The sequence below is a fragment of the Psychrobacter sp. ANT_H59 genome (assembly GCF_008369225.1).
In the GTDB taxonomy this organism is placed as follows: Bacteria; Pseudomonadota; Gammaproteobacteria; order Pseudomonadales; family Moraxellaceae; genus Psychrobacter; species Psychrobacter cryohalolentis.
In genome coordinates this window covers 288,358-346,028 of record NZ_VOBE01000004.1, presented here as the reverse complement: position 1 = coordinate 346,028, position 57,671 = coordinate 288,358, and the positions used below count along the sequence as shown (strand labels likewise).

The 57,671-nt window shown below is 42.1% G+C and carries 41 protein-coding genes (2 of these 41 only partly in view); 29 read left to right on the top strand and 12 right to left on the bottom strand.

The annotated features are described in order from the left end of the window. The 5 genes from bamA to FQ083_RS08970 all read left to right on the top strand — a co-directional run. Positions 1-143, top strand: the 3' portion of a protein-coding gene (gene bamA, locus FQ083_RS08990) for an outer membrane protein assembly factor BamA (protein ID WP_149409603.1). Its footprint begins 2,281 nt before the window's first position; only the last 143 of its 2,424 coding nucleotides appear in the window; its start codon lies off the left edge, out of view; the stop codon is at positions 141-143. A gap of 149 nt (positions 144-292) precedes the next feature. Continuing rightward, complete coding sequence (gene lpxD, locus FQ083_RS08985) at positions 293-1,309, top strand: UDP-3-O-(3-hydroxymyristoyl)glucosamine N-acyltransferase (RefSeq protein ID WP_133104436.1); 1,017 nt, start codon at positions 293-295, stop codon at positions 1,307-1,309. A gap of 112 nt (positions 1,310-1,421) precedes the next feature. Then, positions 1,422-1,931 (top strand): 3-hydroxyacyl-ACP dehydratase FabZ, encoded by a 510-nt coding sequence (gene fabZ, locus FQ083_RS08980; RefSeq protein WP_011280792.1) that lies wholly within the window; start codon positions 1,422-1,424, stop codon positions 1,929-1,931. 174 nt (positions 1,932-2,105) lie between these two features. Continuing rightward, a complete protein-coding gene (gene lpxA / locus FQ083_RS08975; RefSeq protein ID WP_149409602.1) occupies positions 2,106-2,885 on the top strand; it encodes an acyl-ACP--UDP-N-acetylglucosamine O-acyltransferase in 780 nt (259 codons plus the stop codon). A 307-nt stretch (positions 2,886-3,192) separates the two neighbouring features. Continuing rightward, positions 3,193-4,545 carry a sodium-dependent transporter gene (locus tag FQ083_RS08970; protein WP_011514029.1) on the top strand — a complete coding sequence of 451 codons (1,353 nt, stop codon included), beginning with the start codon at positions 3,193-3,195 and terminating at the stop codon, positions 4,543-4,545. A gap of 132 nt (positions 4,546-4,677) precedes the next feature. On the opposite strand, the gene tgt is transcribed toward FQ083_RS08970, so the two are convergent. After that, complete coding sequence (tgt, locus tag FQ083_RS08965; protein ID WP_149409601.1) at positions 4,678-5,829, bottom strand: tRNA guanosine(34) transglycosylase Tgt; 1,152 nt, start codon at positions 5,827-5,829, stop codon at positions 4,678-4,680. A 218-nt stretch (positions 5,830-6,047) separates the two neighbouring features. Between tgt and FQ083_RS08960 the strand changes: the two genes are divergently transcribed. Further along, positions 6,048-6,710, top strand: coding sequence for an SOUL family heme-binding protein (locus tag FQ083_RS08960; protein WP_149409600.1), 663 nt, complete (start codon positions 6,048-6,050; stop codon positions 6,708-6,710). A 57-nt stretch (positions 6,711-6,767) separates the two neighbouring features. Here the strand turns inward: FQ083_RS08960 and asd are convergent, their stop codons facing one another. Beyond that, positions 6,768-7,901, bottom strand: coding sequence for an aspartate-semialdehyde dehydrogenase (gene asd / locus FQ083_RS08955; protein WP_149409599.1), 1,134 nt, complete (start codon positions 7,899-7,901; stop codon positions 6,768-6,770). Positions 7,902-8,393: 492 nt separating this feature from the next. Between asd and FQ083_RS08950 the strand changes: the two genes are divergently transcribed. Further along, positions 8,394-9,515 carry an endonuclease/exonuclease/phosphatase family protein gene (locus tag FQ083_RS08950; protein WP_020443799.1) on the top strand — a complete coding sequence of 374 codons (1,122 nt, stop codon included), beginning with the start codon at positions 8,394-8,396 and terminating at the stop codon, positions 9,513-9,515. A 489-nt stretch (positions 9,516-10,004) separates the two neighbouring features. Here the strand turns inward: FQ083_RS08950 and FQ083_RS08945 are convergent, their stop codons facing one another. Together FQ083_RS08945 and FQ083_RS08940 are read right to left on the bottom strand one after the other, a co-directional pair. After that, complete coding sequence (locus tag FQ083_RS08945) at positions 10,005-11,402, bottom strand: peptidylprolyl isomerase (RefSeq protein WP_149409598.1); 1,398 nt, start codon at positions 11,400-11,402, stop codon at positions 10,005-10,007. Positions 11,403-11,579: 177 nt separating this feature from the next. Further along, complete coding sequence (locus FQ083_RS08940; protein ID WP_149409597.1) at positions 11,580-14,570, bottom strand: LPS-assembly protein LptD; 2,991 nt, start codon at positions 14,568-14,570, stop codon at positions 11,580-11,582. 317 nt (positions 14,571-14,887) lie between these two features. On the opposite strand from FQ083_RS08940, the gene FQ083_RS08935 reads away from it, so the two are divergent. Together FQ083_RS08935 and murU are read left to right on the top strand one after the other, a co-directional pair. Further along, positions 14,888-16,027 (top strand): aminoglycoside phosphotransferase family protein, encoded by a 1,140-nt coding sequence (locus tag FQ083_RS08935; protein WP_149409596.1) that lies wholly within the window; start codon positions 14,888-14,890, stop codon positions 16,025-16,027. Between the two features lie 84 nt (positions 16,028-16,111). Continuing rightward, positions 16,112-16,840 carry an N-acetylmuramate alpha-1-phosphate uridylyltransferase MurU gene (gene murU / locus FQ083_RS08930; protein WP_149409595.1) on the top strand — a complete coding sequence of 243 codons (729 nt, stop codon included), beginning with the start codon at positions 16,112-16,114 and terminating at the stop codon, positions 16,838-16,840. A 117-nt stretch (positions 16,841-16,957) separates the two neighbouring features. On the opposite strand, the gene FQ083_RS12945 is transcribed toward murU, so the two are convergent. From FQ083_RS12945 to FQ083_RS08900, 7 genes are all read right to left on the bottom strand, one after another. After that, entirely contained in the window at positions 16,958-17,074 is a 117-nt protein-coding gene (locus FQ083_RS12945; RefSeq protein ID WP_020443792.1) for a hypothetical protein, read from the bottom strand. Positions 17,075-17,136: 62 nt separating this feature from the next. Further along, the gene (gene cydB, locus FQ083_RS08925; protein WP_149409594.1) at positions 17,137-18,153 is read right to left on the bottom strand and encodes a cytochrome d ubiquinol oxidase subunit II; all 1,017 of its coding nucleotides are present in this window, start codon (positions 18,151-18,153) and stop codon (positions 17,137-17,139) included. Further along, positions 18,153-19,646 carry a cytochrome ubiquinol oxidase subunit I gene (locus FQ083_RS08920; protein WP_149409593.1) on the bottom strand — a complete coding sequence of 498 codons (1,494 nt, stop codon included), beginning with the start codon at positions 19,644-19,646 and terminating at the stop codon, positions 18,153-18,155. Before FQ083_RS08920 ends, cydB begins: the two co-directional genes overlap by 1 nt. A gap of 502 nt (positions 19,647-20,148) precedes the next feature. Continuing rightward, positions 20,149-22,758, bottom strand: coding sequence for an esterase/lipase family protein (locus FQ083_RS08915; RefSeq protein WP_149409592.1), 2,610 nt, complete (start codon positions 22,756-22,758; stop codon positions 20,149-20,151). Between the two features lie 393 nt (positions 22,759-23,151). Then, on the bottom strand, positions 23,152-24,306 hold the full coding sequence (locus tag FQ083_RS08910) for a tetratricopeptide repeat protein (RefSeq protein ID WP_149409591.1): 1,155 nt from the start codon (positions 24,304-24,306) through the stop codon (positions 23,152-23,154). A 224-nt stretch (positions 24,307-24,530) separates the two neighbouring features. After that, complete coding sequence (gene coq7, locus FQ083_RS08905) at positions 24,531-25,169, bottom strand: 2-polyprenyl-3-methyl-6-methoxy-1,4-benzoquinone monooxygenase (RefSeq protein WP_227500774.1); 639 nt, start codon at positions 25,167-25,169, stop codon at positions 24,531-24,533. A gap of 205 nt (positions 25,170-25,374) precedes the next feature. Continuing rightward, positions 25,375-26,715: an MFS transporter gene (locus FQ083_RS08900; protein ID WP_149409590.1), complete on the bottom strand. Its 1,341-nt coding sequence runs from the start codon at positions 26,713-26,715 to the stop codon at positions 25,375-25,377. 465 nt (positions 26,716-27,180) lie between these two features. Between FQ083_RS08900 and FQ083_RS08895 the strand changes: the two genes are divergently transcribed. Both FQ083_RS08895 and FQ083_RS08890 read left to right on the top strand, forming a co-directional pair. Further along, the gene (locus FQ083_RS08895) at positions 27,181-30,558 is read left to right on the top strand and encodes an autotransporter assembly complex protein TamA (protein ID WP_149409589.1); all 3,378 of its coding nucleotides are present in this window, start codon (positions 27,181-27,183) and stop codon (positions 30,556-30,558) included. Between the two features lie 76 nt (positions 30,559-30,634). Continuing rightward, a complete protein-coding gene (locus FQ083_RS08890) occupies positions 30,635-35,629 on the top strand; it encodes a translocation/assembly module TamB domain-containing protein (RefSeq protein ID WP_149409588.1) in 4,995 nt (1,664 codons plus the stop codon). A gap of 161 nt (positions 35,630-35,790) precedes the next feature. Here FQ083_RS08890 and hemP read toward each other — a convergent pair whose 3' ends face one another. Then, positions 35,791-35,955: a hemin uptake protein HemP gene (hemP, locus tag FQ083_RS08885; protein ID WP_020443783.1), complete on the bottom strand. Its 165-nt coding sequence runs from the start codon at positions 35,953-35,955 to the stop codon at positions 35,791-35,793. A gap of 225 nt (positions 35,956-36,180) precedes the next feature. Between hemP and FQ083_RS08880 the strand changes: the two genes are divergently transcribed. From FQ083_RS08880 to FQ083_RS08795, 18 genes are all read left to right on the top strand, one after another. Continuing rightward, positions 36,181-37,263 (top strand): NUDIX domain-containing protein, encoded by a 1,083-nt coding sequence (locus tag FQ083_RS08880; protein WP_149409587.1) that lies wholly within the window; start codon positions 36,181-36,183, stop codon positions 37,261-37,263. Positions 37,264-37,760: 497 nt separating this feature from the next. Next, complete coding sequence (locus tag FQ083_RS08875; RefSeq protein ID WP_149409586.1) at positions 37,761-38,867, top strand: lipocalin family protein; 1,107 nt, start codon at positions 37,761-37,763, stop codon at positions 38,865-38,867. Between the two features lie 345 nt (positions 38,868-39,212). Next, complete coding sequence (locus FQ083_RS08870; RefSeq protein ID WP_133104454.1) at positions 39,213-40,658, top strand: glyceraldehyde-3-phosphate dehydrogenase; 1,446 nt, start codon at positions 39,213-39,215, stop codon at positions 40,656-40,658. A gap of 280 nt (positions 40,659-40,938) precedes the next feature. After that, a complete protein-coding gene (gene cgtA, locus FQ083_RS08865) occupies positions 40,939-42,156 on the top strand; it encodes an Obg family GTPase CgtA (RefSeq protein ID WP_011514008.1) in 1,218 nt (405 codons plus the stop codon). Positions 42,157-42,227: 71 nt separating this feature from the next. After that, positions 42,228-43,400: a glutamate 5-kinase gene (proB, locus tag FQ083_RS08860; protein WP_149409585.1), complete on the top strand. Its 1,173-nt coding sequence runs from the start codon at positions 42,228-42,230 to the stop codon at positions 43,398-43,400. 127 nt (positions 43,401-43,527) lie between these two features. Further along, complete coding sequence (hemE, locus tag FQ083_RS08855) at positions 43,528-44,664, top strand: uroporphyrinogen decarboxylase (protein WP_133104457.1); 1,137 nt, start codon at positions 43,528-43,530, stop codon at positions 44,662-44,664. Positions 44,665-44,756: 92 nt separating this feature from the next. Beyond that, entirely contained in the window at positions 44,757-45,824 is a 1,068-nt protein-coding gene (argC, locus tag FQ083_RS08850) for an N-acetyl-gamma-glutamyl-phosphate reductase (protein WP_149409584.1), read from the top strand. A gap of 103 nt (positions 45,825-45,927) precedes the next feature. Continuing rightward, positions 45,928-46,812, top strand: coding sequence for a hypothetical protein (locus FQ083_RS08845; RefSeq protein WP_149409583.1), 885 nt, complete (start codon positions 45,928-45,930; stop codon positions 46,810-46,812). 127 nt (positions 46,813-46,939) lie between these two features. After that, positions 46,940-47,347, top strand: a complete 408-nt coding sequence (locus FQ083_RS08840; protein ID WP_011514003.1) for an ATP-dependent Clp protease adaptor ClpS — start codon at positions 46,940-46,942, stop codon at positions 47,345-47,347. Positions 47,348-47,879: 532 nt separating this feature from the next. Then, positions 47,880-50,417 (top strand): ATP-dependent Clp protease ATP-binding subunit ClpA, encoded by a 2,538-nt coding sequence (gene clpA, locus FQ083_RS08835; protein WP_149409582.1) that lies wholly within the window; start codon positions 47,880-47,882, stop codon positions 50,415-50,417. 137 nt (positions 50,418-50,554) lie between these two features. Beyond that, positions 50,555-51,292 carry a uracil-DNA glycosylase gene (locus FQ083_RS08830; RefSeq protein ID WP_020443774.1) on the top strand — a complete coding sequence of 246 codons (738 nt, stop codon included), beginning with the start codon at positions 50,555-50,557 and terminating at the stop codon, positions 51,290-51,292. Further along, positions 51,293-51,886: a tRNA adenosine(34) deaminase TadA gene (gene tadA / locus FQ083_RS08825; protein WP_133104461.1), complete on the top strand. Its 594-nt coding sequence runs from the start codon at positions 51,293-51,295 to the stop codon at positions 51,884-51,886. A gap of 177 nt (positions 51,887-52,063) precedes the next feature. Continuing rightward, positions 52,064-52,822, top strand: a complete 759-nt coding sequence (gene cmk, locus FQ083_RS08820) for a (d)CMP kinase (RefSeq protein ID WP_133104462.1) — start codon at positions 52,064-52,066, stop codon at positions 52,820-52,822. 306 nt (positions 52,823-53,128) lie between these two features. Next, positions 53,129-54,820 carry a 30S ribosomal protein S1 gene (gene rpsA, locus FQ083_RS08815; RefSeq protein ID WP_011513998.1) on the top strand — a complete coding sequence of 564 codons (1,692 nt, stop codon included), beginning with the start codon at positions 53,129-53,131 and terminating at the stop codon, positions 54,818-54,820. A gap of 317 nt (positions 54,821-55,137) precedes the next feature. Continuing rightward, positions 55,138-55,446 carry an integration host factor subunit beta gene (locus FQ083_RS08810; RefSeq protein ID WP_041753160.1) on the top strand — a complete coding sequence of 103 codons (309 nt, stop codon included), beginning with the start codon at positions 55,138-55,140 and terminating at the stop codon, positions 55,444-55,446. Between the two features lie 159 nt (positions 55,447-55,605). After that, entirely contained in the window at positions 55,606-56,034 is a 429-nt protein-coding gene (locus FQ083_RS08805; protein ID WP_133104463.1) for a LapA family protein, read from the top strand. Between the two features lie 75 nt (positions 56,035-56,109). Next, positions 56,110-56,808 carry an orotidine-5'-phosphate decarboxylase gene (gene pyrF / locus FQ083_RS08800; protein ID WP_133104464.1) on the top strand — a complete coding sequence of 233 codons (699 nt, stop codon included), beginning with the start codon at positions 56,110-56,112 and terminating at the stop codon, positions 56,806-56,808. Between the two features lie 122 nt (positions 56,809-56,930). Then, a protein-coding gene (locus FQ083_RS08795) for a metallophosphoesterase (protein ID WP_011513995.1) crosses the window boundary here: on the top strand, positions 56,931-57,671 show its 5' portion. It continues 57 nt past the right edge of the window; only the first 741 of its 798 coding nucleotides appear in the window; its start codon is at positions 56,931-56,933; its stop codon lies off the right edge, out of view.

Sequence of the window (57,671 nt, the reverse complement as noted above, 5' to 3'; positions counted from 1 at the left end):
ATAAATTGCGCTTTAGTGCCGGTTTAGGCGTCACTTGGTATACGCCAATTGGTCCAATTTCTTTGAGCTATGCTGTACCTATCGGTGACAAAGAAGGCGATGAGACTGAAAAAGTCCAGTTCCAAATTGGTAACACTTTCTAAGCGCTTGCTACTTACCTGTTACTATGTAAAGGATTTGATTCTTGTTATTCACCCTTTAGGTAATTGAAGCGTTCGTTAGATTTAGCCGGTCGTCAAGATGATATCTCAACTTGACGACCCTCTTATTCCTGCTAATACTAATACTGATTATGATAACGATTGAGCAACTCATCTCCCAGATTGAGCAGCGTCAGCCTGTTCTTAACAAGGCTGAGCTTAGCGCTGAGCAGCGCCGTCTATCCTTAGAGGGTATTGGTAATTTAACGATGGCCAATCGGCAGCAGTTGAGCTTTTTGGCCAATCCTCACTATCTTTCTAGTCTAGCTAATACTGATGCTGGGGCAGTACTCATCACTGAAGAGCATCATAAAGAAGTGCCAAATGATACGGTAGCTTTAATTGTTGCTGTCCCTTATTTGGCTTATGCTAGTGTGAGTCAACTTTTCGCTCGCCAACATTCCTTTAGCGGTATTCATCCGACAGCCGTCATCGCCGACAGTGCCGTTATTGGCAATAAAGTGACTATCGGTGCTTTTTGTGTCATCGGTGAGCAAGTGCAGATTGGTGATCGCAGCGTGCTTGAGGCTCATGTAGTCATCGAGGATAATACTACCATTGGTACAGATGGTGTTATCAAATCACAAGTGGTGATAGGACATGACTGTATTATTGGTAGTCATGTTAGGTTGCACGCTGGGGTGACGATAGGCTCGGAAGGCTTTGGCTTTGCCCCCACTGCCAATCCTAGTGTCACAGGTTGGGAGCGTATTGCACAGTTAGGGCGTGTGCTGATAGGTGATCATGTACGCATTGGCAGTCAAACCTGTATAGATCGCGGTGCCATCGATGATACGGTGATTGGAAATCATGTTATTATTGACAACCTCGTACAAGTAGCACACAACGTCCGTATCGGTGATGGTACGGCTATCGCTGCTCATACAGGTATCGCAGGTAGTACTACAATTGGCAAACGCTGCATTATTGGCGGGGCGGTCGGTATTACCGGACATATTGATATCACAGATGATGTTACCTTATCGGGTATGACTATGGTCACTAAGTCAATCACCACTGCCGGATCGTATTCTTCTGGCACGGCTGCTATGCCAACTGCTAACTGGCGCCGTGCGGCTGTCCGTTTTCGCCAGCTTGGTCGTGATTAGCGTTTAAAGGTTCATAGTTAAAGAAAATTAATACTTAGATTATTTATAATATTAAAACTCAGCAAAGCTTTACTCTCAAGCAAGACTTTAAATACAGCAAGGAAGCGCTACTATGAGCACTAGCAATATTGATAACCCAACGGCAGAAGACATCAAAAGCTTGGCTGAACAAGGGTTAACGTTGCCATTAACTTACCATACGTTAAAGCATTATTTGCCACATCGTTACCCATTTTTATTGGTGGATAAGATAGTTGCTTGTACACCAGGCGAATGTATCACGGGCATAAAAAACGTCACCATTAACGAAGAGTTTTTTAATGGCCATTTCCCTGATGAGCCTATCATGCCAGGCGTATTGATGGTTGAGTGCATGGCTCAGGTATCAGGTGTGCTGGGTTTTATTAGTGCAGGACTGACGGCAGAAGATGGCTATTTATACTTGTTCGCAGGGGTTGATAAAGTGCGCTTTAAGCGCCGTGTTATCCCTGGTGATCAGCTGATTATCCGATCTAAAATTGTGATGCAAAAGCAGGGTATTTATAAGTTTGATTGTACTGTACATGTTGAAGATGAGCTTGCGGTTAGTGCGCAGATTATGATTGCCCGTCAAGAGCAATAAACCGCATTAGTCACTTTGAATAATGCATGAAACATTTAAACCGTGATGTTAATGCTTATTTATTAGCATCATCTTATTTTTTAACAAAGGCAGCTTTAGGCTAGTTAATTTCACTAAGCTGTCTGTATTTGTTTTACTAATTTAATTGCATTCGATGATACAAAGGCCTCTATTATGAGTCAGATCCATCCCACAGCACTCATCTCACCGTCTGCTACGATTGATAAAACCGCAACTATTGGCCCTTACTGTATTGTCGGTGATGAGGTTACGATTGGTGCACATACTGTATTGCATCGCCACGTGGTCGTCACTAGATTGACTCGTATCGGTGAATACAATCAGTTTTATCAATTTTCAAGCATTGGCGAAGACCCGCAAGACCTCAAATACGCGGGTGAGCGTACTTGGCTTGAGATTGGCGATCATAATACCATTCGAGAAGCCTGTAGCTTGCACCGTGGTACTGAGCAAGATGGTGGGTTGACAAAAATTGGCAGCCATAACTTGCTCATGGTTAACACTCATGTGGCTCATGATTGCTTGATTGGCGACCATAATGTATTGGCTAATAATGTCGGCGTCGCAGGTCACGTTACCATTGGCAATCATATTATTGTCGGTGGCAACTCAGGCATTCATCAGTTTTGTACAATTGATGATTATAGTTTGGTTGGTGGTGCAACGTTGGTCTTAAAAGATGTAGCGGCGTTTACCATGGTTTCAGGTAATCCTGCTAAGGCACATGGTCTTAATATTGAAGGTATGCGCCGTAAAGGCTGGTCTAAAGATAGCATCGACGTGCTGCGTCAAGCTTATCGTGTGGTATTCAGATCGGGTTTAACGACAGTGCAAGCACTTGAAGTATTGAAACAAGATCTGCTGCCAAAAGAGTCGAAAATCGAATTTTTAATCGATTCGCTACAGAAAAGTCGCCGCGGAGTCGTGCGCTAAATTCTGTTTTGATACATTGGTAGCTCATTTTAAATAGTTTTTACCATCGAAACTAAATGTTATAAATAGTAATCATAAATATAAAAAGCCATAACTAATAGTTATGGCTTTTTATATTTATGATTACTTGACTTTTTTAGTTGCTTAGCAGAAACTGAGCCTCTACAACAATGTAAACAATTCTTTCTTAATGTTGCTGGATGCATCACATTGATGCATAGAGTAAATAGTCAAATATTATGGACAGCTATTTATAATAATCAAGGATGATTATAAGCAATATTAATTGAAGCATGAGGAAGGAAAAATGGCTAGTAATAAACAAGATCATGCGCAGTGGAGCTCAAGTTTTGGCTTCGTACTGGCAGCAGTAGGCTCGGCAGTCGGCTTAGGGAATATCTGGAAATTCCCTTATATGGTAGGTGAGAGCGGTGGTTCAGCTTTTGTTATTGCCTATTTATTCTGTATTGCTTTGGTTGGTTTTCCTGTATTGGTCGCTGAGTGGCTCATTGGTCGCCGTGGTCAAAAGAATCCTATTAATACCTTTAAAGATGTTGCTGTTAGTGAAGGTAAGTCAAGTAGCTGGGGTATTGTCGGCGCAACCGGTATCTTAGGCGGTTTTTTAATTCTCTCTTTTTATAGTGTCATCGGTGGCTGGGCCCTGAACTATATCACTAAAGTTGGCACGGGCAGTTTTGCCGGTCAAAACAGTGACTCTGTCGCTGCAACCTTTGATGGAATGCTAGCATCAGCAGGTACGCTAACGATTTGGCATACGGTATTTATGATCATTACCGCACTTATCGTTGGTATCGGTGTGACACGCGGTATTGAAAACGCTGCTAAAATCATGATGCCATTACTGGGTGTGATTTTATTTATCATCGTTGGTTATAACGTGATAAATGGTGGTTTTGGTGAAGCGGTTAATTACTTGTTTGCACCTGATTTGAGCAAGTTGACCGTTGATGTAATGCTAGCGGCATTGGGTCATGCTTTCTTTACCCTATCTATTGGTATGGGCATCATGGTGGCTTATGGTTCATACTTAGGTCGTGAAGTGAACTTACTAAAAACTGCTCGTACGGTTGTTATTTTAGATACAGTTATTGCCTTAGCAGCTGGTTTGGCCATTTTCCCAATCATCTTTAGCAATGGTCTTGATCCTGCATCAGGTCCTGGTTTGATTTTTGTCAGTCTACCGATTGCTTTTGGTAGCATGGCTGGTGGTACGATTATCGGTACCTTGTTCTTCTTATTGATTACCTTTGCTGCTGTGACATCGTCGATATCACTGCTAGAGCCAAGTGTTGAGTTCTTAGAAGAGCGTACATCGATGAACCGTACGATGTCTACCATTGCTGCTAGTACTGTGATTTGGCTATTGGGTATCGCTGCGCTATTGTCGTTTAACTTATGGAGCGACTTTACTATCATGGGTAATGGCATCTTTGATGCACTAGACAAACTTACCAGTAAGTTCTTATTACCGCTAACCGGTCTTGCAGGCATTATCTTCTTTGCTTGGAGAATGGACCAACGTAGCATTCAGCAAGAGCTTAATTTATCAAACGGTACTTGGCAGATTTGGCAAATCGTTACTAAATTTGTAGCGCCAATCGCGGTCATCGTGGTATTTGTGGCTGCATTGGTAGGCTAATCATTTATTCTTGATATGTATCCTGTTGATAGTTAGCTTATCAAAATTTAGTGAACAAAAAAGGCTTAAGATGAATCTTAAGCCTTTTTTGTATTTTATATATGAATAGCTAATGTCAAATTACCATTACTATTAACGCAAATTCAGCTCTGGCACCGTCTGTCCGCGTTTGCTATAAAATTCATTCACGAACTCATCAAATTTATCTTGTTCGATGGCATCTCTGATATTTTGCATCAAACGTTGATAGTAACGCAAGTTATGAATCGTCGCTAACTGCGCGCCAAGCATCTCTTTGCATTTATTCAAATGCGATAAATAAGCACGACTAAAATTCTGGCAAGTATAGCAATCGCATTCAGGGTCTAATGGACCTTCATCGGTGCGGTATTGGCTGTTGCGTATACGTACCACGCCCGCATTATCGGCGTCGCCTGTGACAAAATAATGACCATTACGCGCATTCCGGGTTGGCATGACACAATCGAACATATCGACACCGCGGCGTACTCCTTCAACGAGGTCTTCAGGCTTACCGACACCCATCAGATAGCGCGGCTTATCGGCAGGCATGTCATCTGCGATATAATCTAGGACGTCTATCATCTCTTCTTTTGGCTCGCCAACAGACAAACCGCCAATGGCATAGCCATCAAAGCCAATTTCAATCAAGCCTTCTAGTGATTGCTTGCGTAAATCAGCGTACATACTGCCTTGAATAATGCCAAATAACGCATTGGTACTGCCAAGCTTTTTATGCTCATCAACGCAGCGTTGTCCCCAACGTAGTGACAACTCTAAAGACTTTTTAGCTTCATCGTGAGTAGCAGGATAGGGCGTACACTCATCAAACTGCATCACGATATCTGAGTTCAAGCTATATTGAATCTGCATCGATTTTTCTGGTGATAAAAAGACTTTAGCACCATCGATAGGTGATTTAAAAGTCACACCTTCTTCAGTGATCTTACGCATCGCGCCAAGACTGAATACCTGAAATCCGCCAGAGTCAGTCAAAATAGGCTTATCCCAATGCATGAATTTATGTAAGCCACCGAATTTATCAATAATGTCGGTACCAGGGCGTAACCATAAATGAAAAGTATTGCCCAAGATGATATCTGCGCCAATTGCTTCAATATCGCGTGGTAGCATGCCTTTAACGGTACCGTAAGTACCTACTGGCATAAAGGCTGGCGTTTGTACATCGCCATGATTGAGGTGGACTGTACCACGGCGTGCGCGAGTGACACCACTGGCTGTTTTATGTAAGACAAATTGCATAAGGTAACCGCTGTATGAGCTATGAAAATGGCGCTAATTATAGCATTGTTAGGCTTTTTTTGGTTATTGATGTTTATTTAGCTTAGATTTCACGGGGTGTTTTTAGTCGACTATAACTAAAAGCTACAGACATCGTGATCAAGTCATTGCTAAAGTAGAGAACAGACCAAAACCCAAGTATTAATACCTTATATGCTTTTGGACAATGGAGATAAGTCATGACCAAAAGAAATTACTTAAAGAGCAGCTTATTGTTAAGTAGCTTATTATCAATATCAGGAGCAGCTATGGCTACCGAAGAGCCGAAATATACTGTCTTGTCGCAAACTGAAAATTTTGAATTGCGTCGTTATGATGAGCAATTGATAGCGCAAACTTGGGTTTCTGGTGATCAAAATATGGCCAGTCGTGCAGGGTTTAAGGTGTTAGCAGATTATATATTTGGTAACAATACTGCGCCAAGTGGCGAGAGTAGCAAAATCAGCATGACTGCCCCTGTGACGATGCAATCTGAAAATAAAAATAGCAGTGATGAGTCGCAAAAAATAGCCATGATAGCGCCAGTGAGTATGCAACAAAACGATGGAAAATGGCGTGTGCAATTTATTATGCCAAGCCAATACACGCTGCAAACGCTACCAAAACCAAATAATTCAAATATTGAAATTGTGAAAGTACCCGCTAAGACTTACGGTGTTATTAAGTTTTCAGGGCTTGCTGGCAGTGAAAAGGTGGCAGCGAAAACGGCAGAATTGCAGTCTTGGATGCAGGCGCAAAAATTAAGGATGTCAGGTGAACCTGAATTGGCACGTTACAATCCACCATGGACACTGCCATTTATGCGCCGCAATGAAATCATGATTGCTTATCAGCAAAAATAACGCATAAAAAAGACAGCGTTTGCTGTCTTTTTTATATCTAAATTCGGAATATCGGGTTTAGCTGTTTTGCTCGCGAATGATGTTCAGCATACGGCGTAATGGCTCAGCCGCGCCCCATAACAGTTGGTCACCCACGGTGAATGCGCCTAAATACTCAGGCCCCATATTAAGCTTACGCAGGCGACCTAGTGCAACCGTTAAGGTGCCGGTTACTGCAACAGGCGTTAAGCGGTTCATAGTGGCTTCTTTATTGTCCTCAACCACGTCTAACCACTGATTACCGCTATTCTTCAGTGCCGCTTCAATCTCTTCTAATGGAATGTCTTTTTTAAGCTTAATCGTTAAGCCTTGTGCATGACAGCGCATCGCCCCAACGCGAACACACATACCATCGATAGCAATCTTATCTGCTTCAGAGTTGCCAAGGATCTTATTGGTTTCAACACCACCTTTCCATTCTTCACGGGACTGCTTATTCTCTAATTGTGAATCGATATAAGGAATCAAGCTACCGGCTAATGGCACGCCAAAGTATTGTTTAGGAAAATCGTCTGAGCGTTGAGTCTGAGCGATTTTTTTATCAATCTCAAGAATGGCGCTAGCAGGATTGGCAAGCTCATCTTTAACAGCATCACGTAATACACCCATGCCTTCAATAAGCTCACGCATATTATTAGCACCAGAACCGCTAGCGGCTTGATAAGTCATGGCGCTGACCCATTCGACCCAACCTTTATTAAACAGCTCACCAATTGCCATCAGCATCAGTGACACAGTACAGTTGCCACCGATAAAGTCTTTTTTACCCTCAGCGATTGCATTATCGATAACAACTCGATTAACCGGATCAAGAATGATGATGCTGTCATCTTCCATGCGTAAGGTACTTGCCGCATCAATCCAATAACCAGCCCAACCACTATCCCGCAGTGGTTGATGTACTTTTGAGGTATAGTCGCCACCTTGGCAGGTAATGATCACATCACAAGCGGTAAGGGCGTCAATATCATGAGCATCTTGTAGTTGGCTGGTCTTAATACCATCAAAACTTGGCGCATCACCGCCTGCATTACTGGTTGAAAAGAATACTGGCGTAATACCGTCAAAATCTTTTTCTTCCATCATACGTTGTAACAATACTGACCCGACCATACCGCGCCAGCCTACCAAACCTACTGTTAAATCACTCATCAAACTCAATCCTTTTTTACAATAAATTGTTGCATCGCCAACCAATAACAATGCCGTGAATAGCTCCAAAAAGCAAGGTTTTTTGATGGGTTTCGCGGGTTTTACTAGCACTATTAACTATGATAGTTATAACTTTGAGTTATGGTCATTCTTCTAGCTCTGCTAATGAATGAGAAATGATATTCATCATGAGTGAAATATCGACTTTGATAACAGAGTAAGCACAGACGTAAGCCTGATCTTTGTAATGTTTTATAGTATCTATTAGGTAATTAGTGTTCAATAGTAGGCGCAGGTTGTCTGGAATGCTAAAGTAAGCCCTTATATATAATGCTTATCTTAAGCACTTTTCGTTTTTATGTTTTTTATTTAAATATTTTTATATGCATTTTATTAAGAGAATTTATCGTTTAGCTATTATAGACGCTAAGCCATAATAATAACGAACATAATCAATGGTATAACTGTTGATTTGATAAATGGTCGATACACATGATGGATTTCTCCTTTCTATATTACGGTGCGCAAGGACTGGCAGGGCTCGTCGCATTTATCACTATTTGGGGATGGCTACCACTTGATAATTGGTGGGTACGCGGTGTGGATTTCCCTCGTATTCAAATCATGATACTTGGTATCATTGCTTGGCTTGGTATGGTGATATTTGGACCTCAGTGGCAGCTAGAACAATGGCTGTTGTTTGCGGCTTTGAGTATTACGTTAGCCTTTCAACTCAGAATGGTATTGCCCTATACTCTGCTATGGAAGAAAGAAGTAAAAAATGCCAAAGATAAGCCGGATGTTGAGGAATATCAGTTAAAAATCATGGTTTCAAATGTGTTGACCACCAATGATGATACTTATAAATTGGTTGAGTTGGTACAACAGAAACAACCTGATATCTTAATTACTTTAGAAAGTGATGAAAAATGGGAAAAAGCGCTTAATCAAGTTGAGTCTGATTACCCTTATACAGTAAAAGTGCCTTTAGATAATTTATATGGTATGCATCTTTATTCTAAGCTTGAGCTGATAGACCCTGAGATTAAATATTTAATCATTGATGATATACCTTCTATTCACACTCAGATACAGTTGCAAGGTGGGCGCGTCATTTGGCTTTATTGCTTGCATCCTATGCCCCCCAGTCCAACAGAAGCTGATAAATCTACGACCCGTGATGCTGAGCTATTGATGGTTGGTAAGCATATTAAAGACAATAAGCAAACGGCCATATTGGCAGGTGATCTTAATGACGTTGCTTGGTCACAGACCACACGGCGTTTTCAACGTATTTCAGGGCTACTAGATCCCCGTATTGGGCGACATTTTATCAATACTTTTCACGTTAACTATCCGTTTTTACGTTGGGCATTGGATCATCTTTTCCATAGTGCTTGCTTCACAGTGATTGATATTGAACGTTTACCTTCGATTGGCTCTGACCACTTTCCTGTGATGACAACGTTGCAATATGAGCCAGAAGAGGAGAGTAATCAAAAAGGAAATGCTCCTACAGCACAAGCAGCCGACTTTCAAGAGGCTGAAAATAAGATCGAAGCAGGCAAAAAAGAAGGTTGCAAGGTGTCTAAAGAGCATGAAGAATCGGAATAGAAGTAAGATTCAGAAGAATCCTAATAAGCAAAGAATACCTGCTAACGAAGTAATTCAGACGTAAGCAAATGCTTACGTTAAATAAGGTCTTTAGCCTCTAGTCGCTGCACATCAATTGTCTTAGAATACATCCATCAACACAAGGATACGCAAGGATGTAGTGTTGAGACAGTATCAATAATAGGACAGGACAGCCCACTGTCTCATGGATTACTGTTTATGACTTAGGATGAGTCAACACGGAAGAGATAACAATAATAATATGAAAAACCATAGCCCCGAACCAATCGCCCTAGGTTCGGGGCTTTTCTTTGTGCTTAAGTTATTAATTTATATATTTTTACTCGTTCTTTTTATGCTTGAGCATTTATGTATCTGCTATTATTTTCAAGTAAATAACAAATCAAAAGGCATAGAAAAAGGATATACGCACTGGCATATACCCTTTTTTATAAAATACTTTGACTGGTTATTTAGTTCACTTGATCATTAACCAAGCACTTGGATATAAGCGCCAGCACGTAACTCTTGTAGCCAGTCTTCTTTGGCTTGTGGTGCTAGGCGTTGATATAGAGCTTGACGTGCCATAGTGCGACGATACTCATCGCTGACATCTTGTTGACGCTTACCTTCAACTTTAAGTATGTGCCAACCAAATTGCGTTTTAAACGGGGCAGAATAGTCACCGACAGCTGTGTTTTTCATCATTGCTTCAAACGGAGCAATCATTTGATCTTCACCAACCCAATCTAAATCGCCGCCGCGCCCTGCTGAACCAGGATCGTCTGAATACGTTGATGCTAGACTATCAAAGGCAGCACCATTACGTAGCTGACTATATAGGTCGTTAATTTTTTGCTCAGCAAGAGCATCTGTTTGTAGCTCATCAACTTTAACCAAGATATGACGAGTATTCCACTGAGGAACAAGCATGGTATCATTGGCTTTTTTATTGGCAAGCTTAATAATATCGATACCTTCAGGGGTGACTAAAGGCGCACTCACAGCGCCAACCTCAAGTTTGGTAATCTCGCTCGATAGCTCAGTTGGGAGGGCAGCGGCTTTATGAAAGCCCATATCACCACCTTGTAATGGGATAGGGTAACTGCCTTGACTGGCTGCAATCGCTTCAGCGACATTGACATTTGGCACAAGAAGGCGTGTACGTAACTTTTGTGCCACTTTTAAGGCGTTATTACGCTGTGCTTCTGATAGGCGACTATAGTCATCCATATATGGAACACGGACATGGACTGTCTGATACTCACTTTGGTTCAAGCGTTTGGCTTCAGGTGATGCCAAAAATGCATCAATATCCTGCTCGCTAATACGCACACGATTGGTGATTTGACGCTGTTGTAAGGCTTGAATAGCGGCATCTTCAATCAACTGCGTGCGCAAAGTCGCATAGCTGCCCAATTGCGCTGAGTCTAAACGCTGTTGTAAAGCGGCGATGCTATTTAAACCTTCTGCTTTTGCTATTTGTTCTAAGCGCTTATTGATAGACGCTTCATCGGGATTTAAACCAACACGTTTGATCAAGGATAGCTGTAGTTCGCGCAAAATAAGCGCGTTTAATACTTCTGACTGTAACTGTGCTGAATTGGCAATAGGTTCACCCGCCGCTTTTGCACGTGCCTGTGTCTGAGCAATTGCAGCAATGAGATCACTTTTTAAAATCGCATTTTCATTCACCAATGCAATGATGCCATCTGTACTATTGGCAGGCGTTAAACGAGCCACGTTGTTTTTTTGAGTTGTCGTCGCTTGCGCTTTTGCAGAGTTCACCGTTGCTGCTTGGGCACTAACGCTCATACCAAGAGCAGTCATTAAGCCCATCGATAGGAATACTGCTTGGCTTGTCTGGCGTAAAGAAAAAAATCTCATGATGCTCCTCATCAATGTCATTGCATCGGATGGTAATCGGTTAAATCCACTCGCCACTACTTTAGCATCAAATAATGTTAATACTAAAGTAGTGGCTAGGGTTGTTTATAATAGAATGCAAACCAGTTTATACCATACATACTAGGCTATAAATTAGGCTTGTTTCTTATCATGTTATTAGTCTTTCCATGCATTTTGAACAGGTTCAAAACCTAATACTTTATCAGCAAGTAAGCGTGTCAAACGGCTACTACCACTGCCAAGACCACTTAATCTCACTTCTGCCATAATCGCTTGTGTGGGTTTTTCAGCAATATTCAAGTCATTATAGTAACGACGACCATAAACCGCAAAGCCAAAACAGCAATCTTCATAATCGATCCCAATCAACGAATCGAGCATTTGGTTGCGATTATAGTCGTATTGACCTTGAGCCAGTACACGCCAGTTATTATTGATTGGGAAAACTGCTGACGCTGTCAATGCAGACAGTGGTAACTGGTTGGTATTTTCATCACGTTGACGTTTGATAAAGCCTACATTAAATAAGCTTCTATCAGATGGCTGGTAACGTAACTCAGTAGTAATGTAATTTAAATCGTAGCTATTGGTCAGCGCGCCACTCACATCGACCCAGACATTATTATACGGCTGTGTGCTGGTATCCCAAACTAACCCTGAAGAGGATGAGGTAAAGACAGGTTTTGTATTATCAAGCGTAACGCGTCCATCATCGAGATAAAATTGTTCACCAATGCTACCATCAAAACGTGTCACGCCCGTTGCATCGATGTAACGATAGTTAATACCTGGAGTAAAAGCATGTAAATCTTGTAAGCGATCATGCCCTAAAAACCAGCTGTCTGAGAATAACTGCTCATAGTTAATAGAAGCAATACGAGTATTAAAGTTTGGAATATCGTTTTGGTCTTTATAAGGCGAGTAAGTATATTTCAGGCGCGGGCTAAGTAAACGATAACCACCTAACGTGTCATCAAATGCGCCAAACGGTGAGCCGGCTTGATAAAAATGTAAACCTGCATCAATACTGGCTTGCGGGACAAACACTGACTGGCTGCCATCATCTTTATCCAGTGAATTGTCAACTAAGCTATCTTCATCATAAGTGGTAAACAGATGTTGTAAGCTTAGCTTTGGCTTGATATAACCCCATGAGTTCTCCATAGGATAAGATGCACTGAGTTTATTATAAAAACGTGTGCCACTTTTTTCATTCTCAGAACCATCATCGATAGATTTTTTAAAATAAGCGGAGTCACTGACGCCAGTGATATCAAAATGCTTTGCCCAAGGTAGACGGTAATCAAGTTTGAGCTGCGGTAGGCGCGAGTAAGGCTTGTCTTTATCTTGCAACATCTGCCCATTGTTATTCAACGCATCAAGTGTTTGGAAGGTTTCTACTTTTAGCTCGCCGTCGACATAGTCATTATAATAATTCAGTTGCGCTCGGCGCGGCAAGTTTAAGGTGTTATCTGATAAACCTAGCGTATCAAAATCATTAAGGTAGTCGGCATCAGATACGTAGCTGTATTTGGCCTCACCGCTTAGGCGTGGGATGCTGGTAGATGACCAATAATGATCATAGAACAAACTGCGGCGGTCTTCGCCATCGTATTCTTTATCATTAGGCAAGTACGAACCATTAAAGATACCATCGCCATAATTTTCTGTTAAATAACGAAACTCTCCAGATAGCATAGGATTACGAGTGGTATAAATATGCGTGCTTAGCGTGGCATCATAGTTGGGGGCTAGGTTGAAATAGTAAGGCACATCAATTTCAAGTCCGTTTTCGCTACTGATACTTGCATTAGGCAATAAAAACCCACTACCGCGTCGACTGTCTATCGGAAAGTTAAAATAGGGCAGATAAAATACGGGCACATCAGCAATACGGAAGGTGGTATTGTAAGCTTCACCGCGTCCTGTCTCGGTGTCTAAATCTATGCTTTTGGCATCAAATTGCCACTTACGATTGGTCGGAGGGCAGGTGCTATACATGACCTCATCCAATTCATATTGGCTCTCATTCGGTCGGTTTAAGCGCTTGGCATAACCATGTGCTTGTAGCTCAACACTGGCAAAGGCAACATTTGTAGCAGTAGATTGCCCTGTTTCAGTATTATAATTCAAATTGTCAGCGACACCAATGAGACCACCTTGTGTTGCTTTATCAGTAAGGCTAGTTTTACCATTTTGCTGAGTGCGGTCTTGTGCCCCATTTACAGAGACATTGCCAGTAGCTTGGTCAGTAAACATCACTTTGCCTTGCGCCGCTGCCACCCCATTGCTTAAGTCCAATACGATTTTTTCAGCCTCAATATGCTGAGTCCCTTGGTCAATGATGACATTACCTGATAGCTCGGCATAATCGACATTATCATAGTAGCCATAATCTGACTCTGCAAATAATGGCGCTTGATTGTTGGGCAGACCATTTAAATTGGGTGCTGGTTGACCATTACTGGCGCCTGCTTCATTAATAGCCCGTTGATAGTTAGGGTTTTTCTTAGGATAAACCCATTGTCCTTCACAGCGCGCCGCACTATCGACGGTATGTGGCAGCAAGCGCAGATTGCTACCTACGGTTGGGATATTAGTCGTTACAGGCGTCAAACTGTTTTGAATATTATTTTGTTCGTCATTTACGCTAGTGCCTGCATTGTTTGATGTTGCAACATTCGTATCTGGCGTCAGCTCATAAAATTCTGCTAAACGTTTAAGGCTTTCTTGAATACTCTCATCATTGGTATCAATTCGACGATTACCAGCTTTTGCTGCGTTGCTTGTATTTACTGGGGCAACGCGGCTATCTTGGCTCGTCTTGGTACGATCGTTAATCGCAGTGATATTATTGTTATTTACAGCCGCGTCATTACCTAGAGTAGCATCACTACTCAAACTGGCTTTTTTATAGGCTGCTGACTGCTGACTGTCGCTTTGATAGCTGATATCTTGATTGATTTCATTATTAAAACCAGCATCAGTTGCTACGTCATCAGCATACTGGTTTGAGCTATCAGTCACCAATGGCTCAGGCATCATCGAGTCAGTCTGATTGATAGCGGCGCTAACGGTCAAGCTCGATAAGCCTAGCGCGCCAAATAAAATCAAACGGATGCTTTGGTAAAGCGGAGAATATAACAAGGGCACACCTATGATTTGTAGAGCCTATTGGATTGCAATATATCGTCTATCAAGTCTGTTTTAGACAGCTACAGGGCTTTATAAACGAATAATAAATAATATAATCTTAAAAGTTGGGACGTTTTACATATAATGACGACTAATCATAGTCAAAAAAAACCAAATCAGCTACACTATTTATCAAATTATTAAAGTTTATTAGATAGCCATGCTATTTTTAAGACAACAGCGACTGTGCAATAAGCGCTCACTATTTTAGCAAGTATTTGTCCTACTTATCACTCATTTAGTCATTTACGACTTATATTTAACCTGCGATGCTTTTTATGACCGAAAAAACTATTACCGACGAACGAATATTAGAACTTGCGATACTTGCCATTAATACGCGCCAAGAGTCATTAGAGTGCTGGTTAAAGCAAGTGTTCGAGAATCAAACCTTTACCCTTGAAAGCTTGCCAGGTGATGCCAGTGCTCGCCGTTATCACCGTATTCAGCTAGTAACTATTGATACAGATGATACGACAAAAATAGCGCGTTATATTGTCATGGATTCGGCTGATGAGCAAGACGCGATGCAGCAGTTTATTAATGTGGCAAAGCTCATGTCGCAAGCCATCAATGTGCCGACGCTGATCGCGCAAGATGTGACAAAAGGCTTTTTGGTCTTGCAAGATTTTGGCGCGGTAGAGTTCGCTCATTTATTGGTTGGTGCTACGCCTGCGCAAGTAAATGACTACTATCAATCAGCGATGCAGACACTAGTTGCGTTGCAACAGATACCGGTAGAGACAGCAAAATCTCAGCATCAATTGCCTGATTATGATGCCGCAATGCTAACCCGTGAAATGGACTTATTTAGCGACTGGTTTATTCCACATATCGGCGTGACACTTGATACGTCATTATGGGAAAACCTAAAATCAGCCTTGATAGAAGAGATTCTATTACAACCGCAAGTCATCGTCCATCGTGATTATCATAGCCGCAATTTGATGCAGGATCAGGCGGATAACACGCGATTAGGGGTGATTGACTTTCAAGATGCCGTGATTGGTGCGCATAGCTATGACTTGGTATCATTGCTGCGTGATGCCTATGTCGAATGGTCGGAAGCGCAAGTAACGCAGTGGATTCATGATTTTTGGCAATTGCAAAAACGAGCAGGGCTATTAACAGCAGGCAGTGCTGAGCAACTTGAAAGTCAGGTCAATATCATGGGCGTACAGCGGCACCTAAAAGTGCTTGGTATTTTTATCCGGCTTTATGAGCGCGATGGTAAAAGTCGTTATTTAGCGGATATTCCTAAAGTCATGCGTGATTTTCTTTTTGAATTAGAATGGCTAAGTACCAAAGGCAGTGCGCGTCTGCAACCAGTCGTTTTGCCATTTAATCAATGGATAATGAATACAGTATTGCCTGCTTATCAAACCAAATTTGTGCAGCAATATATTTAACGCTCATATATTTAATGTCAATGTATTCAAAGCTATTAATTATCAGTCGCCTCGTATAAATTTCGCCAAGAATAAGGATTATCTATGTCGGTAATAACGCAAGCCATGATTTTGGCAGCCGGTAAGGGTACGCGTCTGCGTCCATTAACCTTAGAGACACCAAAGCCGTTAGTGGAAGTAGGTGGGCAGCCACTTATTATTTGGCATATTAAAGCGCTACAAGCCGCTGGTATTACTGATATTACGATTAATGCCTCTTGGCTGGCTGATAAGTTGATGGATACGCTTGGCGATGGCACGCAGTTTGGCGTACAGTTGCACTGGTCACTTGAAGCAGATGAGCCGTTAGAGACAGCAGGTGGTATTTTTAAAGCGCTACAAACTGGAAAGTTAAAAAATGAACCATTTATCTTAGTCAACTCTGACGTATGGACGACGTTTGATTTTAGTCAGTTGGTCACGTATGAGCTAAGCGCAGACCAGCGCGCCCATTTATTGTTGATTGATAATCCTGAGCATAATGAGGGTGGCGACTTTGCTATTAATAATGGTTTGGCAAGCGAGCAGGCCATTGGTGACGCCGATAAATATACTTTTGCTGGCATCAGTGTGGTGTCGCCACGATTGGTTGATGGCTTGGTGTCAGGTCAATCTGCCGCCCTTGGCCCCTTACTTAGACAAGCAATGATAAAATTCCAAGTAACGGCTGAGATCATGCCTGATAATTGGATAGATGTTGGTACGCCTGAACGCCTAGAGCAGGTAAATACCTTTATAGAAAATAAAGGTGTAAGCGAACATTGCGGTGCTTAATTAAAAATGGATTACAGCCTTATTCAAAAAACATAGTAGTAATAGGCTATAAAAAACCGCAGTGCTAATTATTGATTAGCGCTGCGGTTTTTTATGAATAGCGAATGGGGTAAATGTTTATACGCCCATTGCCAATTTAATCAACTGGGCAATGGTAAAAATCGTCAGAAAACCTGCGATATATAAACCAATAAACCATGCCCACTGAGATTGTTTTTTACTAAGATTTTTCATGATATTCTCCTAAACAGTGTTCTCCTGAAAACTATAGGATATAGAATACTGCTCAATAGCTATTAATACATGTGCTTGTGATCCGTTTTACCTTTAAACGTATAGTAGGCAAACGCGGTATAGCTCAAAATAATGGGTAGCATAATGCCAGCACCAATAAGCATAAATGATAATGAAGTATCTGCTGCTGCTGCCTCATAAATGGTCATTTGATACGGCACGATGTAAGGGAAAATCGCAAAACAAACACCGATATAACCCATCAAAAATAGCACGACGGTCAATAAGAACGGGCGATATTCACGCTCTGAGGTCAAGTCTTTACGCATAAAGAAAAATAACGCCAAGACGATAATCGGCATCGGTGCAAGGTACAATAACCCTGGGAAACTAAACCAACCTTCAAGCGCATCAATGTCTGAGAAATACATAAAGGCAGTCACGACAATCATTGCGACTACCAATGCTGATAGCATCCAACCAGAAACTTTACGCGCCCAAACTTGCAGCTTATGCTCAGTCTTAATAATCAACCACGTCGAGCCAAGCAGCGCGTAACCGATAATCAGAGCGATACCGCAGACCACAGAGAATGGCGTGAGCCAATCAAAAGGGCCGCCGGTATATAAACGATTACTTGCCTCTAATCCTTGTACCAACGCGCCAAGCATAATCCCTTGGAAGAAGGTAGCAACCACAGAGCCGATAAAGAAAAAAGTATCCCATACATAGCGATGTGAGGTTGCTTTAAAACGGAACTCAAATGCTACGCCGCGCATAATCAAACCGAACAGCATAAAGGTGACCGGCAGATAAAGCCCTGTCATAATAATGCCATAGGCGACTGGGAAGGCGGCAAACAAGCCACCACCGCCCAATACTAACCATGTCTCATTACCATCCCAAAAAGGGGCGATAGAGTTCATCATGCGGCTACGATTTTTGTCGGAACCCGCAAACGGGAATAAAATACCGCAGCCCAAATCAAATCCATCAAGTAACACATAAACGAAGACAGCTAAAGCAATTAAGCCGCCCCAGATGAGGGGTAAATCTAATACGTCACCAAAGTTAAACATTAGCGTAATCCTCCATCTTCGACGTCATCGGCAGGCTGATCCAAATCTTCTACTTTCTCACTGGCATTGCTATCGCCGCTTAACGTGCGACCTTGACCTTCAGTGATAGAGTGCTCATAGAAGTTATCATCAGCAGGGTCTTCATACGGCTGTGGACCCTTTGCAATCAAGCGTAAAATATAAAAGCTGCCTGCGCCAAATACGAAGACATATAGCACGATAAAGCCAATCAGCGTCGTTGCCACTTGTTGTGCCGCAACCGGAGACATGCTTTCTGCCGTTCGAATGACGCCGTAAACTGTCCACGGCTGACGTCCGGTTTCAGTGACGAACCACCCAGCAAGTAGGGCGATAAAACCCATCGGGGTCATCATCATCCATAAGCGGTGGAACCAGATACTGTCAGAATTAAATTGTTGTTTTTTGAAGTATTTATATAGACTAAATAGTCCCACCAATACCATGAGCATACCAATGGCAACCATAATACGGAAAGCCCAAAAGACAATGGGAACGAATGGACGATCTTCTGGTGCCCAGTTTTTGAGCCCTTTCACTTCTTTATCAAATGAGTGGGTTAAAATTAAACCGGACACATAAGGTATTTTAACTTCATAGTGATTCTTTTCCGCTTTTTGGTCTGGAATACCAAATAATACCAGCGGCGCACCGCGCTCATTTTCCCAGAGCCCTTCCATTGCTGCGACTTTCACAGGCTGGTGCTCTAATGTATTAAGCCCATGCATATCGCCGATAAGTACTTGTGCTGGGGCAACAAAAATCGCCATCACCATCGCCATACCGAGCATGACACGACCGTGTTTGCGATGTTCAACATGTTTTTTGGATTGTAGATAATACGCACCGATACCGCCAATAACAAAAGCAGTCGTCAAGAAAGCCGCGGTCATCATATGGGCATAACGATAGGGAAAAGAGGGGTTAAAAATGATTTCTAACCAATTGGTGGGATACAGTAGACCATCTGCGCCAACTATAAAGCCTTGTGGCGTCTGCATAAAGCTGTTGGCAGCCAAAATCCAGAACCCTGATATCAGCGTACCGATAGCGACAATCGCCGTTGAGGCAAGGTGCATACGTTTACTGACACGACCCCAGCCAAAAAGCATAATCCCTAAGAATGATGCTTCTAAAAAAAAGGCGGTCAATACTTCATAAGCAAGCAAGGGGCCCAGCACGTTACCCGCTTTATCGGAAAACACTGCCCAGTTGGTGCCGAATTGATAGGACATCACCACGCCTGACACGACACCCATTCCAAATACCACGGCAAATATTTTTACCCAGTGTTTGTAGACTTCGGCATAGATAGGCTCACCAGTTTTTAACCACCGAAACTCTAAAACGGTCAAGAAGCTGGCAAGTCCGATTGAAAAAGCTGGAAAAACAATGTGCCATGAAATAACAAAAGCGAACTGAATACGCGCAAGCATCAGCGCATCAAGCTGGTCAATCATAAATGTAGCGAACATAAGCGGTTACCCTTATATTTTAGCTGAATAGCGCTTGCTTCCATGTTACGCTGAAATCATTGTTCGTAGCTGTCCGTCGATACGGATGTCAGTAGGATAATAAGTGTTACGAACAATAGTCAATGTAAACTGGCTATCGTTGTCATTTAGACAACACCTTATCTATGATAATTTAAGCACTACTATTTAGTTAAAGTAAATAATTTATGTCCTTATAAACTATAAGATATGTCTCTTATGGCATTATTAAAATATTTTCTATTTCAGCATTATGCGCCTGAGTTTGCTTACGCGCAAGTTGCTATCCAGCCATATCACGCACCTATTGGTCATAAATGATTAACAATGTAATATAGTGCTTTTCAAGTCATGGCTATTGTTTAAGTAAGGTTATCAATAGATACAGAACAGTAATATAAAACAATATCTTTTAATAATATTTTTTTGCTATCTATTGTAAAAAATCTACTGTGAAAATAACCAACCTGTTATTCAATTTGAGCTATTGCTGTAATTGTTTATGCAATATACGTCGCAAAGTCAGAATGGTTTGTGGATTTTCTTGGATACTATGGCCGCCATTGATAACCGTCTCAGACGCTGCACCATCAAGATGCGCACTGGTATAGGGGACGATACCATCTGACAAACGCTCAGTTAATACTTGGCTGATCTCTTCATTGACGATAACAGCAGCGACCAGTGCTTCAGGTGGCAAGGTATCTGTCTTAGCAGTCACATCTTTTGCAGTCTCTCCATCAACTACGGCAGCTGAAACGTTTAAATTATCTGAGTTTTCTACATTGCTTGTACTACTGGTATCGACAGTCTCAATCACGCTATCGTCATCTTCTATGACTGCTTGCGACAAATCAAGTTTGACGCCTGCCGGCTGCATTGCTGCCAGACCTCTTGTGATATCAGAATCGTTATTGGCAATGATCGAATGATAAGTAATACGTTTGTTGATGCTAATGTCTTTGGTTAATTGAATAAAAGAAGACTTGTCGCTCAATTGACTAGCACCATTTTGCAGGTATAACGCCCCTAGAGGGTTATTCGCCAAGTCGCCTTTTATAGCAATGGTTGCCAAATTGTCCGTAACAGTTTTTACTAAGCCCACCGGCAGATAAATAATGCGGCGTAGCGCACGGGTAAACCAGCGATCGGCATAGTCAGTACCTTGGAATGGCGAAGATAAAAAGACTGCTGTATCAACTTGCGGTAGCGCCTTTAATTCAAAACGGTTGCGTAGCTCTTTATTGGTAAGTGCTTGCTTGAGCATGGCGTCAACCTGACGCTGGCTGCTGTTGGCTAATAAACTGTTATCGTCTAATGCATCCAGATTATTCGCCAAATTATCATCAGATAACATCATGCGAGCAATGATGCCGCCCATGCTATGGCTAATAATGACGCTGTTCTTGCTGGCAAGATTTGTCCCTGTAGGATCTGTTTGCTGATAAGTGGCAGTGATTAATTTTTGGATTTGATAGCGATTTTCTAAAATAGGCAGATTGGTCGGATAGAAAATCTGCCATACCTGATAGTTATTACGTAATTTATCATCATTAAAAATATCGTTGGTCAAATTGACCCACGTTGCCGGACTTGATGCCAGACCATGCAGCATGATAATCACGCGTTTATTAGGGTCATAGGGCTCAAGCATAAAAAGTTTGGGTAAACTGGCTTCTTTTTGACGGGTAATAAGGTTTAGATAGCCGACACCATCGAGCTGATTTTCTGCTAACCAGAGTCCATAACCGGCAGAGAAGTTGGCGGCCAGTGGATAGTCATCACCTAAGATAGAGGCGCTCTCGCTGCGGTAAGGGTTATATAAATGGATATCTAGCTGCTCGCTACTTAGTGTGTCGAGTACGCTAGTGCCCGTAGGTTTAATCAGTCCTGTCATCAATAGATGCCCAGTAGGATAAATGCGTGAGCTGGCATCTTCTTCTTGAGCAATTTTTGCGGCGTTGCTTGTGCTATTGTTGCCAAGTCTGCTATTAGCCGCTTCTTGACCGATTTGACCTGAGAGCGAAGAGAGTAATAATTGACGAATAGTGGTGGTATAGCGATCGTCCAATGACGCTACCAAACTGATACCTAAACCCGGTCGCTTGCTAATGGAGTTTAGCCCCGACAAGCGCAGCTCATAAGTAGACACTAAGTCTGCTAGCGCAGAATTTTTCTCATTGGCATTTTTAAGATAGTTGTTTTCATTTGGCAAATACACATTTAAATGATAGTTGTCTACTTGCACCTTCATTACTTTGACTTGATCGGTTGGCTGTCCTTTGACGGGTGAACTATTGGCGATGGCTGCATTGACGGCAAGCTCACTACTATCACGCCTGCTGGTATTAGCGGTCGTGGCAAGATGCTCTACTTTTACATTGCGCATCAATTGGTTCATGTCGCCTGTTGATTGATAAAGCTGAGTAATAACATCATTGCTCGCGGCATTATAGATATCTTGAGTTTGGATATCGATATCGCTTGGGATACGATTTTTTGCCCGTCCGCCACTTACTTTTTCATCGGCTCCTTCAAAATCATGCTCTAGACTGTCATAGAATAAGTAGGTATAGCTGGATTTGATGGCATCAAAGAGACGCTCTTGATAGTCGATTAAACATATCTCGGTTTTGCTCTGCTGCGCTTTAGCTTCAGCATCATCTAAAGGTGCATTGGCATAATAGGGATCAAGTGGCGGACGGGCAAGAGCATTGCTACAGCTCTTTGAGGTAGCGAGTTGGCGCGCTTTTGCATAGTGTAACTCTGAAAAGGCGGCCAGTGCTGGGCGATAGTGCCTATTAAGCATGCTATCAGCAAGCTGTGTTAAGCAAAGCTCAAACTGCTGCATACAGGCTTGCTCATTGAGCCCTGCTGACAATAATAATGATGCCGTATCACTACTGAGCTTGTTATCAGTGACAATATTACCTCGCTGCGCCGAAATCGTCTTGGCAGAGGCCTGTCTATTGACAGAGACCGTGCTACAGGCAGGTAATATTGCCATAGCTGATAGCAGTGCCAATACAGCTAAAGGCATCTTATTTTTATGAGTGGCTTTTGGCGCATTATTGACAGGGTCGGCGAAAATCATAGGTAATTCCAGTGAATAATGGGCAGGCATGTATTATCAAATAGCAATTATATTAGGATGAGTGTAGCGGAAGTTTGGTGCTTCGACTATCGTATTTATCGCCTTATATTCAAATTTTGCTAAACTTACTGGATACGACGCTAGAGAAAATAGCCTTACTGAAAAGATAGAATAATAAAGAAGGACAGCGCTTCAAATAAAAGTGAATGTAAGAGCATGATGATATTTTATTTGACGTTCATAATACGCGTTTATATTTGGTACAAAAAAGCGCCTTAGTTTTATATCGTTAATTTCTCAATATAAAAAAAGGCGCTAGATTTTTAATTTTTAACTATGTTTATCTAATATTGATGACGTATTTGTCATACATCATCTTTATAAGGTTTTGATTTACATATTTGGTTTGATATTTGATGCTGGTATATCCCAAATATAAAACTTACCGTCTTCGATTAGCTTGATTTGCTGACGGATAACCGTATTGTCTGGGACTTTCTGCTCTAAACGACGCAAACGCTCTAGCGCTTTTTCACGGCGATCACTCAAGACATCCGATTGTGCCAAGCTTTGCTCTGCTTCGGTATAACCTAAGCTAACCGCTTGATCAAGATACTTTTGACCTTCTTTAAAACCACCGCCTTCTGAAAGCATCATGCCATATATAAAGTTGGCTTCGCCGCTATCCGGTTTGATTTTGATGGCACGGTCAATATATTGCCCACCACGTACCGTATATTCTGACCCTAAGTCTAAGTTACGTCCCATACCATTGAGCTTAGCAGCACGCAGTAACACATCGTAAGAAGCCTTAGGCGATTTGGCATAAGGTTCAATCCAGTCAGTTAGTACTTTGATTTTTTCACGAGCGTAATGACGCTGGGTGCGGTTAGGGAAGTTTGGTGGATAATGGCGTGCATAGGGTGATGTGTCTTTAATAAAATCATCGAGTAGACTGACATCCAATTTGTCTGTACCAAGACCGGTTTGCTGCGCTATCAAGATGGTAGGTACAAAGCTGATGTCTGAAAGTTGCACTTGCGGCGTTGGAATGTTTGACAGCTGACCACCACGTAAATCGATACCCGTTGCAACCATCGGTCCACGCTCATAAACCCGTGTCGTCCCTGTAAGCTCATTATTCTGATTGGTCTGGATGGCTTGATTTTGGATAGTATTTTGAGGCGCACGAGTGGGAGTGGGCTGTGTATTGTTTATTTGAGTATTAGTAACTTGGGCACTGCTTTGTTGATTCGTATTGATATTTTCTTGAGCACTCACTTGTGCTGCGGTACTTGTTGCTACTTCTGGTTGAACAGTGATTGCTGCCTGAGTAGCACTGACAGCTGCATTAGGTCTAGCAAGACGAATCACTCGTTTGCTTGAGTCAATCGCGCTCGGTACAGAAGTAGTTGCAGTCGCTGAAGCATCAACTTCGACAGCATTCACAGGCGCAGATAGCATCATGGCACAAGCGGCGGCCAATGCGGTTAAAGTCGCAAACTTAGGCGATGTTTGAGAGTGGGTCGGTTGACTGATGGCGTTCATAAAGATAGTTACCTTATTTAATCGTTGTTTTGTCTATTTGGTCGTTATTGATAAATCCATTGCTTAATAGCTGCTAGACATTGACGTTGTACTCATATAGTTACGGCAAAATCGTACAATTTTTTATACCCTAGCAAATTAATCTCAATACGAACAGTAGTAGGAGTGTTAAAAGTCATTACTGAGGTATTTTTTGCTGCCCTGTGTTTGTCAAAGTAAATCAATTAAAAATGATAAGCCGTGGCTTTCATGCGGTTTGCCATCCAGCGCATGGTATGACGCATGAGTGGCGACAATGCAGCGCCACCATTGGCAAGTGCCAACTCACGATGGTGTAATTCCTCGCTATCCATTTGTGCCAATATCTCTTTTGAGCGCTGATCTTGTGGGGGGAGTTGTCCAATATGATCTTGCAGATGTTCGCTAACTTGTGCTTCTGTTTCAGCGACAAACCCCAAACTAAACTCGTTAGAGATGGCGCCTGCTACTGCGCCGAGACCAAAAGACATGCCATACCATAAAGGTGTAAACACACTTGGATGACTACCAAGCTCGTTTAGACGCGTCTCACACCAGACCAGATGGTCGACTTCTTCTTCGGCAGATTGCTGCATGGCTTGTTTGACACTATTATCTTTTGCCGTAAATGCTTGCCCATGATACAGCCCTTGCGCGCATACTTCTCCGGTATGATTGATACGCATCAGCCCTGCAACGTGCCGCGATTCTGTAATACTCAGCTCAGGAATCTCATCACTACTCACAGGCAGAGGGCGAGTACTCGGATTGGAATGCGGTACGACCGCTCGCAATGCCTTGTCTACCCCAAGCAGTAATTGATCGATTTTAGATAAGGAACGCAAAGCCATGATTCACTCCTGATGGCATTATTTATTATGAATAACGTGTTGCTATGGAATTTTTAAAGCGTTGCAGCGACTACTACTCAATCTTAGAGCTTACTATAGCAAACAACATCAATGGTCGGCATCATAATAATGAGGCGTTCAGCAATCGATTTATAATGACAGTTGTCAATAATGCTGTTGATTCAAATTATCAAACCCTTTAATCCTGTCTGTTTAGCTGATCATCATGAGTTTGTATGATGGCATGCTTAATATGTTTATTCAGCTTGGTATATAAAAATACCCCAAAGGCAATATTAAGTAAGCCTGTAACAAGGAATAACTGCGGTAGTGACATGCCCAAGCTATTTAAGACCACGATAGAAAAAATCGCTGAGCCAACCATAAATATGGCATTAAATATGTTATTGGCACCAACGATGCGTGCACGATGGCTTTTGGGTGCATACGCCTGCATAGATGCATATAAAGGGACAATATATAAGCCGCCACTAAAACCCAAAAAGAATAAATCGACAAAGACGCGCCAGCTACCAGGGATAGCAAATAATCCGCTCACTGCGATTAACGTCTCAGTATTCCCATCAATCGATAATCCTGATAGAGAAAAATACAAGTCGATAGCAAAGATACTCAAACCAGCGATACCAAAGGGTAATAAACGTAAGCTGACCTGATTCTTGGTAAGCCTTTTGCATAATAATGAGCCGATAGAGACACCGACTGAGAATAAAGTCAGCAGGAAAATTACCACTGATTCATCGCCATGAAGAATGACTTTGCTGAATTCAGGTGTTTGGGTCAAAAAAGTCGCGCCATAAAACCAAAACCAGCTGTTGCCCAAGATAACGAAGAACAAAAACCGTAAGGAATATAAATAACGTACCGTTGACACACTGGTGGTAAAGATATTCCAATTAATCTTTAAATCAGGCTGCATCGCTGGCATGGTGGGTATAGATCGGGCGGCGAAATAACCTAATATCGCAACGACTAATACGGTCAGACTAATCCAATATAGCGGCTGTGGCACTTGGGTTAAGACGCCAGCGATAATCATACCAAGTAATATCGCTAATGACGTACCCATTTGAAACAGACCATTGGCACCGACCAACTCATTTTCTTGCATCGCTTGTGGTAAATAGGCATATTTGATGGGCCCAAAAAAGGTAGATTGTGTGCCCATTAAAAACAACGCGACAAATAAGAGTGCATACCACTCAAATACAAAACCCACTGCCGCAATCACCATAATGGACAGCTCAAGTAGCTTGGTTAAACGGGTCAATTTAGACTTTTCAAACTTGTCAGCGATTTGCCCTGCCAGCGCCGAAAATAGAAAATACGGCAAAATAAATAACATGGCCGCCAAGTTATTTAAAATACTGACCTCAACGCCAAGCTGGCTCGCCGCCGTGTAGGTCAAGACTAATATCAGCGCTTGCTTAAAAATATTGTCATTAAACGCTCCCAAAAATTGGGTAAAAAACATGGCGCTAAAACGGCGACGCTTAAATAACTGAAACTGATTGGCCATGAAAATTCCTACAAATGGGTCAAGACAAGTAAAAGTGAAGCAAGACGGAGAAAATAGTCATTAATACTAGGGTAATTATCAACGCTATCAAAAACTTAACTAAATATGGCATAGGTTTTATCAATGTTAAGCCGTATAATAGCAAGGCTTTGGCAAAAATACATACGTCCAATGCTATGATTTCATAATTAACTAAGTTATGATTTGTAAATTTTAGCCGACTAAATCCTAATAAAGTGGCCAATAGCAAAGGTTTGCCGATGCTTAAATAGTCTGATGTAAGTAATTTTTTATATACTAATTACATATTAATGCTTCAATCGTAGGCTAAATCGTCAGACAAAAAGTAAAGCTGCAAGTTAAAAAATTGTTTTAGCTCATTATAATTGTTGTCATCACTGTATTTACCGCTAAGACTTAGCAGTCGTCAGCGTCAGCAACCTTGCACTGCGTGAGGGAATAGGAATGAATATGAAACATCAGCCTTCAACGCCAGTGCATAACGTACCTGTTAAGTTGCCTGACCTCTTAGGTTGCCAAAATAGCTCAATCAAATCTAGTGCTACTATTAGTGCTAACGACACTCCGCGTCTTTATTTTACCCGCACAGCGCTTTTTAGTGCATTGACCACCAGCTTGGTCGGTTTTGGCTGTAGTCTTGCCCCTGCTGCTTTTGCCGCTACTACTGATTCAAATAATAGCGCTATAAGCAGCCAGATAACAGCAAAAACTGCTACAGCAGCGTCACCAAAAACCCCCAAAGCGGCTATTTCTGATGATGACCGTCAGCTGGATATGGCGTTAGATGCGCTGCGCCTAAAAAAAGCGGTCGAGCAAGGTGTTATTGAGCAATCTATATTGGATGACTATAGTGAGCAGACGCTAGGTATTAAGAATCCAAACGCGAAAAATTCAGCAGGCAAGACTAACAGTAATGTTACTCCAGAAAATGCCAATAGCTTTAATAATGATTTCGAGGATGCGCAAAATTTTGATACAAATCAAGATCAAGATCAAGATCTAGAGCAGCAAGCGGCAGCGATACAGCAGCAGGGCTATCAGATGATGACGCCTGAAGAGATTGATCGTGAGCTTGCGGCGATGGACAGACAAAACGCGCAAGATATCGATAGGATTGGCACTAGTAATAATAGTGGTTTTGATGCGCCTGTCGCCACTTTAGACGATCGTACGCCGCCGATTGGGCTGGATGTGGAATTAGACGCGACCAATCTGCCTACACCCAGTAATTTAGACACATTAGGCATCAATGAAAGCATTGCTGAGCGAGCTGAGACTGCAGAGATCATGGCGCGTCCTATTACTGTTAGCGATGCTGTCAGCAGTGGTAATGCCAGTGAGGTAATGGATAACGATATTTTAGCCAACGTCAATCAATCAAAGAATACAGAAAACTCGATCAATCCTGATGACTATTTGCCAGATTATCAAAACGATACCGAAGCCGTTAGCGAAAGTATCGAGCAAGCCAAAACGCCGAGTCCAATGGCGCGCAATAAAGGCAATATTGTCAAGCGTCTCTATAATCGATTGTTTAATTCAGGCTCACTGGCGCTACCACACGTAGATACTACGATTTACTTACAACAAGTCGCAGCTAATAATAGCAATGCTGTCAATACCAAGCCGATACTAGTCAAAGCTGATGACGATGTGCAGCCTATTAAGAATATCAAGGCGGCGCTTGATGATACCACTGTGCAGTCTGTCGTTGATTTTACAGCAGCTTTACCGCGTTTACGCCAAACCGCATTAGATGCTGCAAAAGCAGTTGGTTACTATGATGTGACTTTGCGTCTAAGCCAGCCTTATACAGACACGATCGATGTCATTATTGAAAAGCTGGGTGAGCCAGTACGTGTCGATAGCCGTATTGTCGACATTCGCGGTGCAGGCAGTGAGCAAAAAGAATTTGTTGAGCTTGAAAAAGATCTGCCACCAAAAGAAGGCGATATCTTTAACCACCGCGTCTACAAAGACAGTAAATCTGCCCTTGAGTCGCTCAGTAATACTTACGGTTACTTTGATCAATATTGGTTAAATAAATCCGTCGATATTATCTTGCCTGATAACACAGCAGATGTTTCACTGGTTTACAATACTGGCGATCGCTATGAATTTGATGAAGTGGTATTTTTTACTTATGATAGAGAATCAGGGACACTGACCCGTGATCCTGCAAAACTGCCCGTTGAATTGTCACTGTTAAGGCAGTTATTCGACTTTAAAGAAGGCGATCCTTTTTATCGTCCCGCTGTCACCAAATTCAGTAATGATTTATCGGCGACCCGTTATTTTAATACCATCAACGTTGAGTCGATTTTGCCGCCAGATGAGCGCACACAAAGTGCTACTTTGGCCTTTGATAACTCACCAAATGTGGATAATTTTATTGAAACAATGGATGACGAAGTAAACAATGCTTCCGATGTTAATGCGCGCCAAATAGAAGGTGTTAGTAATGAAGGCGATCTTTATGCCAATAGCGGAGAGAAAGTAAATGCGGCTGACATTGCTGCTATCGAATTTGAAGCCGATGAAGAGACGCTTGAGAAGCTCCAGGCCATTAAGCAAAAAGCAGAACGCTTAAGCCGTCTGCCAAATGATCGGGTATTGGATGAAAAAGACCAAGATTCAAACAGTATTTTGGGTAAAATTAGTGATGCTATCAGCGACATTGCACAAAAGATATTCCCGGATGAGAAAAGTATATTGGCGGATGAGAACTTCGTACCACCAACATTAGTAGGGCGTAAAACACCGCAAGAAGTGTTAGAGAGTAAGAAAGTACCCTTATACGTGTTTGTGGCGGCGAATAAACCGCGCGATGCTCAGGTGGGTATTGGTTATGGTACCGATACGGGTGTCCGCGCAACCGCGAAAATAGATTATAATCTGCTCAATCGTAAAGGCTATCAGGCAGGACTTGAGACAGAAGTCTCAAGAATTACTAAAAATGTCGGTGTCTATGCTAGCGGACCTTGGAAGCATCCTTTGAATGATAAGCTTGAAGCAAGCTTAACTTATGAAGAAGAAGCTATTAATCAAGGTGAAGGCAATTTCGATTTGTCTACCAAAACCCTAAAAGGGTCGCTAGCGCGTAATATCCGCCGTGAAACGGGTTGGAATCGCAGCTACTCTCTGCGCTACCGTTTAGATGAGTTAGAAACGGGTATTGATGATGAAGCGCAGTTAAACGATCTTCCTATTCGCTTTACGTCTTCACAGCCTAGACAGCAAGCATTATTACTTGGTTATGGCATCAGTAAGACAGATGTAGATAGTGTGACCAATCCCACTAGCGGTATCCGCCAATACTATTCGATTGAAGCGGGGGCTGATAAAGCGTTTAGCGATACCAATCTAGCAATTGCTCGCGCTGGCGTCAGCGGTATTTATAGCTTTGGTGCTGATGACAAGCATCAAGTGCTTGGCAGTATCAATACTGGTTATATTTGGGCAGATGACTTTGATGAGGTGCCTTATAAGCTGCGCTTCTTTGCTGGTGGTGATCAAAGTATCCGTGGTTATGACTATGAAAGCTTATCGCCACTAGATAAAGGCTATCTGACTGGTGGACAAATCCTCGCGGTTGGTAGTGCAGAATATAACTATGAGTTTAAACCCGGCTTTCGCGGTGCTGTTTTTACTGACATTGGTAATGCTTATGACAAAGATTTTGAGACAGATACCAAAGTTGGTGTCGGCGTTGGTATCCGCTGGGCGTCACCTGTTGGCGTGGTGCGCGTCGATGTTGCAGCTGGCGTGACAGAAGAGAGCATTCCAGTTAGGTTGCATCTGTTTATTGGCTCTCCTTTATAAAAGTCTATAAACAAAACCGTTTCTTTTTATTATTCTAGCGATTGCTGGTAATCATTCTTTAACGTAGTTGAGTGTCATGTCGACCAAAAATACCCTGCCTAATAAGCCATTAGATGAAGATCCAGCACAACGAGATGCCCGCGCCGTAAGACGTTGGTATCCGTTGTCTTTTGTGCTCAAATTGCTGGTACTGATTCTTATCGTGCTAGCGATTATGTTTGCCATCTTCTTATATGCGGCGGGTACTGAGTCAGGAACTAAGTTTATCTTAGAGAAAATCAGTGCAGAAACTGGTATTGAATTCAAATACGGTAGCGGCAATCTGCGCGAAGGTCTATGGCTCACTGATATCGATATTGTTGCCAATGAAGATCTTGAGATATTGGTAGATAAAGCTTACGTTAAAATAGGCTGGCGCGCCGTCTTTGCCAAAGAAGTACATTTGCGTGATGCGGATATACAAACCATTGAAATTATCAATAAAAAACCGCCAACAGGTGAGGCATTCGATTATAGAACCTTAAGCTTACCGGTTAATCTACGTTTTGATTATGCAAAAGTAAAAACCATCATTTATAAGCAAGTAACTCGTGACCCCATTGTTGTGCATGATGTTGAAGCCCGCGATTTGACGTGGGTTGGCAGTATGGTGACGGTGGGTCGCGGTAGTTTGCAATATGGCGATATTGTTAAAGTCAGTGCTTTAGAGGGTCATGCCGATTTGCAAGGCGACTATCCTTTAGATTTGAGTGCCATTGTAGAGGTCAGTGCTTTAGAAAAAGCCTATATTGATCCCTTGAATATCACCGCAACAGGCACGTTAAAGCGCACTGTTGGCAAGGTTAGTAGCCGCTACAATGATAGTGCGGTTAGTGGCGACTTTGTAGTACAGGGATTGGATCCTGATGCACCGTTTCAAGCAAAACTTGAATGGGATGACATTCTGGTTCCTTATGCGGACAGTCAAAACATTCACTTAAAGAGTGGCATCGCGACCGCATCAGGTGTGATCTCAGAGATACGCCTACGTATCAACACTGAATTGACCGCTAAAGACATTCCTTCAGGACATTACCAAGGACGCGCTATTCTTGCCAATCGTCAGCTACGTGTTGATCGCCTAGATGCAGATGTGGCCGCTGGCAACTTGATATTGCAAGGTATCTTGGATTGGAACAGCAGTTTTGACGCAAAGATAAGAGCGAGCGGCAGTAATTTTGATGTACGTCGCGTCATTCCTAAACAATATGCGGACTTTAAAGTATATGCCCCGCAAAAGTTAAACGGGCGCTTATCCGGTCATTATCAGCATAAAAATACTGCCGGTAATATGGAAATGGATGTCGCATTACGTCAGCGTGATGGCGAGCAAGTCAATGCCAATATTGTCCGTGGAAAAACCTCAGCCAAATCTAAACAAGTTGCCCCTTTGTATATTGATGCAAAATGGCAGAATCTTGTGCGTAAAAACATCCCTAATATCGGCAACATCAATAGCCCTAGTGGGCAAGCAAAGGTGATTGTTCGCGGCTCAAATCTTTCTGTCGATGGCAAAGCCATTATCAATGAGCTGAATGCAGCGCCTAAAGGTAACTACGATGTCAGGCTTCGTAAGGCTGGCAATATCATTGATATCAACCGCCTAAACTATAAAGGGGTGGTGGGCGATTTATCAGGGACAGGTCAGATTCAATTAGCTACTAAAAAACGTCCGCTTACTTGGCAGATTGATGCACGTACTAATGGCTTATTGCCCAAGCAGTACCGCAGTGATATACCGCTTGAGCGCCTAACTGGGCGTATCAGTGCCCGCGGACGATTGCTGAATATCACTAAAAACCGTGTCAAAGGTCAGCGGCATATTATTAGTTTCAGTAATACCGCTTTGCAGGCGCAGTTGGATGCCACGCAAAAAGGTCGTGCTATCGGCATTACTGGTGGCGGCGATGCCAGTGTTGATATCATCGGCGGTAAGCTATCGGTCTTTGATGCGCGTTTTGATGGTCAAATTGACACGGCTGATGTACCAAAAGGTCGCTTATCAATCGATGCCGCTGGTACGCCAAATCTGATCAGTGTTCGCAAGTTAAATTATAATGGCGAAGCAGGTGCGGTCAAAGCCAAGGGTGTCATCGACCTAAGAAAGAATATCGGCTGGACGCTAGATGGGCGCTTTGATAAGTTTAATTTGGGTTATTTCTTGCCCAATAATGCCGCCATTATTACTGGTGATTTAAAAACCACTGGCGAGTGGCAAAGTCCGCCAAAGAATAATGCTAAGGCAAAAGGCGTACTGAAAAACTTCGTCGTAAACTTTGATGGTGTCTTAGACGCTGAGCAATTGCCAGCAGGTAAACTGACGATTGATGCCAGTGGTAATGCACAGCTCATTCGCATCAAGCGTTTCCGACATGTGGGCGCAGCAGGCAGTATTGATGCTAAAGGCACCGTTGATGTGCGCCAAGGTCTTGCTTGGGATATTGATGCGGTCATGGATCGCTTTAATTTGGGTTATTTCTTCAAGGACATACCGAGTACGATTACCGGCAATATTGATACCAGTGGACGTTGGGGTGATACCCAACAGACGATTAATATCAAGCAAGTGAATTTGAATGGGATGCTAAAGGGTCAACCACTTAGCGCCAAAGGCAGCTTGACAGCCAAACTACATCTACCAAAAGACTTGGCAAGCTATTTTCAACGTTTGCAGAAGCAAGATGCACAGGCACAATATAAGCAAGTGAACGCTTTGATCGAAAGCTTAAATGCCAATAATTTGGTACTGCGTTGGGGTAATAATTACATCACCGCCAATGGTAATGCTAAGCAGCTACAAGCCAAAATCAATATCACAAGCCTTGATCAGCTCTCAGACAAGCTTGGTGGTAAAGTCTCTGGCGGTGCTACCTTGTCACAGCCAGCAGGACAAGCATTGCCGACGATTTATGTTGATTTAGTTGGTGAGCGTATTACGCTACCAGGCTTTATATTACGTCAAGGTCGTATACGCGGTAAACTGGTTAACTTGGCAAACAGTCCAAGCCAGTTTATTATCACTGCCGAAGGCTTAGAAGCGGCGGGGCAAAATTTTAAAAACTTTAATGCAACCTTTAATGGTACTGAACAAGCTCACGTAGTGGATTTTGATCTGCTTAATGAGAAGCTCAGTATCTCAGCAAGGCTTAAGGGTGGCTTTAATCGAGATAAGCTCAGCTGGTCAGGTGTTATTGGCAAGGGTCAAGTTAAGTCCAAATATGCAACCTTAAACCAATTGCAGCCAGCGCAGCTGATTGTTAATTTGCCTAAGAAACAAGGTAAAAATAGCACAGAGCTAAAAGTACAACTGGCGGCACATTGTTGGCAGGCGACTGATCAAACAGGTAAATTGTGTTTACGTGAAAACCTCATTGCTTCAGCTGCCAGTGGTCAAGTTGATTTGGCGATACAAAAAATAGACACCTCACTATTTTCAGCGTTTTTGCCAAAAGATATCGATTGGCATGGCAAGATTAACGGTAAAGCGATTGTTGGTTGGCAACGTGGTCGTCCACCAACGATTAATACCACGCTGTATTCTGACAACGGTAAAATTGGCTTGATTCAAGATGGTGATAGCTTGCCTGTCACCTTACCTTACAAGCGCATCTCGCTCATTGCGGTGTCTGTACCAAATGGTCTAAAAATACGCTCAGATATCAATACGGGTGATGGTGCTCGTGGTTATGCAGAAGTGATCGTTGATCCATATAAGACGCCCAAACCTATATCAGGTGCGCTGGTGCTCAATGAGCTTAATTTGGCTATTTTTAAACCTTTCTTCCCTGGTATGCGCGTGCTCGAAGGTAACATCACTATGGCAGGCGGTTTGGGCGGCACACTGGATAAGCCACAGTTTTATGGCGATGTGAAGTTAGCGAATGGTCGAATGGCGATGCTTGATTTGCCGGTCAATTTGACCAAAGTGAATGCCACTGCCAAAATCCGTGGTACTCAAGCAACGATCGATGGTAGGTTCAATAGTGGTACAGGGAAAGGGACGGTTGCTGGCACTGTCAATTGGCAGCAAAAGCTACAGGCTAAGCTGAGTATAGATGGTAAAGGTTTGATATTGACCCAGCCGCCATTATTGGTGGCGAGTGTTGATCCTGATATCGATATTATCGTGCGTCCTTCCGATCGCTACGTCAATATAACTGGGGCAGTTAGTGTGCCATCAGCGACCATTCGTCCGCCAGAGGCCAGTGAAGACATCATTACTCAGACCGAAGACGCTGTCGTACTTGATCGTCGTCTTATCGGCAATATTGATGAGGTTTTAGCTATCTCAAAACCTTGGTCAATCAATGCTGATATCGGTATCGATTTGGGTAATGATATCAACTTCCGTGGTTTTGGTGCCGTGATTCCTCTAGCAGGTGCCATTCATGTCACGCAAAGCGGTACAGGCATCATGCGTGCAAAAGGGGTGGTACAGGTCTCACGTCGTACCAATATTAATGCTTTTGGTCAAAACCTAGAGCTTAACTATGGTCAAGTGCGCTTTAACGGCGATGTGATGAAACCGAGTTTAAGTATCGAAGCGGTCAAAAATATCAGTGGTAAAACAGTCGGTGTCCGTGTCAAAGGTAATACTGAAAGCCCTAATATCATCGTTTTCAATAATGCGGGGCTTACGCAGCAGCAAGCAATGAATGCCTTGGTCACAGGTCGTATTAATAATCAAAGCGCCACTCAAATCAGTGAGCAAGGCTTTAAATCTCAAGTCACCAATAACTTAGCAGCCGCTGGGCTGAGCTTTGGGCTGAGCGGTACTCGTAATTTGACCAATCAAATCGGTCAAGCGTTTGGCTTCCAAAGCTTAACGGTTGATGCTTCAGGCAGCAGTGAAGATACCAATGTCAATGTCACCGGTTATGTGACCCCTGACTTATATATCCGCTATGGTGTGGGCGTTTTTAATGCGCAGAACAGCTTGTCGATACGTTACCAGTTGACCCGCCGTATCTATGTAGAGGCAACGTCAGCAGCAGAAAATGCCGTGGATGTGGTTTATAGTTGGCAGTTCTAAAGGTTGTACTTAGATATCTACCCTCATATTTGCTGTGATTTTAATAGATGGGCAGATTAGTTGACCGGAAGTGACAGCTTATAAAGTAATCTATCATCACTATTTGATCAAATAAAAAACGCCTTTATAAAAAGGCGTTTTTTTATGAGCATTAAGAGAATTTATTTGGTTAAAATTAACCGATTATTACGCGTTAAGCGTAGGCGATATTCTTCGCCTTCATGTTCAATACGTACTTCCTTGGTCAAAGCAAACAAGTGCTGTGATTGCAAAGTAGGCAAACGGTTTTCACGGAAGTTCAAATGACGAGAGATAACAAGACTCATGGTAAATTCCTTTTGATAGCAAAGTAGCAAATATTCAAAACAATAAATACTAATAGAATATAATTTATTAACGATAATAATTATCATTTAGATTGAATAATTTTGCAAGCAAATTTATAAAATAAATAACAGCGATTATGTAAACTTATCCAACCGTTTTTTTATTCAAACAATTTTAGCTATCAATCTTAGCCATCAATTTCAGTAGCATTAAAGGAAAATAGGATGACAGTCGAACAAAGTAACTCTATAAAAAACACTTCAATAACGACAGTCAATGTAGCGGTTGCCGTTATTCATTATAAAGATCAATATCTACTAGGATTTAGAGCGGCTTCTCAGCACCAAGGCAACCGTTATGAGTTTGTAGGCGGAAAGATAGACGCTCATGAAACAGCAAAACAAGGGCTGATACGAGAAGTTGCTGAAGAGACAGGCATCAATATTGCTAATAATACGGCAGTTAAGCTGGGTCGATTGCATCATGATTATGGTGATAAGCAGGTCTGCTTACAAGTTTACCTTATTGAAGTGACTGCACAACAATATGCGCAATATAAAAACCTAAGCTATGGTTTAGAAGGTCAAAAGCTGACATGGGTAGAGGAGGCAGAGCTGCTGGCAGGGCATTATGATTTACCCGCTGCCAATAAGACAATCCTTGCCTGGTTACAATTACCAATGCAGATAACAGTTACTTATCCATTATCGCATTTTGATGCTGCCTCTAATCCTATGGCAGTATGGTTACAGTATCATCATGAGCATATAACGGCTGGGGCTTGGGTTTATATGCGGACAAAAGCAGCAGGGACAGAAAACAGTATCAAGCAGCTATTACAACTACGCCCTGATATTCAAGCGATTACTCCTGACCACTTAGATATCGACAAAACAGAGAATGTAGAAGCAAATAATCAAATAATAGCAAGTCATTTAACACAGACACAGCTTATGCAATGGTTAAGCGGAGTAGCTAAGGAGCCCATGTCGTACTCTGCCTTGTCTACAAGCTTGCCATTAATCGTTAGTTGTCATGATGTAGATAGCATTAATGCTGCCAATCAACTAGCGTATATTCGATTACAGCAGCAGTTGCCACCCATTATCGGTATTTTCTTGGCACCTGTTGAGTGTACCCAAACCCATCCTGATACACCGGCATTAGGATGGGAGGCGTGGTCAAATTTAGCAAAATTAGCGGATATGCCAGTTATCGGCTTAGGTGGACTATCACCTATGATGTATAAACAAGCCGTGCTACATGGAGGCGTTGCTGTTGCTGGAATTCGCCAGTTTTTAAAATAGTTTTTGGTACTATTGTTACCCGCATTTTTATAACAATTTTGGGCATTAAGCTGCCATTTGAACACCGCTAAAACCAGAGTATGATAGGTCAAATAAAAAATTCTCAGAGGAAAAATAGCACTAGATAAGTAATTGATTTGAATATTCTTTATCGGTTAATAAAAATGTAACTTCGCATATCTTATAAACAGAATTACTTACAAACCGTTGCGTTTTCCTACATTGCCACACTGTTTTGATTAGGGATTTGCCATTACTATGAATCATTAATTATCGAAGGGCGCTAAATCAAGCTTTTATAGACTTACTAATTGTTAAGACTTTTAATGACTATGATGTTAAAAGTAATAGCCAATTTAACTTCCATTCATTTTTTGTTGTAGGGCCAGTGGGTGAAAATCGTTTTGTGCCGCTCTTATAAATAACAATGGTATGAGTAAATGCCTATAAGTAGATAGATCGCTCCTAATAATCACTGTTAATAAAATGGTATCCCTATGAAAACCAATAAGTTACCGAAGTCAGTATGGTCTGATTCTGAGGCAGCTGGTTCTCAATCACCGCATACTGACCAGCTACCTAAGTATAAGATGAATAAAGATCAGGCAACACCAGCAGGTAATATTGACTGTGCCAGTAATGACGCCAGCTATAATAATGTAGGTTTTAGTAAAGAATATTTAGAAACTCTAGCACAAGATATGTCACAACAAACCAGCTTTTTTGATTATAAATGTGTCAAAAAAACTCATGTAAGTGTACTTAACTCTAATTTAATTGATAACAGCACCTTTAACGCCAGTACAGCTGAAGTTGATTGTATTAAGACAAGTATCTTCAAAGAATTTGAGCAATCCATAGTCGAGCCACCTCACATCATATCTCCTAAAAACGCAGCAAGCGTTGCAGAGATACCAGAGCGTATATTTATGAATGGTCTTATTAAGCATACTGGAATAGCCTTAGCTATTATCATACCGTTAGCAGCATTTTCTGCTTATGCAGCGACACCGTCTATGACTCAAGCGGTTGCTAGCAAGCACATGACCAATGTAACGGCAGAGGTGCTCACGGTTAAACCTAGCAGTATTATTCATAAATCTGCTAGTACACCGACTACGGTAGATAGCGTTGATCTCAATAAATATGCTGGTACTTGGTATGAGATCGGTCGTTTGCCGATGTATTTTCAGCGCAACTGTGCCAGCGATGTGACGGCTAACTATGTTGAAAAAACTGATGGTTCAGGTATCAAAGTTATCAATCAGTGTAAGGCTGAAGATGGCTCGAACATTATTGCTGAAGGCTTAGCAAAACCTGCTGATGCGACAGGAAGCAAACTAAAAGTTACCTTTTTGCCATCGTGGATTCGTTGGTTGCCGGTAGGGCGAGCTGACTATTGGGTATTGGCACGTGATCCTGATTATAAAACTGCTCTGGTTGGTACACCTGATAAAAAGTATTTATGGCTGCTGGCTCGTTCGCCAAACGTAAGCCAAGAAACTTATGCCAAATACCGTCAAATTGCCCAGCAACAGGGTTATGATTTGAAAGAATTTAAATTAACGTCGCAGAGTAAGCAGACGGTGGATTTGATTCCATAAAAGTCTGATAATGGTTTATATTGCCTTTATTTATCATGGCTCTTGTATTTATCATTGTTTAAGTGGATTGATAATAAGGCAGCATAATATGCTGCCTTTATCGTAATAACCCGTTTTATTATGCTAAATCGGTAGTCATCAAATAGCTTGTGACTCATACAAATTTGTTATCACTAGCAAAATAAGGCGTTTTAAGCTAAAATCTAGCTTATCTACAGACTCCTATGATAATAATCGATGACAGCAGTCGTCTGTTAGCATATCTGAGTGAGTACATAGACTGTATATACCTTATTCAATAATATTTCTTCCTATTTTACTGATTCCCCAATACTGACCATAAGGATGTTTCTCGTGAGTAACGCTGATACCTTACGCCAATTACATCAAGACCATTTGAGCAACTATAACACCCAGGAGCAACAAGCGATTGAGCTCATGGGGCTATTGAACAAGCTCTACAATGAGCAAGATGTGCAAGTGACTTTATTCGGTGATACGCTAGATAGCAATTCTGTGGGTCAAATATTGGCGCTGCATCAAAAAGTTGCTTTGCGTGATCAAGGTGCTCATGCGATTGATATCGCTGATACTTTAGCGATGGTTAAAGTGTTAGCAGAGAATAAAAATCTGTCAGCTGTACGTATTGATGTTGGTCAGCTAATCGCTAATGACAGTGATATTCAATCGGCATTACAGTCTGTTGATAATACTAAAGCGGCTATCAATGGCGCAGCGGATGTGGTGCTATATGGTTTTGGTCGTATTGGTCGTATCCTAACTCGTTTATTGTTATCGCAAGCGTCAAGTGCCAAGGGCATGCAGCTAAAAGCCATCGTAGTACGTCCCGCAGCAGCAGGCGACTTGGCTAAGCGTGCGTCATTGCTAGAGCGCGATTCGATTCACGGTAGTTTTGCAGGCGGCGTGATTGTTGATGATGAAAACAATGGTTTGATCATTAATGGTCGCTTTGTGCAAGTTATCTATGCCAAAGACCCAAGCGAGATTGATTATACGGCTTATGGTATTAACGATGCACTGGTCATTGATAATACGGGTATCTGGAAAGATGAGGCTGGTCTTGGTAAGCATTTACAATCGACTGGTGTGAAAAAAGTGCTATTAACGGCACCTGCTGGCGGCGAGATTAAAAACGTCGTATATGGCGTAAATAACGATACGGTCGGCGATGATACTATCGTTAGTGCGGCGAGCTGTACGACCAACGCAATTACCCCAACGCTAAAAGTATTAAATGATGAATACGGTATCGAAAATGGGCATGTTGAAACCATTCATTCGTTTACCAATGATCAAAATTTAATTGATAACTATCATAAAGCGGATCGCCGTGGTCGTAGTGCGGTATTGAACATGGTTATCACCAGTACTGGTGCAGCAAAGGCAGTTGGGAAAGCGCTACCAGAGCTGAGCGGTAAATTGACGGGCAATGCCATCCGTGTACCGACACCAAACGTTAGCTTAGCGATTTTGAATTTAAATCTTAAAACTGCGCCAGCTAGTGCTGATGCGTTAAATGAGTTTATGCGCAAAATTTCAAATAGTAGCCAGTGGCAGACACAAATTGCTTATACGGATTCTACAGAAGCGGTATCAACGGATTTTGTCGGTGATACACATGTAGGTATCGTTGATGCCCAAGCGACTATTTTGACGGATAATCATGCTATCGTTTATATCTGGTATGACAATGAAGTGGGTTATAGTACGCAAGTATTACGTTTGGCAACGCAAATGGCAGGTATCAGTTATGCGCAGATTCCAGCTTAATACGTTTGTATAGCAGCAATGACTCGGTCATAATTTTTTGATTCAAAGAGTAGAGCGATGGTCATTAGTTATATAAACAAACGGATATGGTTTTAGCGGTAATATCTACAGCACCCGATAGTCCGATTGGTCATCGGGTGTTATTGTCATGAATAAAGCAATGATGTAGAGCAATATTGACGAAAGTTTGCCATTTTTTTAAAAGATAACTATAGGCAAAAGAAGCAGTCTATGACTGTCATTAAGCTTATAAACTAGAGTGTAAATAAAGGAAAGTAAGATGCGATTTATTGATGAAGCCGTCGTAACGGTAAAAGCAGGTGACGGTGGTAACGGAATCGCCAGTTTTCGCCGAGAAAAATATGTCCCGCGCGGTGGTCCTGATGGTGGTGATGGTGGCAAGGGCGGCGATGTTTATGTTATTGCAGAGGATAATACCAACACCCTAGTTGACTATCGTTATACCCGTCGTCACGACGCTATGCGTGCTGAGAACGGTCATAGTAGAAACTGTTCAGGCAAAGGCTCTGATGATCTTTTCTTACCAGTGCCTATTGGTACGACGGTCGTTGATACCGAGACAGATGAAGTGTTGGGTGATTTGATTGAAATTGGTCAGACTTTACTGATTGCCAAAGGCGGCGATGGTGGTTTGGGTAATACCCATTTCAAAAGCTCTACCAACCAAGCGCCGCGTAAAGCGACGTCAGGTTTTGAAGGTGAGCTAAAAGTTCTTAAGTTTGAGCTAAAAGTAGTGGCTGATGTTGGCTTAATTGGTTTACCTAACGCAGGAAAATCGACCTTTATCCGCCAAGTCTCTGCTGCTAGACCAAAAGTAGCTGACTATCCATTTACCACGCTGGTTCCTAATCTGGGTGTGGTTGATATTGGTCGTCATCGCTCTTTTGTTATGGCCGATATTCCAGGTTTGATTGAAGGTGCCTCAGAAGGTGCTGGACTTGGTATTCGCTTTTTAAAGCATGTCGCTCGTACGCGTCGTCTGTTACACTTGGTTGATATCAAGCCTATCGATGGCAGCGACCCGGTCGAAAACGCTCGCGTTATCTTAAATGAGCTTGAGCGTTTTTCACCTGAACTGGCCAATTTGCCACAGATTTTGGTATTAAACAAAATCGATCAGGTGCCTGAAGAAGAGTTAAATGAGCTTTGTACCCATATTGTGGCAGAGCTTGGCTGGACAGGTATTGTTTTCCGTACCGCCACCTTAACAGGTGAGGGTGTTGATGCTATCAAGTACCACTTGATGAATGAGATTGAGCGTGAACGCGAACGTGAAATCGAAGATCCTATCTTTGCTGATGCACAAAAAGCACGATTTGAGCGTTTAGAGGCAGAAGTTCGTCTAAACACTGAAGCCCAGCGTGAAGCGTATCGTGCTGCTCGTAAAGCGGCGCGTGAAGGTACGGATTTGTCGGATGACGATTTTGATGATAGCGATGACGATGATGATGGCGTCGAAGTGGTTTACGCTCCTTAATCTGATTGGTCTTTGCACATATTTTTTAGATGTATCCCCATGATTAATTTACCATAGCAACAGGAGTTTATATGGCAGTTGGCATAGAGAACACGATAGAAGAAGCAAGGTTTGTTGAGCAAGCTCGTAACTTTGATATTCAGCGCGTTATTGTCAAGATTGGCTCATCGTTATTAACCAATAATGGTCGAGGGCTTGATCGAACTGCCATTTACGAATGGGCAAAGCAGATCGCGCAACTCCATAAGCAAGGCGTAGAGGTGCTGCTCGTATCTTCAGGTGCTGTTGCTGAAGGGGTGGTGCGTATGAATCTTGAGGAGCGTCCTAAAAAACTGGCGGCATTGCAAGCTTGTGCATCTGTCGGACAGATGGGTTTGATTGAAACCTGGTGGTCAGCATTGATTCAACATGGTATTCAAAGCTCACAGTTGCTACTAACGCATGATGACTTGTCTAACCGTAGTCGCTATCTTAATACTACTGGCGCGCTTACGCAGCTACTAGAATGGCGTGTGCTGCCGGTCATTAATGAAAATGATACCATTACTATTGATGAGATTAAGTTTGGTGATAACGATACTCTAGGGGCGATGGCAGCGGCGATGGTCAATGCCGACTTGTACATTATCTTAACTGATCAAGAAGGTGTCTTTACTGACAATCCACGCAACAACCCTAATGCCAGAATGATCCGTCAAGAGCGTGCGATGGCTGATTATTTATTTGATATTGCAGGTGATGGTGGCAAGTTGGGTCGTGGTGGTATGTTAACCAAAATTCGTGCTGGTCGTCTTGCTGCTATGGGTGGCTGTCCGACGGTAATTGTGAGCGGCGCTATTGATGATGTGATTACTCGAGTGGTATCAGGCGAAGCAGTTGGTACCTTATTGACCACCAATGATCAAGACAAAATCATTGCTCGCAAACAGTGGCTTGCCGCGCATCTGCGTATGTCAGGCTCTTTAATTGTTGATGCAGGTGCAGCAAAAGCGGTGGTCAAACATCAAAAAAGCTTGTTGCCAGTTGGCGTGTCTGAAGTGCGTGGTGATTTTGATGAAGGCGATGTGGTCGAAATCGTCCATCAGGATACTGGTGAGCGTATCGCCGTTGGTCAAGTCAACTTTTCTTCTCGCGATGCCTGCCGCGTTGCTCGTGAGCGTACTGAGCAGTTCGATCGTATCCTTGGTAACAATGAAGAACGTGTTGTCATGGTACACCGTGATAACTTAGCATTGACGATGTAAAAAGATTAATATCTATAGAGATATAAATATCTTGATAATAAGCGCTTTGCTATTCTTTCCTTTAACGTAATTTATCCAGTGTTATATGCGCTTTGGTGACATATAGTGCTGTTTTGGAGATTTGTACATGAGTGCTTCAGACAATAATAATTCGCTTGAGCAAAAATTTGCGCCTTTGAAAAATGATAGATTGCTACGAGCACTTCGTTTTGAGCCGATCGATACCACACCTGTTTGGATGATGCGTCAAGCTGGTCGTTATTTACCAGAGTATAAAGCGACCCGTGCTGAAGCAGGTGATTTTATGAGCCTGTGTAAAGATACCGCGCGTGCGACAGAAGTCACCTTACAGCCATTACGTCGTTATGATTTAGACGCGGCTATTTTGTTCAGTGATATATTGACCATTCCTGATGCGATGGGATTGGGTCTCTATTTCGAAGCGGGTGAAGGTCCTAAGTTTAAACATCCTATTCGCCAGCAAGCTGATTTGGATAGATTGCCTGTGCTCGATGTTAATGATTCTCTTGACTACGTAATGCGTGCGGTAACCAGTATTCGTACTGCGCTCAATGGGCAAGTGCCGTTATTTGGCTTTTCTGGTAGTCCGTGGACACTTGCCACTTATATGATTGAAGGTGGTAGCTCAAAAGATTATCGCTATACTAAAGGCTTCTTGTATAGTAACCCTGAGTTTTTACATCAATTGTTAGATAAATTGGCGACATCTGTTATTGATTATTTGGATGCCCAAGTTGTGGCAGGCGCACAGATACTACAGATATTTGATAGTTGGGGCGGCGCTCTTGGTCATCGCCAGTTTATTGATTTCTCACATGCTTATAATAAGCGCATTGTCGCTGAGTTAAAGGTACGCCATCCTGAAATACCAGTAGTATTATTTACTAAAGGCGGCGGGCTATGGCTTGATATTCAAGCGGATAGTGAGGCGGATGCATTGGGTTTAGACTGGACAATGCCGATTGATCGTGCCCGTCAAGTTTTGACCGAAAGTCAGCGTCAGTTAACGAAGCACCATAAAAAACTACAAAGTAGCAAAGCCATTCAGGGTAATTTAGACCCAGCAACTTTGTACGGCTCTCCAGCGACTATCCGTGCTGAAGTCAATGCGATGCTCGATAGTGCTTATGCTAACGGTGAAAAGACCGGTTATGTGGCAAATCTAGGTCATGGTATTACCCAGTGGGTCAATCCTGACAATGCCAAAGTGTTCATCGATGCAGTACATGATTATAAAATCTAAAAAGTACGATTTGAGATATGTTCTTAGTTATTTGACTGAGTTTATATCTCATATTTATTAAGTAATAGTAAAGTGGCACAAAAGGATATCTTATGATTTCAGCAGCGATTGTCGGTGGCACAGGTTATACAGGTATTGAGTTGATACGTTTATTGTCTGCCCATCCTAAAGTGTCTATTGATTTGTTGACCTCGCGTAGCGAAGCGGGCACTCGCGCTGATGAGATATTCCCAAGTTTACGCGGTATCTCAGATATTGTGTTTAGTGATCTAGGGGACGAGACGCTAGCGACACTGCAAAAATGTGATGTGGTATTTTTTGCCACGCCGCATGGCGTTGCAATGAAGCAAGCAGAGGCTTTGACTCAAGCTGGGGTAAAAGTCATTGATTTGGCAGCAGATTTTCGTTTGCAGTCATTGAGCGAGTTTGAGCACTGGTATCAACAACCACACGCTTGTCCTGAGTTATTAAAAGCTGCCGTTTACGGCTTGCCTGAAGTAAATCGTGCCAAAATTGCTGAGGCATTAGTGGTTGGCAACCCAGGTTGCTATCCGACTACAGCTATCTTAGGCTTAAAACCCATTATAGATTTGCAGAATCAGCAGGCAGTAGCGTTTATTGAATCACGCATTGTTATCGATGCCAAATCTGGTGTTTCTGGCGCTGGTCGCCAAGCCAGTCTTGCACTGAATTATGCAGAAAGCACAGACAATTTTAAGGCATATAGCGTTGAAGGTCATCGCCATTTGCCAGAGATTGAGCAAGGTGTTGCCCAATTACTAGACAGTCAGTTTAACCATCGTATTCGTTTTTTGCCGCATCTGGTACCGATGATACGCGGTATGTTGAGCTCTATTCATATGGAGCTGACCGATGCAGGTGCTTTAGTGGATTGGCAACAAGTATTTGAGCAAAGCTATGCATCAGAACAATTTATAGATGTTATGCCAAAAGGTCTGTATCCCGATACCCGTAGTGTACGTGCCAGCAATCGATTGCGTATTGCTGTTCACCAAGACAATGAGCGTGCCGAATTAACGGTCATTGTCGTACAAGACAATTTAGTCAAAGGGGCAGCTGGGCAAGCAGTGCAAAACATGAATGTCATGTTTGGAATGGATGAGTCTCTTGGTTTAAATTTTGCGCCCATCGTTCCTTAACAAATGTTTAGTTGTGATTAAATTATCCTCATTTATGATACTAGGTATTGATTATAAATTCCGCTATAATAACTTGCCTTTCCTGTTAAGAGATACTGCCTAAATGCGTTTTAAGAGTGTACTACGCTTTTGCTCACCGCCAGCACGCCCATCGTGCCAAGACTCTGTTTCGTATAAATTGGAGCGTAGCTTACATTGTTCATCTCTGAATACTGAAACTCAGCGTAGTGTTATGAAGCATTACAGCATTGCTCGCTCGCAGCAGGGCGCTTCCACATTGGTGTTAGCGTTATTTGTGATTGCGATATTGGTGACAGCAATTGTCGCATTAGTATTTGGTCACAAACTTGGTTATCAACGTGGCTATTATTCAATGCAAAATGAAACCCAGCAAGCAGTCATTACCAGCAAAGAGTCTCTCCAAGAGTTAAAAGATCTACGCGTCAGTCATAAAATAGCGACCAATGAAGTTGCTACTTCTAAACAAGAGCTAGAAATAAGTTTGGCAAACTTAAAAGAGTTACGCGAAAATCAGCAAGCCATCATGGTTGAAAATAGACAGGTAGCGCAGCTGAATGACCTCTATGCTGAGATTGTGAGTGAGAAGGGCGGCATGCCTTTACAGATACTAGGTGCAAAGATTGAGCCCTTACCTGAAAATGCATTTGAATATGGTTTCGATATAGGTATGCTCGCAAGTGATGGTAAAGCCAAACGTTTGAATCCAACGCTGACTTTGCTTGATGATGATGATTTTGTAGAAGTGCCATTAGAGCCCGTCAGCTACACGATTGAAGGCGTGACGCGTATACGTGGTCGCTTTACAATGCCAGCGGGTTTCAAGCCATTGCAAATCAAGCTAAATCTGAAAGCCGCTGGTCAAGAAGTCGAGCAGCTGTATGATTGGAAGCTTGGTGCTAAAGTTGACAATATGCCATTATCACTGTTAGATTTGCCAGACGTCGATGAAAGTCCTATTGAGCCTTAAGTCTTATTGAGCATTAGTTGTCGTAGCTGCTAGCCAGATATCTAGTGCTACCCCTTATTTTTAACGATTTGATAGTCTCTTAAAGATAACCATTCATTAAACCTACTGATTCATCTGTATTCCAATTATGATAAAACAAACGATAGCAAGAGCGACGCCAATTACATCAGATTGGCACTTTCCACATATACCCATGCGTCTTGCGCAAGTGGGTGAGCCTGAAGGTGAAACAGCCCCACAGGCTGATGTATTGGTAGCAGAGCCGGAAGTCGCCAAGCCGCCTATGTATGCTGTGGTGATGTATAATGATAATTACACGCCGATGGAATTTGTCGTCTATATTTTACAATCTGAATTTCGTCATAGTATGGATTCGGCCGTTGAGATTATGTTGACGATTCATAATAGCAGCAAAGGTATTGCTGGTATTTATCCTAAAGATATTGCTGAGACCAAGGCCAAAAAAGTTAACAGTCTGGCACATCGTGAAGGGTACCCATTATTGACCCAAATCGAACCGCATCAAGGCGAGTAAAGCCTTACTCTAATTTTTGATGACGCTCATTTATCTTCAGCTCACTATGTTCTACCTATATATCTTTAATATTTTCAATAAAATATATTCTTTTAGTGTTTTTAGAGCAAGTTTATTTAAGCACAAACTTGCTCTGCACCTCTCTTTTTTAAACTAGCTTAGACTTTCTTATATAACCGCTTTTCTCATTACTGCCTGTATTTATTCTCTTTTTACATTATTCAAATTCTTGAATTGTCTGTAGCTTTAGTACATGCGCTCTATTATTGTTGAATGAATATTATCATTGAAAAATGGTCTAGGGACACTTCGATACATTTTAGTATGTGTTAATAGATTGACTATATCTGAGTATCATGTTGAGATAAAGACAAGTGAGTATCATAGCCAAGCCATAGAAGCCATTATTTAACAGCGTCATTTAATAATACTCATATTGCCCTTGAACAATCCATCTACCGCCCTGATTTACTTACTAACTCATTCATAAAGCTATCAATTATAAAGATAGGTATAACCGTAGGAAGTCGTTATGTTAAGTCGTCATCTTGAAGTTTCTTTGCGTTTAGCAATGACACTTGCGCGCCAAAAATCGCATGAGTATCTCACTGTTGAACATCTTTTACTGGCACTCTTAGAAAATACGCACGCTGCCAACACATTGACGGCCTGTAATGCAAATGTCTCAGCACTACGTACTGAGCTTGAGGCTTATATTAATAAGCATACTCCAACGGTCGATCCTGATACTGAGCAATCCCCGCAGCCGACCCAAAGCTTCGATCGTATTCTACAAAGGGCAATTTTTCATGTGCAGTCTATTGGTGGCGGTCGTTTGGTTGAAGGGTCGGATATTCTGGTGTCAATGTTTTCAGAACATGATACTTATGCGGTTTATTTGCTCAAAAAACAGGGCATCAGTCGTCTTGAGCTGACTCAGTATCTATCACATGGTCAAGATAAAGATGAGCCATCTGAGCCGCGTGCTTCTATGACGGGAGAGCGCCGTAGTAGTGCCTCAGAGAAAACCAGTAAAGATCCATTGGTTGAGTTTGCGACCAATTTAAATCAGCGTGCTGCTGAAGGTAAAACGGATCCATTGATTGGGCGAGGTCCTGAGATTGAACGCGCCGCGCAAGTTTTGTGTCGCCGCCGCAAAAATAATCCACTATTGGTCGGTGAGCCGGGTGTTGGTAAAACCTCTATTGCTGAAGGGTTGGCGTGGTTGATTATCAATGATAAAGCCCCGAAACCACTGAATGGTTGCGTGATTTATAGTCTTGATATTGGCTCATTGATTGCGGGTACTAAATATCGCGGCGATTTTGAAAAACGTATGAAATCGCTATTAGATGCATTAAAGAAAAAACCCAATGCTATCTTGTTTATTGATGAGATTCATATGATCATTGGCGCTGGCTCATCAATGAGCAGTAATATGGATGTGTCCAACCTGATTAAACCCGCACTTGCCAATGGTGAACTGCGTTGTATCGGTTCAACCACTTTTACTGAATACCGTCAAGTGTTTGAAAAAGACCATGCCTTATCGCGTCGCTTCCAAAAGATCGACGTGAAAGAGCCAAGTGTTGATGATACGATTGATATTTTGCGTGGTCTTAAACCGCGGTACGAAGAGTTCCATAATGTTGTCTATACTGATGAAGCACTGGTTACAGCCGTTCAATTATCAGCGAAACATATCCATGAGCGTTTTTTGCCGGACAAGGCCATTGATGTTATTGATGAGGCTGGCGCTTATAAGCGTTTAGGGGTCGTGGCTGATGCAGACGATATAGAAGCGGAAGAAAGTTTTATTGCTGATATAGAGCAAGAGTTTGATGCACAGATTGAGGCTGATATTGACGGTCTCGACAGTGATACTTATAGTGATAACGAAATGCAGGATGAGGCAGATATTGCAAAAGCCAATGATCGTGCAAAATCGTCTGTTGATAAGAAAGCAAAAGGAAAGCGCGCTCCGATAAAAATTGATGTAGCAGATATCGAAGCGATTGTTGCCAAGCTTGCACGTATTCCGCCCAAGTCAGTATCTAGTGATGATAAGAGTATTCTTCAGCATCTAGATCGCGACCTTAAGCATCTAGTATTTGGGCAAGATGAAGCGATTGCGACTCTAGCAGATGCGATTAAGCTGTCTCGTGCTGGTCTGAAAGCACCAGATAAGCCAATCGGCTCATTCATGTTTGCTGGTCCGACAGGGGTTGGTAAAACGGAAGTTTCTCGTCAATTGGCAAATCTGTTGGGTGTTGAGCTGGTGCGCTTTGATATGTCAGAGTACATGGAAGCACATACCGCTTCACGTTTGATTGGTGCGCCTCCAGGTTATGTGGGTTATGATCAAGGTGGTCTATTGACTGAAAAAATCAATCAGCATCCTCATTGTGTGTTACTGTTTGATGAGATCGAAAAAGCGCATCCGGATGTCTTCAACTTGTTATTACAAGTGATGGATCACGGTACATTGACAGATAATAATGGTCGGGTTGCTATCTTTAAGCAGGTCATTGTTATTATGACGACCAACGTCGGTGCTGAGAGTATCAGTCGATCTTCTATGGGCTTTACCCAGCAAGATCATAGCCGTGACAATACAGAATCGCTCAAGCGTGTGTTTACTCCGGAATTCCGTAACCGTCTTGATGCTATTATCCAGTTTAATCCGCTTGATACCTCAGTCGTTGTATCCGTGGTTGATAAATTCTTGGTTGAGTTACAGGTACAACTTGACGATAAGCAAGTTACTTTAGAGATTGATGATGAGGTACGTGATTATCTGGCAGCTAAAGGCTATGATCGCTTAATGGGCGCACGTCCAATGCAGCGCCTGATTCAAGACGAAATCAAAAAGCCTCTGGCAAATATGATTCTATTTGGTGATTTAGTGAATGGTGGGGTTGTACATTTAACCTTGGAGCCAGAGGCATCAGATGGTAATACTGTGAAGCTTGATAAGTCGTCAGATAAAGGGTCAGCGGATAGCCGTATTATATTGACTGTTGTTGAGACTCATGAGCCACGTCCAGACTCCGAATCATTAGCCAGTTAGGTTATTTTTCGCACTATGATAAAAACGGTTACTGCGGTAACCGTTTTTTTATTGCTAATATATATGACAACGCAACCCTAATATTTTGTTAATATCAACCTTAACGCATCCTGATAACAAATAAAAAAGGATTCATCATGGAATTATTTGACGTACAACCCACAAAAACAGTCGCGCAAAAGCAAGCGATTCTCGACAATGTACGCTTGCCAGAAGATTGGAAGCAGGCGTTGTCAGAAGAATTAACTTCTGACAATATGGATAGCTTGCGAGCTTTTTTAAAAGAAGCCTATCAGTCAGAGGATGGTATTTATCCCCCAGCACAGCTGATATTTAATGCGTTTAATTTAACACCTTTATCACAGGTGAAAGTTGTTATCTTAGGGCAAGATCCTTATCATCGTCCTGGACAGGCAATGGGGCTGTCCTTTTCTGTCCCTAAAGTGATCCCAAAGCCACCGTCACTTAACAATTTATTGAAAGAGATGGCGGACGATATTGGCATCAAACCTTCAGCACATGGTGATTTAACGTATTGGGCACAGCAAGGCGTATTATTGTTAAATAGCTCTTTGACAGTAAGAGAAGGCGAACCAAACAGTCATCAAAATCAAGGCTGGGAGAAGTTCACTGATGCGGTTATTGATGTTATTAATGAGCAGACTGAACATACTGTGTTTATTTTATGGGGCAGTAAAGCTCAGAAAAAAGGCAAGTATATCAATACTGATAAACATCTGATTTTGACGGCAGTACACCCATCACCACTTGCTGCTAATCGTGGTGGTTTTTTTGGTTCTAAGCCGTTTTCAAAAACCAATGATTATCTGGTGCAATATGGTCAAACGCCTATCGACTGGCAATTACCACAGTAAATGAAAAATTTTCTAAACGCTAATTTAGTGCCTTACCAGCTAATACATAGTCCATTTACTAATGGTAATCCGCTGATAGGTGAGCAGATTAAAACAGCTCTATTTTGGTCAGTTGAGGATATCAAGTGGATGAAAGAGGCGCTAAAACTTGCCAAGCAAGGCGCTGAGAGAGAAGAGGTGCCAGTAGGAGCTCTGTTGGTACATAACCAGCAAATTATTGGTCAGGGGTTTAATGAGCCGATTGGACGCTGTGATGCGACGGCTCATGCTGAAATCGTAGCGTTAAGAGATGCTTGTACACGCTTAAAGAATTATCGCTTGCCCCTAAAGACGACCTTATATGTGACTTTAGAACCCTGTACCATGTGCATGGGTGCGATGATTCATGCACGTGTAGATAGGCTAGTATATGCAGCGCATGAGCCGAGAGCAGGGATGCTTGGTAGTCAAATGAACTTGGCTGAACAGCCTTTTTATAATCATCGTATGCAAGTCGATGCAGGCTTGTGCCGTGAGCACAGCAGCCAGATGCTCAAAGATTTTTTTCGGCAGCGTAGAAAAGTGGCAAAAGCCAATCGCAAGATAAGCGATTAACAAGATATGATTCTTGCTGCTAGTGATAGGTCGCTTTGTTTGCTATAATATCGCCCTATTTACTTATTAATAGAGTGATTTTCTTATAATGCTTTGATAAGTAAGTGAAAAATGCTTTATTGATACTTTTATAATTATTTATGTGGTTGTAGAAATTGCCGACTTTAAGTGAGTATTATGACTGTTGCCAACCCTAACGCGAATACTAACAGTGAGAAGCCCTCATTGCGTTATCCTGTTATTTGTATTGATGGGCCAAGTGGCGCAGGTAAAGGCACAGTTACATGGCGCTTAGCACAAGCTTTAGGGTATCAGCTACTTGATTCAGGGGCGTTATATCGTATCGTTGGACTTAAGGCGTTTGAAGCTGGATTGATTACTGCTGATGCAAGCCAAACCATTGATGAGATGGCTGTATTAGCGTTAACTCAAAGCTTAGAGATTGCTTTTGTACCTAACAATGCATCAGGACGTGTCGATATTATCGTAAATGGTGATGCAGTAGGTGAGCAAGTTCGTAATGAAACGGTTGGTGGTTACGCATCACAGATAGCAGTATTTCCAAAAGTTCGTCGAGCATTGCTAACGCTGCAACAAGATATGGCAACTCGTTCAGGATTGGTTGCGGATGGTCGTGATATGGGTACAGTCGTGTTTCCAGACGCTGACGTCAAGGTATTTTTGACTGCCAGTGCTGAAGCGCGTGCCGAGCGCCGTGTAACACAGCTACTAAATGCTAGTCAAATAGCAGATTTTGAAGCGATTCTAGCGACGATTAAAGCCCGTGATGATCGTGATGAAAACCGTACAACGGCACCATCAAAGCCTGCAGCAGATGCGCTATTATTAGACAGCTCTGACTTAGATGCTGATGCGGTTTATAAGCAAGTAAAACAATATTGTCAGGATAAAGGTATTTGCTTCAATAGCCAATAATAACAAGGTAGTAAGTATGAAAAGGTTTCCTATAGGATTGATTTTAGTATAAAATTACAGTAGTAGATGCCAGTAATCTTTAGAAAAAAATGGAATCTACTGTTTAAAGGTCATAATTTAAAAAATATAACGCATTTTAATATAAGACAGTTGTTGCTAATGAGTTTGCTGAGGCATTCGCTTATTAGCAACAAACGTTTTTATATATGACTGCATAGGATATAAAACCAGTATTCTCGTTTTATACAGTCATAAATTTGATCCGTACTGTGCTGGACAGGATACGGCTATACAAAGGTAGACATAATGGAATCATTTGCTGAACTATTTGAAGCGAGCATCGAAGAAACAGGTCTGGATATCGAGCGTGGCTCGGTTATTACTGGTACTGTTGTCGCCATCGATAACGACTGGATCACTGTTGATACGGGTCTAAAATCTGAAGGTATCGTCGCTCGTGAAGAGTTTTTAAGCGAAGAAGGCGAACTTGAAGTTGAAGTTGGCGATACAGTAGACGTAGTGGTTGAAGCGGTTGATAACGGTATGGGTCAAACCTTACTGTCACGTGAAAAAGCCAAACGCGTTGAAACTTGGAATTTCCTTGAAAAAATCTCTGACAATGATGAGATCGTAAAAGGTATTATTTCTAGCAAAGTAAAAGGCGGCTTTACTGTAGATATCGGTTCAGTACGCGCTTTCTTGCCAGGTTCATTGGTAGATGTACGTCCTATCCGTGATACGACGCATCTAGAAGGTAAAGAGTTAGAATTTAAAGTTATCAAACTTGATCAAAAACGTAACAACGTTGTCGTTAGTCGCCGTGCCGTTATGGAAGCTGAAAACTCAGCTGAGCGCGAAGAGCTATTGAACAAGCTTGAAGAAGGTATCGAGATTGAAGGTATCGTTAAGAACCTAACTGATTATGGTGCATTCGTTGATCTTGGTGGTATTGATGGTCTATTACACATCACTGATATGGCATGGCGCCGTATTAAGCACCCATCTGAGGTTGTTGAAGTTGGTCAAGATCTTAAAGTTAAAGTACTTAAATTTGACCGTGAGCGCAATCGCGTCAGCCTAGGTCTAAAACAACTAGGTACTGATCCTTGGGATAACGTTGGCGGCACATACCCAGTGGGTAGCGTTGTTAAAGCTCGTGTAACCAACTTGACTGATTATGGTTGTTTCGCTGAAATCTCTGAAGGTATTGAAGGTCTAGTACACGTATCAGAGATGGATCATACCAACAAAAACATCCATCCGTCGAAAGTTGTTCAAGTGGGTGATGAAGTTGAAGTAATGATCCTTGATATCGACGAAGAACGTCGTCGTATCAGCTTAGGTATCAAGCAAACTCTAGCCAATCCATGGGATGAGTTTGATAAGAAACATGAGCGCGGTGATAAAATCACTGGTACGATCAAATCAATCACTGACTTCGGTATCTTTATCGGTCTAGATGGCGGTATTGATGGTCTAGTTCACTTGTCAGACATTTCTTGGAATGAAACTGGTGAAGATGCTATCCGTAACTACAACAAAGGCGACACCGTTGAAGCAATGGTATTGTCTGTAGACTCAGAAGCCAATCGTATCAGCCTAGGCGTGAAGCAATTAACTTCAGATCCATTTAACGAATACCTAGTCAACAATGACCGCGGTGCTATCGTTAATGGTAAAGTAAAAGAAGTAGACGCTAAAGGCGCTACTATCGAACTTGCTGATGAAGTTGAAGCGTATCTACGTGCCTCAGAGATTCAACGTGACCGCGTTGAAGATGCGACTAAGCATCTAACTGTTGGTGATGATGTAGAAGCGAAAATCATCAGTGTTGATCGTAAAACACGTAATATCAGCCTGTCTATCAAAGCGAAAGACGAAGCTGAAGAGCGTCAAGCGATTAAAGAGTTAAGTAGCACAACTACGACTAGTACTGCTGCTGGTTCTGATGCACAACCAAAAACAATTGGTGACTTGATCAAAGAACAAATGCAGTAAGCTATTTACCGCTAATGTTATAATCTTATAAAAGAAAGCGACTCCGGTCGCTTTTTTTTATGGCTAAATTTTAGTATTAACGATAATTGATACAGTTTTTTCCTTGATAGAGGAACTCTTGTTTCCAATTTCCTTCAATATCCGCTATCATTTACAACATCGAGTAACGAGATGTAAAATCAGATCAAAGTCATTATAAATGAACAGATATTTAGTCAACAATCGCGTGGTTGTCAGCTAATATTTTATAATATCTGTGGTGATCATTTTAGTTATTTCCATCATCTTATCTATCAATGAACAAGGCAAGTATGATAATGCAGCAAACAATCAATAAGTCCGAATTTATTAGTAATCTGAGTGCAAATTGTGACACGATGACAGATACCGTTGTCGATGACGCCGTACGCGAGATATTAAACTTGATGACTCATACGCTCGCCAATGATGGTCGAGTAGAAGTTCGTGGGTTTGGCAGTTTTTGTCTTCATCATCGCCGTGCTCGTATGGGTCGCAATCCTAAAACGGGTGAAAGCGTACCAGTACCTGCAAAAGCAATTCCGCATTTTAAGCCAGGCAAGGCATTACGTGAAGCTGTAAACGAAAAAGTAGCAGGCGGCCAATAAGCCAGTTGAAGTAATATAAGATATTCTACCGATCTACTACTAAAGTATGAGCCGATTTTTCTTATTTATACTAACCCTTTTATGACGTAGTAATCTCAATCAGTATGGCTTAGTTTTTATCCATTTATCTGTTCTATTAAAAACTTAAGGAGACGTCTGATGCGTATTTTATTATTAGTGCTGCTATTTTTGAGCTTCGCTTACTCGCTAGGTTTGGTATTGGCAAACAATACTGAAGTTGGCGTCAATCTTTTGTTTTCGCAAGCACCAACGATGAATTTAGGCTTGCTAATGATACTTTGCCTCATACTTGGTATCGTTATAGGTATCTTGTTAGCACTACTAATTTTCCGTGTTTTGCAAAATAAGTGGGAAATATCGCGTCTACAAAAGGCAAATACCAATTTGCAAGAGCAGATAACCCAAGCCAATATGGTGATTGATCGTCAAGCGAATGCGCCTACTGTAGAAGAAGCTGTTTATGGTGCAACAGCGGTCAATGTACAGGATACGACAATGCCCAATGCTCATCCCAACGCCAATGTGCATGATGGGTCAAGTTTGACCAAGCAAAAACGCGATTACTAATAATTTGTAATATGCATTTTCACTGCTGATTATAAATATAATAATTTGATAAACCTGATATAAAGAAGCATAACAATGAACAACGCAATTAATTCTCCTGTCATCGTTGCATTAGATAATATGACAAAGGATGCCTCTCTTGCATTAGCTGACCAATTAGATCCGGCATTATGCCGATTGAAAGTAGGTAAAGAGCTGTATACCCGCTGTGGCCCTGAGATAGTCAAAGCACTGCATCAGCGCCAATTTGAGGTTTTTTTAGACCTTAAATTTCACGATATCCCCAATACCACTGCACAAGCAGTATTGGCTGCCGCTGAGCTTGGTATATGGATGGTCAACGTCCATGCAAGTGCCGGTTACGATGCGATGTCATTGGCAAAACAGCGCTTGCTAGATAATGATTTTGACACGCTATTGATAGCAGTGACTGTCTTAACATCTATGGACAATGAAGCACTCATACAAACGGGCATCACCGACGGCTTAGAGGCACAAGTGAGCCGCTTAGCACAATTAACCAAGCAAGCATGTCTTGATGGTGTAGTATGCTCAGCACAAGAAGCAAAGGCATTAAAGGCATTATGTGGTCAGGACTTTAAACTGATTACGCCTGGTATCCGTCTGCTAGATGATAATGCTGATGATCAAAAGCGTATTTGTACGCCAAAACAGGCATTACTTGATGGCTCTGATTATTTGGTGATAGGGCGCTCAATTACTCAAGCAGTAGATCCTGCAGCGAAATTACAGTTAATACTCCAAAGTCTCTAATTTTTCAATCAGATACTTCAGTCAAAAAGTAAAAAGACAGCCTAATCCGCTGTCTTTTTACTTTTTGTACCTAGATGAAAAGGTGCTAAACTATTTATGTTTATTTAATGATATAGGCTGCTATGAAATTACAGATTTTGAGTGACTTACATATTGACAGTTATATACGTCAATCCCATCCGATAGGGCATATTCCCAAAACCGACGCAGACATCATACTGGTGGCGGGAGATACAGCAAATAGCGATATTGGTATGCCATGGCTACAAGAGCAAGCAGCGCGCTTACAAGTCCCTCTAATCACTATCGCTGGTAATCATGAGTACTTTAATGAAGACGTGCTGCATTTTGATAAAAAGCTGGCGACTTGGGACAATTATGATAGTGAATCAAAGCAGGGCGTACGATTTTTGCAGTGTCAGCATATTGATATCGGAGAGGTGCGCATTTTAGGTTGTACGCTTTGGACAGATTATCAATATCAAGCCAATGAAGAGACTAGGGCAGTGGCAATGCGCTTTATGCGTGACTACAAACAGATCTATGCCGGCAGCGAGCTGTTTTCACCTGAAATGTCGATACAGATTCATGCTAAGCAGCGTCAATGGCTTAAACAAGCATTGATAACGGCAAAAGCACTGGGCAAAAAAACCGTGGTGATGAGTCATCATAGCATCAGTCCATTATCTGTCTCTGAGAAGTATGCTGAGCTACCAAGTAATGCCGCATTTATCAGTGATTTATCAAGCTGGATGTATGAAGAGTGGGCACCAGCACTATGGGTGCATGGGCATACGCATGAGGCATTTGATTACCACATTCATAAGACGCGCGTTATCGTCAATCCGCGTGCTTATCCAAAT

What these genes read in the sequence shown, in the direction of transcription:
- FQ083_RS08895 (WP_149409589.1), top strand. Translation starts at nt 27,181, where the DNA reads ATGAATATGAAACATCAGCCTTCAACGCCAGTGCATAACGTACCTGTT.
- FQ083_RS08960 (WP_149409600.1), top strand. Translation starts at nt 6,048, where the DNA reads ATGACCAAAAGAAATTACTTAAAGAGCAGCTTATTGTTAAGTAGCTTA.
- fabZ (WP_011280792.1), top strand. Translation starts at nt 1,422, where the DNA reads ATGAGCACTAGCAATATTGATAACCCAACGGCAGAAGACATCAAAAGC.
- FQ083_RS08945 (WP_149409598.1), bottom strand. Translation starts at nt 11,402, where the DNA reads ATGAGATTTTTTTCTTTACGCCAGACAAGCCAAGCAGTATTCCTATCG.
- FQ083_RS08950 (WP_020443799.1), top strand. Translation starts at nt 8,394, where the DNA reads ATGATGGATTTCTCCTTTCTATATTACGGTGCGCAAGGACTGGCAGGG.
- FQ083_RS08970 (WP_011514029.1), top strand. Translation starts at nt 3,193, where the DNA reads ATGGCTAGTAATAAACAAGATCATGCGCAGTGGAGCTCAAGTTTTGGC.
- FQ083_RS08875 (WP_149409586.1), top strand. Translation starts at nt 37,761, where the DNA reads ATGAAAACCAATAAGTTACCGAAGTCAGTATGGTCTGATTCTGAGGCA.
- hemE (WP_133104457.1), top strand. Translation starts at nt 43,528, where the DNA reads ATGAGTGCTTCAGACAATAATAATTCGCTTGAGCAAAAATTTGCGCCT.
- cmk (WP_133104462.1), top strand. Translation starts at nt 52,064, where the DNA reads ATGACTGTTGCCAACCCTAACGCGAATACTAACAGTGAGAAGCCCTCA.
- clpA (WP_149409582.1), top strand. Translation starts at nt 47,880, where the DNA reads ATGTTAAGTCGTCATCTTGAAGTTTCTTTGCGTTTAGCAATGACACTT.
- FQ083_RS08935 (WP_149409596.1), top strand. Translation starts at nt 14,888, where the DNA reads ATGCTTTTTATGACCGAAAAAACTATTACCGACGAACGAATATTAGAA.
- FQ083_RS08915 (WP_149409592.1), bottom strand. Translation starts at nt 22,758, where the DNA reads ATGATTTTCGCCGACCCTGTCAATAATGCGCCAAAAGCCACTCATAAA.
- cydB (WP_149409594.1), bottom strand. Translation starts at nt 18,153, where the DNA reads ATGTTTAACTTTGGTGACGTATTAGATTTACCCCTCATCTGGGGCGGC.
- lpxD (WP_133104436.1), top strand. Translation starts at nt 293, where the DNA reads ATGATAACGATTGAGCAACTCATCTCCCAGATTGAGCAGCGTCAGCCT.
- asd (WP_149409599.1), bottom strand. Translation starts at nt 7,901, where the DNA reads ATGAGTGATTTAACAGTAGGTTTGGTAGGCTGGCGCGGTATGGTCGGG.
- rpsA (WP_011513998.1), top strand. Translation starts at nt 53,129, where the DNA reads ATGGAATCATTTGCTGAACTATTTGAAGCGAGCATCGAAGAAACAGGT.
- tadA (WP_133104461.1), top strand. Translation starts at nt 51,293, where the DNA reads ATGAAAAATTTTCTAAACGCTAATTTAGTGCCTTACCAGCTAATACAT.
- tgt (WP_149409601.1), bottom strand. Translation starts at nt 5,829, where the DNA reads ATGCAATTTGTCTTACATAAAACAGCCAGTGGTGTCACTCGCGCACGC.
- FQ083_RS12945 (WP_020443792.1), bottom strand. Translation starts at nt 17,074, where the DNA reads ATGAAAAATCTTAGTAAAAAACAATCTCAGTGGGCATGGTTTATTGGT.
- FQ083_RS08810 (WP_041753160.1), top strand. Translation starts at nt 55,138, where the DNA reads ATGCAGCAAACAATCAATAAGTCCGAATTTATTAGTAATCTGAGTGCA.
- proB (WP_149409585.1), top strand. Translation starts at nt 42,228, where the DNA reads ATGGCAGTTGGCATAGAGAACACGATAGAAGAAGCAAGGTTTGTTGAG.
- FQ083_RS08900 (WP_149409590.1), bottom strand. Translation starts at nt 26,715, where the DNA reads ATGGCCAATCAGTTTCAGTTATTTAAGCGTCGCCGTTTTAGCGCCATG.
- FQ083_RS08890 (WP_149409588.1), top strand. Translation starts at nt 30,635, where the DNA reads ATGTCGACCAAAAATACCCTGCCTAATAAGCCATTAGATGAAGATCCA.
- FQ083_RS08830 (WP_020443774.1), top strand. Translation starts at nt 50,555, where the DNA reads ATGGAATTATTTGACGTACAACCCACAAAAACAGTCGCGCAAAAGCAA.
- FQ083_RS08805 (WP_133104463.1), top strand. Translation starts at nt 55,606, where the DNA reads ATGCGTATTTTATTATTAGTGCTGCTATTTTTGAGCTTCGCTTACTCG.
- FQ083_RS08920 (WP_149409593.1), bottom strand. Translation starts at nt 19,646, where the DNA reads ATGTTCGCTACATTTATGATTGACCAGCTTGATGCGCTGATGCTTGCG.
- lpxA (WP_149409602.1), top strand. Translation starts at nt 2,106, where the DNA reads ATGAGTCAGATCCATCCCACAGCACTCATCTCACCGTCTGCTACGATT.
- pyrF (WP_133104464.1), top strand. Translation starts at nt 56,110, where the DNA reads ATGAACAACGCAATTAATTCTCCTGTCATCGTTGCATTAGATAATATG.
- FQ083_RS08880 (WP_149409587.1), top strand. Translation starts at nt 36,181, where the DNA reads ATGACAGTCGAACAAAGTAACTCTATAAAAAACACTTCAATAACGACA.
- murU (WP_149409595.1), top strand. Translation starts at nt 16,112, where the DNA reads ATGTCGGTAATAACGCAAGCCATGATTTTGGCAGCCGGTAAGGGTACG.
- cgtA (WP_011514008.1), top strand. Translation starts at nt 40,939, where the DNA reads ATGCGATTTATTGATGAAGCCGTCGTAACGGTAAAAGCAGGTGACGGT.
- FQ083_RS08910 (WP_149409591.1), bottom strand. Translation starts at nt 24,306, where the DNA reads ATGAACGCCATCAGTCAACCGACCCACTCTCAAACATCGCCTAAGTTT.
- FQ083_RS08870 (WP_133104454.1), top strand. Translation starts at nt 39,213, where the DNA reads ATGTTTCTCGTGAGTAACGCTGATACCTTACGCCAATTACATCAAGAC.
- FQ083_RS08845 (WP_149409583.1), top strand. Translation starts at nt 45,928, where the DNA reads ATGCGTTTTAAGAGTGTACTACGCTTTTGCTCACCGCCAGCACGCCCA.
- hemP (WP_020443783.1), bottom strand. Translation starts at nt 35,955, where the DNA reads ATGAGTCTTGTTATCTCTCGTCATTTGAACTTCCGTGAAAACCGTTTG.
- argC (WP_149409584.1), top strand. Translation starts at nt 44,757, where the DNA reads ATGATTTCAGCAGCGATTGTCGGTGGCACAGGTTATACAGGTATTGAG.
- FQ083_RS08840 (WP_011514003.1), top strand. Translation starts at nt 46,940, where the DNA reads ATGATAAAACAAACGATAGCAAGAGCGACGCCAATTACATCAGATTGG.